Genomic DNA, 57,306 nt, shown 5'->3' with positions numbered 1-57,306 from the left:
GCATCAAATAGTGAAAGTGCATCAACAAGTGTAAGCCAGAGCACAAGTACATCAGTATCAAATAGCGAAAGTGCATCAATAAGCGAAAGCACAAGTGTTTCACTTTCTGAGAGCACATCAGCAAGTTTGAGTGAGTCAACAAGTGCATCGACATCAGCTTCACTTTCAACAAGTGCTTCAGTAAGCCAGAGCATTTCTGAGTCAGTTAGCTCTAGCATGTCACTTTCAGTAAGCCTTAGCTTGTCAGAGAGCATGAGCATCAGTGCATCAGAAAGAGCAAGCCAGTCACTTAGTACATCAGTAAGTGAGAGTGCATCAACAAGTGCAAGCACATCAGCAAGCACAAGTGCTTCAGAGTCTGCTAGCAGTGCAGCAGCTACAAGCAATACAGGCGACAACTCTGGAAATGGTGGCTCAAGCTCAGGATCATCAGCAAGCACTTCAAATGCTGTGGCACCAACAACATCTACAAATACTTCTTCATTTAATGAAGTGGCAGATGAGAATGCAACAATTACAGTTACTTCATTCAATGAGATTGGTGATGGAGCAAGAAATGGATTTGGTGGAACAAGCATTGCAGACGAGCAGGTTCCTCTTGCAGTAAGATTAGATGAAGGTGAAGATATCACTTCTCCAACTGGAAATCTTCTTACAATTGATGACGAGGAGACACCACTTGCAGCAACAAGAGGTATTCTTGGAGGAAGAGCTTGGTGGTATTGGATCTTAATCATCATCAGCGCAATAGCTGGCAAGAAGGCTATGGACAAGAGAAGAATTACAGAAAAAGAGTATGATGATTCAGAGGACTAAATCTTAAAGTCGCGTGAATTAAATATTTATATTAGAAGATAGCTGCATGGCTCCATGCAGCTATCTTTGATGTTGAATTAGGTTGATTGTGTAGAAACTACATACTGAATAAAAGAAAACACTGAGAATATGTGGTTTTTAGCGATAGTTGAATTGCGCACAATCTAATTCTACATATTATTAGAATTAATCATATGAAAGTATGTGGTTTACGGTGCAATTTTTGATAAAAGACAATCATGTGATATGTAATTCTACATATTTTCAAGCTTATTATATTGATAATATGTTGTTTGCTAGTTTTACCGCATGGAAATATTAGAAAAACAACATATTTTATCAAGAATGGCAACAAGAATATGTAGTTCGTACTAATACGCCAGGCCCCAAGCATGAGTTATTAGTATAGATTCTTGAAAAACATCAGTTTTTCAGGAATCGTAAATACCATGAAAATAGATTTATCTATTTTCATGTCCTGCAAAGCAGGATTCTTGCTGACAATTTCATTGTTCTGTCAGCAAGAAGTCATAAATATCAAAGGAAGCTCGAATGAGCTTCCTTTTTTGTGCCATAAAGCAACAGGTGTGCAAAAAGTTATGAAGTGCATTGGTTCACATTTTATTCACAAATAGTATAAACAATTAAATACGTTCTTGCCAATATTCTGACACTTTCTGCCAAATGGTAGAATTATCACTCAACGCATGTTAACATACACTTACAAATAGTTATTAAACGTAACTATTCAGTCTCTGTAGTCAGTTTTTAGTGAGGAAGAATCGTATGAAAAGAAATCTTTTACTTAATAGAATCATATCATTCAGTTTAATAGTTGCATTATATCTATCAATGTCAGCTAGTGCTTTTGCTGATGCAGAGGATGGAGGAGATTCTTCTGAGCCAACGGTATCAGAAGAAGCATCGGAATCAACATCAGAACCAGCATCAGAACCAGCATCAGAACCGGCTTCAGAGCCAGCAGCAGAGCCGGCATCAGAACCAGCAGCTGAGCCAGCAGCAGAGCCTACAACAGAGCCAGCAGCTACATCTGATAACAACGATGTATCTGATCCTGCCACACTTGAAGGTGGAGAGCCGGTAGCCGATTCTAATCTTCCAAATGATAATATTATATCTAATCCTACAGATGATAATCAAGAGCCAGCAACTGATCCAACAATCGAGGGAACAGAGGAAGACAAATTAACAGACGAACTTCTTGGTGTTGTTGATGAGATGTTAAAAGAGCAGGAGACAGATGACACAGAATTATCAGAGCAGGAATTAAGATATAAAGAGCTTTCAGAGAAGAAGGCAAATGGTGAAGAATTAACACCAGAGGAACTTGAAGAATTAGAAAAGCTTGAAAAGGAATTATTAGCAAAAGAAGAAGCTGTTGCAGCTTGTGAGCATGAATTAGTATACGTGCCAAACGAGGACGGAACACATACAGTTAAATGTGGCAAGTGTGAAGAATTCGAAGCATACACAGAAAGCTGTGAATTCGATGAAGATGGCATTTGTATTAAGTGTAAATATAAGAGACCTAACGAACCTATTCTCATTTATGAAGATGATGAAGTAATCGTTACAGTTTCTGGAGCAATTCCAGAAAATGCAGATTTAAAGGTTAAGCCAATCAAGGCTGACGATGATGATACAAAGGATGCTTATCAGCAGATTGAAGACAAATTAAATGAAGAGACAAAGATGAATGAAGCTGATGAGTATGGATTCCTGGCATACGATATTTCATTTGTTGATATCGATACAAATGAAGAAGTTGAGCCAGATGGTGATGTAACAGTCACAATGGAATATAAAAATGCAGTGCTTCCTGATTCAATTGGAGAAGACGAAGATGCTGAAACAGAAGTAGAAATGATTCACTTCAAAGAGGATTATGATGATCTTGAAAATCTCTCAGAGCAGGGAAAAGCAGATTTATCACTTGATTCACAAAGTGCAATCACACAGGCGGAATTTACTAGCGATACATTCTCTACTTATGTAATCAAATGGACGAGTAATAATTATACCAGATATATAAAGATTGTTACAGCATTCTATACTCAGACTGATGAGGAACTTGTAGAGTTTACAGTTGAGGATGAAGAAATAGCATACTTAACAGATTCAGAAAATGATGTTCATCCAAACGACATAATATTAAAAGATAGATTTGGAACAAGAGAGATTGATGGCTATAGATATTTAAAGGCATTATATAGAGATGACAACGGAGTTGACCATGAGGTTGATAAACTGACATTCTCTCAAGTAAATTCAGGCAGAAATACTGGCTATTACAAGTATATGCACATCCTTAATGGCAATGATGAGATAGCAAAAATAAGGATGCAGTCTAAGCAAGAGAACATGACTCATGTACTTATTTCCTTCATCTACGAGAGAGATGCAGATCTTAGTATTACAAAGAAGGCAACAGGAGATGCTGGTGCCGATGACGAGACACAATATGAATTCGTATTAACGAATGAAAGCGGAACTCCAATGTCTAATGTGAAGTACTTTATTGGAAGAACTCCTTATCATACAGATGGTTCAGGCAAGTTCTTATTAAAGACAGGAGAAAGCGCATACTTTGGAGACGATGCTTCATTAGATGGAAATTATAAGATTTCAGAAATAGGTGTAGCCGAAGGCGGAGCTTACACATTAGATCAGTTCCGTACAGAAGTAATTGTTAATGGTGAAGTAAAGGAAACAGTAGTTCAAGGCGTTGATGATCCTAGAACAGTTCAGGTTTCTGTTACGCCAGGAGTACTTACAGATGTTATATATAAGAATTATTTGACAGTGCATACTACTAGCGATGAGCAGCCTGAAAAAGTATACAAATACATCAAATATAATGAGAGCACTGACGATTATCAGTTGGCACTAAAGTATACACCACCTTATTATCAAGAATCAGATATTATCTTCAATGGCGAATATACCAGCACAATGGAACCTACAAAAGTGGATATCGTGCTTATTATTGATAAATCTGGTTCCATGGACAGTAACAGTAGAATGGCTCATACAAAAGAGGCTGTAAAAATTCTGGCTGATATTTTCAAGACAAAAAAAGGTGTAGATTCACGTTGGAAGATTGTTACATTTGGTGGTACAGCAAGCTTAAAGACAAATAACTGGATTACCAGTGACAGCTTGAATATTGATGATGTTTCTGCAAGTGGTGCTACAAACTACGAAGCAGCTCTTAGACTTGCTAATACTCAATTAGGTACAGCGAGATCAGATGCTAAGAAGATAGTTTTATTCTTAACAGATGGTGAACCTACCGCTTACGGCGATAATCAGGGCGAAAAAAGTAAATTCGATATAACTGCATATGATAAAGCTATTCAGGTAGCTGGAACAATTACCTGTGACGCATTCTATGCAATCGGCGTAGATTTTGGTAGCTCAAAGTTTATGGTTCATGGTGATAACCTTACAGCTAAACAAATTCTTGAAAGAATAGCTGGTCAAGTTAAAACAAGTGATGCAACAGTAGTTGAAGTTCAATCAAGTCAGATAGTTAATCTGTTTAAAGACTTTGCTGGAAAGGTTATGACAACAGCTACATCAGATTTCACAGAAACAATTACTGAACATAAAGCCAGCGATGTAATAATAACAGATACATTAAGTGAATATGTAACAATTGAGCCTGATTCAGAGTTCTACATCGGTCTAACTATTGATGGTGTAGATGTTTGGCAGACATCTACGTATGAAAATGGTTACATAGACGAAAACGGTGTGATGACAAAGGCGGCAACATTTGATGTGGTTGACGGAGGAAATACATATCAGCTAACAGCTACTTATGCAGATGGAGTAATGACACTAGATTTTCCTAACGACTATGAACTGAATCCAACTTATGATTACTATGTTGTATTCAATGTCATCCCAAGCGATTATGCATACGAAACATATATAGCAAGTGGTTACAACGCAATCGGTGATGATGAAACAGATAACAAGACCGTACCAGAGGAAAAATGGACATCATCAGGCTGTGAGGGATTTAGATCAAATAGTCATGCAGAGGTTACTCGTACTTATGATGGCGAAAGAAAGCCAATCCCATTCAAACATCCGGTTGTTCAGGTACATTTCAAAAATGTATGGGAAATCTTCAAGGTTGATGGAGAGGGAATAAAGCTAAATGGAGCAGAGTTCGCACTTGAGGAAGTTACAGATGCAGCAGATGGTAAGTCTTACACAGGACAAAGTGTACAGAGTGGTGCAACAGACGGTTTAGTAGTTTGGAACTTAGCTGAAAATGAAAAGATAGCTACAAACAAGACCTACAAACTTACTGAAACAAAAGCCCCTTCGGGACATATGGCTAGTAGCGAATACTGGATTATAACAGTTTCAAATGAAAATGTTCCTACAGTTGAAAAGTTTGAAGATGGTGTAAGCAAAGGTACATATGAAGTGACACCAGTAAGAAACGGAAAAGAATTCACATACACATTTGAATTCTTGAACCTAAGCTTATACACACTTCCAGAAACAGGTGGAGATGGTATCTACAAAACCACATTACTTGGAATTGCTATGATGCTAACATCGTCATATCTATTCTATAGAAATAAAAGAAAACAAAGGGGTTTTGCAAAGTAGGAGGTAAAAGCTATGAGGAGAATGAAAGGGATTTTGGCACTCATGCTGATGCTCATAATGGCCATAGGAATGACTATCACAGTTTCAGCAGCTGACACTCAAAAGAGTGCAAAAATTACAGTACTTGGAGCTGAAGGAGCTACTTTATATTACGAGCAGGTAATTGTAGCAGATCCAACAACAAGAACTGGCTGGGATATTGTTGATGATTATAGGACATTGTTTGCATCATTTGGAAATGATGAACAATCACAGATTGAGGGTTACATAGCTGCTAGCGAATCTGTAAGAGCTGCAGCAATCAAAGATGCAAATGTAAGTATTGCAACACCATTTAATAACAATCCAATGACAGTTACATCTGCTGGTCTTTATGTAATCAAAGGTAGCCAAGTAGGCTATACATACAATCTAATGCTTGCATACATTGGTTTTGATGAGCAGACAGGTGATAATAAAGGCTTAGTTGATACAACAATTAAGGCAAAGAAGACACCAGAAACTGTAAGCAAAACAATGGCAGAGTCAAACAAGTTTGTACAGATTGGTGACGAGATTGAATACACAGTTGCAACTACAGTTCCATATTCTCCATATGGAAGCCAAACAACACTCGTAATCAATGATGAACTTACAGGTGGTGTATTTAAGCTTAATGGTAACAATAAGGTGGAAGTAACAGTTTCACTTGGAAATCAGAGAAAGTTAGAGATTAAACCTGTAAATAATACAATGACTATTGATTTATCATACCTGATAGTTAATAGTACTAATCCAGCACAGGATAATCTATATGCAAACCAGACAGTTACACTGAAGTACACAGCAATAGTTACAGGAACAGTCGTTGAGAATACTGCATCTATAAACAACAAGCCAGGAACAAAGGTAACATCTTACACTGGTAAGCTTAAGATTACAAAGATGAATGAAGCAGGCTCTACTAATCCTAAAGCACTTGCAGGAGCTACATTTGTAGTAGTTAATAGCGATGGAAAATATGCAATTATTACAGATGGAAAGCTATCAGGATGGTCTGATAAAATTACAGAAGCTTGCTACATTGTAACAGCCGATGACGGTGAAGATGTAGGAACAGCTACAGTAGAAGGTTTCGATGCAGATAATAAGACTTATGCATTCCACGAAGTAATCGCTCCTCCTGGATACAAGGTAAATCCAAATGATGTTACAGTAGTTTGGCAAGAAAGAATGGCAGATAACGAGCAGATAGCATTAGCTGTTATGCATGATTCAACAGTTTCAACACTTCCATATACTGGTGGTTCTGGTACAGCAGCTTTCACAGGATGTGGAGTATTGTTAATGAGCTTAGCAGCAGGTTTGTACTTCTCAAATAAGAAGAATAAATCTGTTAAGTAAAAAAAGGGTGAACCCTCTGGCACAAGGAAGGTGCCAGAGGGAACAGCACCCAGGAAAGGGCATTTAATAAGTGCTTTTTCCTAGGTACTGTGGGTATAAGTTTTTAGCCGAGGGCTTGGAAGGGAGTCGCCAGTGAAAAACATCAATATAGTAAAAAGGAACTTCATATTTTTATCAATTGCAATACTCATAATGGCAAGTGTAGGAATACACAAAATCAATGCAGCCCCAAGGGTTGAGATTGATAAACCAGTGACAATCGTGGCCCAGGTTTCAAGTGATGATACATCAGTGTTCGCAACTCAGTTTAAGGGCACTGTTACAATCGAATTATATAAGATCGCTACACTTGATGAATCTGGAACACCTAGCCTTACAGCAAGCTTTGAAGGAAAAGACATTGATCTTACGGTTCTAGATAAGAAACCAACAGTGGATGACATTAAAGATAAAATAGTTAATCCAGCACTGGTAGCTACAGAAGGCATGAGCACAAATGATGTGATTACTATCGACAGAAGCGAAACTAACCTTGGAAGTAAAGTGATTGAAAACGGTGCAGGAATTTATCTCTATAAGCCACTTGCTATATCAGATAAAAGATATGCGTACACCTTTACATCTTATGTAGTATTTGCTCCTACCAGTACATTCATCCAATCTGGTGCTGGTGATGACACTTGGAATTATGAAAGCACCTTTACTCTTAAAGCAGAGGAAGAACCTCTATATGGAAGCATAGATATTACAAAGACTCTTGATACATTTAATACATCTTTAGGAACTGCAGCATTTGTATATAAGGTAACTGCAGTAAGGGATGAAGAGACGGTATTCAGTAACGTATATACGATAGATATGTATGGACCAGAGACACGTACCAGAACAATTCATAACATTCCAGCAGATTCAACAGTAACAGTTACTGAAGTATATACAGGAGCAAGCTACAAGTTAGTTTCAGAGGCATCTAAAGAAGCATATATAGTAGCTGATGAACTTGAAGAGGAAAGAGCAGAAGTAACTTTTGAAAACGATTATGATAACAGACTTAATGTTGGCGGCATAAGCGCTGAAAATATATTTGAGGAAGAAGATGGTGTTCCAGTTTGGCGTGGAACAATGGAACCACGCTAATGAAAGATGGAGGTAGCGTATGAAGAAGCGTTTAGTTCTAATAGCGATGGCACTAATATTAATTAGTGGAATTGCTGTAAAGCCAGCCATAGCATATTTTACAGATACGGTTTCAACGGAAGGAATGCTTGAAGTGAAGCTGGGGGATAGCGAACTTACTCCTATGGAGGATAATGTTGAAAACATGATTAAGACAATTGCTATCACCAATACTGGAGACTACGATGTGTTCGTTAGAGCTGCAGCAATCATTCCAGATGGTATAACTGTTACGATGCAAGATTCCTCTGGCTGGACAAAGGGAGGCGATGGTTACTATTATTACAGTCCGATAGTAGCTGTTGGAGAAACGACCAGTAAGCTTAATCTTAAGATTGATAATGGAGAGCTGACAGATTTCAATGTGGTTATCGTGCAGGAAGCAACCAAGGTTGAGTATGATGAAGCTGGCAATCCATTTGCAGATTGGGATAGCGCAGTATCAACTCAGACCGATACAAACCAGTAGATAGGAGGGAACGAATATGAAAAATAAAATAAAAAGCCCTCTGATTTTACTGGCAGTTGGAATCTTAATAATTGGTGCATCCACAGCAGGCGCAACAAGAGCTGCAATGGTCTATCAAAGCAAGATTGAGCGAGTAAACTTTTCTACCGCAGAGCTTTCAATCGACTTAATGGAAGAAGTTGATGGAGAGTATCAATCAATTGATGAGGAAACGCCTTTAAGTTTTTCAGCAGTTGCAAATGATACCAGCTTTAAAATTGGAAAGAAATACGCAGAAAATGTAAGGGTTGTTAATAACTCAAATCAAACAACTGGCTACAGTGAATATGTAAGAGTTGTAGTTAGAAAAAGCTGGTTCAATGATGGAAAGCAAACAAATCTTGATCCTGAGCTGATTAAGATTTATGTAGCTGATGGCTGGTATTTAAACGAGGATGAATCTACAAAAGAACAGGAAGTTTACTACCTGACATCTCCTTTGGGATGCGGTAACGGAGTAGATTTCATCACAGGCATCAAAATAGACAATAAGATTACAAAGTATGTTGAAGTGGTACCGGTGGATGCAGATTCTCCTGAAATTGCAAGTTATGTAGAAAACATATATCTCTACAATGAAGAAAAGGTATACATCGAACTACAGGCTGATGCAGTTCAAACTCATAATGGGGCAGATGCAATATATGCAGCCTGGGGAGTAAGAGCTACATGTGATGCAGTAGATGATGGAAATATTGTTGAGGTAAACGGAGTATCTGCTCAGTAGTAGAAAGGAGCAAGAGATGAAGAAAAAAATATTATATACAGCCCTTGCTCTGATGCTGATAGCAACTGGGTTCATGGGAGTAAAAGGAAAAGCTGAAGCTGCTACACAGTCAGTTGGATGGGATGTAACCTACAACGGAAGTGGATTTGACTCAACCTATGACGTATCAAAATCTACAATTACCAGTACAATGCCTGGCGACACAATAGTGTTTAAGGTAAATTACTACAACGCTACAAAAGATGCAGCAGAGTTTTACTTAAGCACAGATATCATTAATTCACTTGAAGAAAAAAGCATTGGAGGCGGAAGCTCGAATGCAGCAGGCGGTGCCTATTCATACAAGTTGGCATACACAATAAATGGTACTGAAACAGTCATCTACGATAGCGAGACAATCGGTGGTGACAATGATGTGGTAGCTGGTCTTAAGCAGGTCCAAGGACAGGCAGGCGATGGAAGTGGAGCATACTTCAATATTGGCAAGCTTGCATCAGATCCAGATAAAAAGAATCCTGGTACAGTAACAATAGAGATATCCTTAGATGGTAACTCTCAGGATAATTCATACATGGCAAAGCTGGCTACTCTTGATGTGAGATTTGGAGCAGAGAAGGTTGAAGAGGAAACTGTAAAGAACACTACAGTTAATAAAGTTACAAATCACACTGGCGGAGGCAGCAAGGTAGTGTACACAACACCAGGTGGAACACAGGTGGTTTACATCGAAGAACCTGCAACACCACTTGCAAATCCAATTACTGGAGATTCGCTTTTACCTTTAGTTTTGTGCACAGCTGCAATGTTAACAGGAATTATTTTAATAGCACTTTACTTTATCATTTCCAAAAAGCAGAGGGAGGAGGTAGCCTGATATGAAAAATATTAAAAGAATCGGTTGCTCATTCCTGATGATAGTGTTTATGCTTAGCTTCATGATTGCAAATCCAATTATAGCTAAGGCTGATTACACATATAAAATCAATATCGTGCTTGGCGGAACTGGAGAAGAAAATGCAAGCTTTACAACTGATTGGAGTTCAGGACTTTCGGTTTCGAGTGAGGGCGCAGTTGTAAAGATTTCATCTGACAAAACGGTCATTACAATTTCGGGCCTTGCATATAATGATGAAATCGTAATCAATCCTAAGAGTATTGTTAAGATTACTGCTTCAGATGATTCCTATTCAAAGTATTATGTAAAGGGAATTAGACGAAGCGGAGCAGATGCAGCACCAACCAAATCTGCATTTGCAGTTACAAAGGATGATTCTTATGTTATAGCTTACGGTGTTGGAGCTGTAGTTCCTTACACAGTTAGCTACAAGGACACAGCTGGTACTAAGTTGCTTGAGACTGAAACATTCTATGCAGCAGAAGGTGAAGAGATTTACATTCCTTATAGATATGTAAGCGGTTATACACCAAATGCTTATAACTTGCATTGCAAGAGTGTTAAAGCAAACCAGGCATTTGAGTTTGTATACACTAAAGGTACAGGCGGTGGTGGAGTCATAAACGAAACCAGAACAGAAACTGAGAACATATCAGATGGAACAACTGTTACTACTGTACAGGGCTCACCAGAATATGTATATCAGACAGTTTCTGGTCCACGTCAGCAGGGAACAATCAATAACAGAGCTGCAGGTGGTGGCCAGGGAGGCCAGGCTGAAGGCGGCGGAAACGCTGGCGGAGGAAATGAAGATCAGAATGGCGAATCTATAGAAGATGCCAATACACCTACAGGACCACAGGATGTCATCGATATCGAAGACGAAGAAGTGGCAAAGGGTATTACTGCTGAAGAAGAGTTTATGAGTAACATAATGAGATATGCAATTATCCTTACATTAATTGGAATTCTTGCAATCATACTTGTTATCGTGACATCTATTAAATGGAAAGATAATAAGAATGATTAGTAATATCTGAGGAGAATAAAAACCTAACCTCAAATTAACCATAAAGTAGATATAGATGGAGTCAACCATTTGGTTGGCTCCATTTTTTCGGGATTTGTCATGGTATGAAAAGAAGAATATGTTAAGCTGTTTGAGATAATATTTCATAGAATAGTCACGATTTTGTACCCAATTGATTGATTGAATGTGATATCATTAGTAAAAGGTGACTAACATCGTAGGGGGTGCATTATGAATATTAAACTAAAAAGGTGTTTGGAGTTTTTAGCTGTTGCGGTTATAACATTTATCGTGTTATTATCGAGCCCATTCAATCCTTTTATGCAAAATGAATTTACAGCTGTTCAGAATGAGATTTTAGATATTGCCCGTTCTGTCAGAGAAGGCTATTTGGCTTATGTTGAAGTAGATGGAATTTATGGACCTGTAGTATACGAATTCTACGGAATTGGATTCCTCCCTACAGACACTCATACATTTCAGTTTGCTATGGAAGCTGTATTAGATTTCTTTACTGTATTATTCCTATATAAAACAGCAAAGCTTTACACTTCTGAAATATTTGCTCTTATTTCAGCAGCTTTCCTTTCAATATTTGGCTGGGGCGCTCTTACTCATGCAGGAGCGGAAGAGATTATGTTCTTCATAGTAACCTTAACCGGCTATCATATTTCAAGACAGCTTAAGTCAGGATTTTTATCTCACCATGCATATCTTTTAGCTATTGACTTAGGCCTGGTACTTTTCCTACAGCCTGCTTATGTTTGGCTTTGGGTAGTGCTTATTATATTCTTTGCAGTAAAATTCAAAGTTGATGGCACAGAAGGCAAGCAGTACAAATCATTCTGGTTCTCTATAATAGAGGGAATACTTACAGTTGCAGTTCCAATGGGAATCTATCTATGGTATTTCAAGAATGGAGAGGGCTTCCTCAATCAGGTTGTTTACCAAAACATGAAAGCAATCGGTTCTTTTGGCGAAGGTCTTAAGACTGTTTGTGGCAGTCCTTGGATTGCTTTTGTAGGCCTATTTGTGGTAGTAATGATAATTAAGACATTGATGGGCGAGAACATTTTAGACTTATGCATCTGGCTTGGAATTATTATCGTTGGCATAATTGTAATAGCCCTTCAGGGATATGAGTTTGGTTCATATCTTCAGTTATCAAAGGCCCTATACTTGGTTCCTTTAGCTTCGGCATTTTCATTGCTTGATAAGCCTTTAGGATTAAAGCCTGAGGAACGCATTCATTAATTAAAAAGTAATTAGCCTGGCTGGTAGATACTGGCTGGGCTATTTTGTATCAGTGGGGAGACGGTATGGATAAAATAAGGATATATCAAATAGGTGAAGAGGATTGGAGCAGGAAATATGTTATTCCTGAAACAATCAAAATAGTATTTTGTCCAGAAGAGATTAAGAAAGAAAAACAGGTATATGAAATAGTAGTCTTGGAGCGAAACCTGACAGAGGCCGAGGCGAAAATAGTCTTTTCTCTATCTTATGCTTATTCGTTATTTGTGGTTGACAGTTTTGAGATGGATGATGTCACAAATGCATTATTTGAGCGGCGAATTGGAAAGATTTTAAAGGCCGAGGAGATTCAGAGTTTCATCGACAATGATGCTAGAAATTATTTTGCAGTACCATACGGAGAAAAGTTTAAGCCTGCAAACATTGGAATAGCTCAAGGCTTTAGAGGTTCAATCAAGTGGAATGGGCAGTACAGCGTATCCCTTGAGGGAGACTATGGCAGTGAACTGAATCAGATTGCATTCTGGCGAGGCAACATTCCTATAAATAAAGGACAGGCAATTGAGTTTTGGCTTGAGTACAAAAAGGATCCTGGCATAAATATATCATTATCTGTTAAGCAATTTGTAAATGGCTCCCTTGCTGAAGTACTAGACACATGGGAGTTTTCCGAAGAAGATTTAAATGACACTGTAATAGTTGAAGGAACCAAAGGGCGTGGCCCGGTTTTTGTATCATTAAATGCAGCAGGAACAGGAAAGCTTGATATTATAGCTTTACACGATAGATTTTCTCGCCGCGGGGAAGGTGTATTTCTCGTGGGAGGTGAAAGGCATGTAACATCAAAAAGAGAAGAGATATTCTCCTACTTTGATCCAGGGGATATGAAGCCTCCTCTTGCAGTTTATTTTTCCGGCTACAAAACACAGGAAGGCTTTGAAGGATACTGGATGATGCGCAAAATGGGCTGTCCATTCCTTTTAATTGCTGAGCAGCGCTTTGAAGGTGGTGGCTTCTACCAAGGTGATCAGGAATTTGAAGACTTAATGGTGCAAGTTATAGACTCCCATCTAAACAAGCTTGGCTTTTATCCTGACCAGCTAATCCTATCTGGAATATCGATGGGTACAATTGGCTCCATGTACTATGGATGTGATTTGAAACCACATGCTCTTATTCTTGGAAAACCTTTAGCCAGCTTAGGAGACATAGCAGCCAATGAAAGGCTGAATCGACCAAAGGGATTTCCTACATCCCTTGATTTACTTCACCACTATGGCGGTGGCATGGACAAAAAGGCCATAGATTCCCTCAATGACAGATTCTGGAACAAAGTCAGAAACACCGATTTTAGCCACACCAAATTCATAGTTTCTTACATGTTTGAGGATGATTACGACGACACAGCCTACAACAAACTCTTATCCGAACTAAACTCTGCCGGCGTCCAAGTATACGGAAAAGGATTGCATGGCCGCCACAACGACAACACCGCAGGAATTGCCGCCTGGTTCAAGGGCCAATACGACCGCGTCCTCAAGGACGACTTCGAACGTTGAGGACTTTTGTTGGCGGACACTTTAGGTTTTAATGTACTTCTCAGACTGAGGGGACTTGGTTTCATATTACGCTTGCTAAGTAACATAACAAAGCAGGTTTTGCATATATAGGTACCGTGGCACATTCAACATCGTGTTTTAAGTGACCACTTGCGCTGCCGTCCATGGCAGCGCATACCTATATATTGCAAAACCTGCTTTTATGTTACTAAGCGCGCTCCAAAATCAACCAAGTCCCCTTCAGTCTAAGAAGTACAAATAATAATATGCTGTGTGTCCGCCAACCAAAAAACATTTTTCAAAATTGTACAGGCCTGCAAAAGACACATGTAAATAAGCATGCCTAAATTGCCCATTAGAAAAACCAAATATTCATGCAATGTTCAATGGGGGCCACACGCCCAAACAGCGTGAGCCACAATGCACATTGGGGGCGCAGTGAATAGCGGGAGTGCTGAAAGTGAGAAATGCGACAAATCGGCCGATATATATGTAAAGAGAGATAATAATGGGCAGAATGTAGAAAATGAGACGAAAAAGTTGTTGAAATTGGCAAGAAGTTGTATGATTTAGGCAAGAAATATTCACAAAAAACATAATTTGTTCATAAATTATCAATATAATAAATGTAGAAAATATAAAAAGGGTATAATTTATAACGAAAAAGGGGAGCAGTATTATGGCAAAGAAGATTAATACAATTTTAAAAGGGGTAGCAATCACCGGAGCAACAGTAGGTGGAGCTTCAATATTAGGAGAGGCAGATTTAGTTTATGCTGAAACTGTAGAGGAAACTAGTTCGGAAGCAGGAGAAGTTTTCATTGACTATGAGGCACCAGCAGACACAACACCTAATCAGGAAGTCGCTATGGAAACAACTCAGCAGACTGGACAGGAAGTAGCTCAGGATTTAGGTCTTGGCACACCTGTAGAGCAGGGGACACCAGTTACAGAGCTTCCACAGGAGCCAGTAGCAGAGCAGCCAGTAGGTGTAGAGACACCACAGGAACCAGCAGTAGAGCAGCCAGCAGGTGTAGAGACACCACAGGAACCAGCAGTAGAGCAGCCAGCAGCTGTAGAGACACCACAGGAGCCAGTAGCAGAGCAGCCAGCAGCTATCGAGACACCACAGGAACAGCCTGAAGAGGTTGCAACAAATCGAAAGTTAATGGCAGCACCACGGGTATTGATGGCAACAGCACCTGCACCAACAGATGCAGAAGTGCCACAGGAGCCAGCAGAAACTCAGTCTGAAGCACCTACTCTTACAGATGAGGAGCTTTCAGAATCAGCAGCTGCATCATTATCTGAAGAAGAGGAGTTGCTTGCATCTACATCAGAGTCTCAGTCTCTTAGCATGGAAAGCACAAGTACAAGCTTATCTGAGGCTATCATTGCAAACGAAGCAGATCTTGAAGCTGAGTCAAAGGCATTTGAGGAATCAGCATATTCTAAAGATGGTGTTGCTGATAAAGTTAAAGATGCAAACGAAGCATTGAAAACTGTTAATGCAGCATTAGATACTGCTAAAGCTAATAAGAAGAATCTTAATGGTAATAACTTCTATAACGATGATGTTGGTAGAAACCTTGCAATCGAGATGATTAAGCTTAAATTCTTATTAGATGGTGAGGTAGATGGAAGTCGTATTGATGACGTTTTCTATCAATTCTATCAGAAGGATTATTATAACAATCATTTCGTTGTTAAATACATCAAGGATGGAGAGTATAAGGAAAGATATTTCGACTATGTTACATGCGAGAATAATGGAGAGTCAATTTATAAAGGCCAGAAAACATATTCAGAAGATTCTTATGATAAAGTCTTCGGCATTAATGTAGTTGAAAAAAAACCAGTATATAGTGACAAATATAAAAAACAGACAGTTTGGGGACAGTCTTTTGACTATGTTCAAAGAGATGCTTTTGAAGATGCAAAAGATTACACCAAGAACAAAGGTAAAGAGTGGTATACAAGAAATCAGTTCTTAAGTGATCTTGCAACATATAAAGGCTTTATTGATGGAATAGATCAATTAGGAAAGACTGTTGATGAACTTAAGGGTAAAGCTAGTGAATTGGCTGATTTTGCAAGCGCAAGCTTAACAGATTCATTGGCAGCAGCAGAAGAAAGAGCAGCTTCATTGGCTTCAAGTGCAGAGGCAAGTACGGTAGCTAGCACAGCAGCAAGTACAGCTGCAAGTGAAAGCGCAGCAAGCTTATCTACTAGTATGTCAGAGGCTGAGGCACAGAATCAGAATCAGGGATCTGATGGAGAGAGTGCATCAGATGCAGCTCCAATCGCAGGCGAAGATATTGGATTAGATATACTTGATGATATCATTCCAGCAGGACCTGCTCCAGATGTAGAGCCTGAAACGGAAGCACCAGGATCAGAAGCACCAGTGGCTGATTCAACAGAGGTTAGCGAAACTACTAATACAGCAGAAACAACAGAGACCGCAGCTACTACTGAGACAGCAGCTACTACTCAAACAGCAGCTACTACTGAGATAGCAACTACTACAACAGCAAGCACAACTACAACAACTACAACAGCAGATAATAATCAATCATCAGGAGATACATCTACAGGTAATACAGCACCTGCACAGGCTCAGGTAGCACTTAATGATGGTGGTGTAGAAATCAGAGCAATCGGTGATGAGGATGTTCCTCTAAACGTTATCCATGAGGAAGACAATGTAACTACTGCAGGTGTTATTGAGAGAGAATCAGTAGACGCGACTGAAGATATCGGTGCAGTTAAGATTGAAGATGCTGAGGTAGCTAAGGGTATTAAAGTTACAGATAACACTGTAGAAAAGAAGCGCTTCTTCTTCTGGTTCACAGGTCTTATTATTGGAGCGATAACATTCTTTAAGACCAAGAGAGACATCGACAAAGAAGAGAAGTAATAGACCTTCAACTAAATAAAAGATTTAGGGCAGCTTGGCTGCCCTTTCTTTTGGTATAGCAGGTAGAATATTTAGAAAATTCACACAGTTGTTTATTCAAAAAGGCTTTGCAATGTAGTAAAATTAGAATAATAACGGAGAAGTTTTTACTGCAAAAGAAATTAGCTTGATTATTACTAACGAGGAAGAGCACATATATGGCAAAACATTTCTTTCCAAAGACATTATTTCAAAAACTAATATTTACCTTCATAATAATGGCAATCTATCTAGCAGGACGTGAGTTGCCCCTTTATGGAGTTGATTTGGTTGCTTATGAGACGTTTAGGGGGCATACAGATGATTTAATAATGCAGACCATAGGTGGAGATAGGTACAAAACATCTATCCTGGCTCTTGGTATATCTCCATTTATGTTTTCGATGCTTTTTGTGCAAGTGGCGGTAGCATTTAAAAGTGCTGATAGCAAGGCCCACACTTCACCTAAAAAGATTACCCAAGCTACACTTGCGCTTATGCTTATTTGGGCAACAGTCCAGGCATATTTTACAACGGGTTCAACACTTTATATTTATCAGGGTGGCATAGAGCTTATTTTAGCAAGATTCATATCTGGTTTGCAGATGATTACAGGAGCTTTTTTGATTCTTTGGCTTGCTACTAGAAATGGTAAATACGGAGTGGGAGGTCAGACTATTCTTATTTATGTCAACATTTTGGATAGCGTTGTAAGAACTGTTAAATCCAGAGATTTTGAAGAAATCAAAATCATTGGTGTGGTTGGTCTTGTTGCATTATTTTTCACTATCATTTTTGAGAATTCTGAATATCGGATTCCGATGCAACGAATATCAATTCATAATATCTATTCTGATAAAAATTATATTCCAATCAAGTTAAATCCAATTGGAATGATGCCGGTAATGTTTTCATCGGCATTTTTCATGCTGCCTGTATATATCACAATAGGCTTGTCTACACTATTTCCGCAGGATAAGAAGCTGGAATGGGCTGTTCAAAACATGGATACAACCCACCCGCTGGGAATCGGAGTTTATGTAGTAGTTCTTTATGCAATTACTATAATTTTTTCATTTGTTTTTATCAGTCCAAAGAATCTTGCTGAGAATTTACAGAAGGCGGGAGATAGTATTACTGGACTTAGAGCAGGTAAGAGAACAAGAAGATACATAGGTGCTCGAGTATTTTTTGTATCACTGTTTTCGGCTACATTTATGAGCTTATTTATTGGACTTCCTCTGGTGCTTCAGCTTAAGGGATATGTGCCACAGGAGGTAATGAGTTTGCCATCAATAATGATTGCAATGGCTAGTATCAATTGTAATCTTTACCGTGAGTTTAGGGCGGTTAAGGATTATGATGCGTACATTCCATTTTTATAAAGCTTAGGAGAATGACATGTTATATTTTATTCCAGCGTGGTATCAAAAGAATACGTGGAAAGAGCTTGAACAGAGCTGGCATACAAGAAGAATGCACACAGAATTTGATGACACAGTAAAGCAGGTGCAGATGTTTCATCGAAGTGGCAAGACTGATTTTAAAATTCTTCTTTTGAGCCACACTCCAAATTTCAGACACTTTCTTCACCGCCAGGGAGTTTTTCACGCTCCTTACTGGTCTTGTTTTGATGCTATTCAGGAGGTCAGCAGAAAGAAGGTTTCAGTTTTTTCTTTTCATAATTTAGATTGGCCAGAACATATAGAGTTTGTCTATACACCATTTGTGGTTATAGCATATTTAGAAAATGCCAAGTATGCCCAGATTAATTTTGGTGAGGCGGGAAATCCGATTGAAGTAAGTATGTTTAAGCAGGGAGTACTGAGCCGTAGAAACATATATGATGACAGGGGCTTTGTATCTGCAACAGAGATTTACAATAATGGAACTATCGCATATACGGATTATCTTACTGAAAAGGGCATCACTAAAATGCGTGTATATGCTGAAACAGGTGCCGTTGAAATTAACGCTAACTCCAACACATATTTTATTTCAGCGAAGGGTGAAGTAACCCTCGGATATTTTAAAGAGCTTATTTATAGCAGCCTTACAGATGTAATTATGGAAGTTCTTATGGCTCATCTTCAGGCAAATGAGGGGGATGATATATATTGCGTTGCCATGCATCAGCTCAATGCAGTAGCCATTGAAAAGCTTCTAAATACTAAGAAGTGTATTCTATCATTTTATGGTGATAGATATAGAATCAAAGACCATGAAGAGGGCAAGCCTATAGTAAAAAAGGCTGGATATATCATCACTGATTCAGAAGCTACCACTCGCTATCTAAAAAGAGAAATGGGTGAGGAGATAGAAAACATCATCGATATATCACCATACGATTCAAGAATGGACTTTGGTATCAGTGAACAGCTTACAGTACAGAAGATTTTAGTACCAATAGATGGTATGCCAGATGATAGATTCAAGGCGCTAATCATTGCCCTTACAGATTATTTAAATCAAAACGAAAATGCCATGATTCATATCTTCACAAGAAATGCAGCATATGATTTACCTAACAATCTTTTGAACAAGATTGCTGATATTGTTGAAGAAAATGGAGGGGATAGAAGAATTGTTATTCCTGAAGAAAAGGAAGATGAAACGGCAGAAAATGAAATAGATGAAGAGGAAGAGGAAATTATTCCTGTAAGGTTTTTCGTTGAACAGTGCGTGGATGAGCTTTCGGTTAGTAAGTGTATTAGAGAGCAGAGAATTATGATTGATATGCGACATAATCCTGATCTTTATTTGCAGATTAACTGTATAAGTTCTGCTATTCCTCAGATTGTTCGAAGAGAAACCCAGTATATGCAAAATGGTTATAATGGCTTTGTTTTAAAGGAATTTGACCGTATACCATACGCACTTGATTACTTCTTAGGTAGTCTTGCTAACTGGAATCAGGCCAAGGTATATTCATACGAAATCAGTCAGAAATATACCACAAGGCATCTACTGGAAAAGTGGGAAATGGTGCGAAATGCACTTGAAGGATAAGGGTGATTATGGAAAAAGTTAGTTGGAATATTTATTGGAATGAATATAGCTCGGATACATATTTGTATGGTTCCGAGATAGAATACAAGGCTAGAAATAATGTTCACTTCAAAAATGAGCTTATGCCGCCTGGCACGGTTATTAAGGAGTGGTATTCCATGACAAATTATCAGGCTCAAAGAATAGAGCCGACTTTGCCTATCATAGATGGCGAGAGTAAATATCATATAAAGATAAATGTTGAGACACCAAATAACAAAGGTTATCTTATAAGGCTTGTATTTTTGGATAGATACGAACGAGAAGCAGGAGATTTTACTATTAGAGGGGTGGAAGCAGATTTTAGCTGTCCGCTGAAAACCTACAGCTATAAAATGCAGCTTATTAATGCAGGTATGACGGAATTTACATATCATTCAATTACAATTGAGGAAATAGACAGTGAAGACTAAGGGGATTGTAAAGAAACTCAAAAGAGAATTGAATAAAGTAAAGTCTCATAAGGAGGAGATGGCGCAGCTTTCGGATGATGAATTAAAGGGGCTAACCATCCAGTTTAGGGAGAGATTTGATAAAGGGGAATCCTTGGATAAAATTCTTCCAGAGGCATTTGCTGCAATGTGTGAGGCTGATAAAAGGGTCCTTGGCATGTATCCTTTTGATGTGCAGATAATGGCTGGAATTGCTTTGCACCAAGGCTATCTTGCAGAGATGAACACTGGCGAAGGAAAGACTCTTACTGCGACACTTCCTATGTATCTTAACGGACTTACAGGCAAGGGGGCTATCCTTGTAACAAATAATGAGTACCTTGCCCTAAGAGATGCGGAAGAGATGGGACCAGCTTATATGTTTATGGGCCTATCTATTCAGGCTGGTGTAAAGCGAGATGAGGATGACAGATTTGAAAACGATGAGAAGAAGGCCATTTATGATTCTGATATCGTATATACGACTCACTCAGCTTTAGGATTTGATTATCTTATTAATAATCTGGTTAAGTCTGCTAAAGACAGATTCCTTAGGCCATTTAACTATATCATTATTGATGAGGCAGATTCGGTGCTTTTGGACAGTGCCAGCACGCCTCTTGTAATTTCGGGAGCCCCAAGAGTCCAGTCTAATCTTTATGAATCGGCAGACTTTTTCGTAAGAACCTTAAAAGAGGATGAGGATTACGAGGTAGAAGAGAAAAATGTATGGTTTACTGAAAAGGGATTAGAGTACGCGGAGCAGTATTTTGGAATCAAAAACATTTTTGCTCCAAAATATTTCGAGATATACAGACATCTAGTATTAGCTCTTAGAGCGCACAAGATTATAGAGAAAGGAACGGAATATATGATTTCCGAGGCTGGTGAGGTAGCACTTATCGATGCCAGCTCAGGTAGAATGCTAAAGGGTGTTAAGCTTAGAGGTGGTCAGCACCAGGCTATAGAGTGCAAGGAGCATGTGGAAATCACTCAGGAAAACCGTTCCATGGCGTCGATAACTTATCAGAATTTCTTCTCAATGTTCCCTAAGATGGCTGGGATGAGCGGAACTATCTACGATGCCAAGGATGAGCTCTATGAAGTGTACGGAAAAAAGGTAGTGGTTATTCCTACTAATAATCCAATTCAGCGAGTGGATTTACCAGACTGGTATTTCAGCGATTCACATAAGCAGTTTGAGGCAGCTATTAAGCTGGCAGTGATGAAACATGAACTGGGACAGCCTGTACTTATTGTTACAACCATGATTTCGGATACAGAAATCATATCTCATATGCTAGTGCAAGAGGGAATTCCTCATTCAGTTTTGAATGCCAATAACGCTTTCTGGGAGGCTGAAATTATCAAAGAAGCTGGCCAGATGGGAGCTATGACAGTTGCTACATCAATGGCAGGTCGTGGTACAGATATTAAGCTGGGACCTGGAGTTAAAGAGCTTGGAGGCCTTGCTGTAATCGGCGTAGGACGAATGCTCAATATCCGTGATGAGCGCCAGGCCAGAGGACGTGCTGGAAGACAGGGAGACCCGGGGTACAGCCGATTTATCGTCTCTCTTGAGGATGATATTGTTGAGAAAGGCACCGACCCAGAAAAGCTGAAAAAGTATATAGATGGCAAGCGTAGAATCAGTGATAGAAGAATCAAGAAAATTGTTAACAATGCTCAAAAGATAAACGAGGAGGTAGGTAGTACCAATCGAAAGACCTCCAAAGATTACGATATCGTACTTCAGCTGGAAAGAAAGCTTATGTACGATACCCGTGATATGCTTTTGGATGGTGGAACAGTTGAAAAGGAAAAGCTGTTTAAGATTGCCGAGGAGAATGTAGATATCTTTCTTAAGGAAAATAAGAATCTGACAGTGTCTGAATTGAATCGATACATACTGGATAATATTTCCTATAGGATGGAGAAGGACACTACATATCTGAATCTTAGGAATAAATCAAGAATCAAAGCGTATATTATGTCCAGGGCGGAGCAGTCTTTTGAGGAAAAGAAAAAAGCTATTGATTCTGAAAATGGTATGAATGATTTTGTCAGGGTTTCGGCTTTATCTGCCATTGATGATGCATGGATCGAACAGGTAGATTATCTGCAGCAGCTTCAGCCTGCGGTTTCTGGTCGAAGCAGTGCCCAGAGAAATCTTTTGTATGAATATCAATCAGAGGCTTTAGAGTCATTTAGAAAGATGGAGCAAACCATCAAACGAAATATTATTAGAAATGTGTTACTTTCGGAAGTAAGCATGGACAAGAAAAATAGGCTGCATATCATTCTTCCATAGGATATGCGCAACGGGAGGTCTTATGATCTATAATTTCAATTTGGGTATTGGCTGGGCCAGTTCGGGAGTTGAGTATGCTCAAGCTTACAGAGCAAAAGTGCTTAGAAATATCGGTCATAAAGCTAAGTTTATTTTTACTGACATGTTCCCAAGAGATAATCTTATCGACATGACAAGAAACATTGGCTTTGAGGATGATGAGATAATATGGCTTTATACATTTTTTACTGACTATGTACCAGAGTCTGTTAGCTTCACATTGGAGGATTTGAAAGCCACTGTGTCTTCGCCTATAGTTTCATCTGACAGGGATGGTCTTATTGGAAAGCTTATTTTCGAAGGTGAAAATAATTTCTACAGAGTTTACTTCGTAAATACGGATTCTGATTATGTACATCGAGTGGAAATCGTATCCAGGGGAAAACTCATTAGAAAAGACTACTATATGAGTGGCAGAGTTTTTTCAGAGTACTATGCACCACTTGATGGCAAGGCTCATTTATACCATCGAAGATTTTTCAACAGGGACGGCAGTCTCGCCTATGAAGAAATAAATGACGATGACAATGTAATGTATAAATTCCCTGATAGATTAATCTGTTCAAAGGAAGAATTGATAGGCTACATGACAGAAAAGCTGAATCTAACTTCTGATGATGTGGTAATAATTGACCGCGCTACTGGTCAGGGACAGGCAATCCTGGAAAATGCAAATGATGCTAAGGTTGGAATTGTAATTCATGCGGATCATTTTAGCGAGGGTGCAACTGACGATAATAATATTCTTTGGAACAATTATTACGAATACTCATTCTCAATGTATAAGCACATTGCATTTTATATAACAGCAACCGAGGAACAGCGAAAGCTTTTACTAGAGCAATTTGAAAAGTATGTGGGCGTGCAGCCTAAGGTATATACAATACCGGTAGGTGCACTTTCAGAGCTTAAGAAGGATGGGGGAGAGCGAAAGCCTCATTCGCTAATTACTGCATCTCGACTTGCTACGGAAAAGCATGTGGATTGGCTTGTGGATGCTGTTGTAGAAGCGCACAAAACCATTCCTGATATCAGCCTTGATATCTATGGAAAGGGTGGAGCCGAAAAGGATTTAAAGGAACAAATAAAAAAGCATAAGGCTGATTCGTATATACGGTTAATGGGGCAACATGACCTGACAGATGTTTACAAAAAATATGAGGTTTATCTATCAGGGTCAACGAGCGAGGGCTTTGGCCTGACTCTAATGGAGGCTATTGGCTCAGGACTTCCTATTATTGGATTTGATGTCAGATACGGCAATAAGACATTTATAGACCATGGAAAAAATGGCTATAAGCTTGAGTACAGTACTGGAATGATAAAGTCTAAACGTCAAAAATCAATGGTGGCTGCTATTAAAAAGCTATTCACGGAAGATGATTTAGAGAAGATGCACGAGTATTCCTACAGTAAAGCTGAGAAATATTTGGCAAGTGAAGTGGAGGCAAAATGGAAAAATCTAATCGAAACGATATAGTATTGTTATTTGATTATTTCAATATGGAAAGTCAGGATTTGTTGACTTCATTTCAAAATGCTGATTATAAAGTGAAGGCTGCAGTTATAAATGATGATGGCTTTTTGCCTTCTTCAGTAGAAAATGTTTTTGAGTATTTCCTGGGAGATTTCAAAAAATCGAAGGCTTCGAAAGGTAAACCTCTATATTTCAATCAGATACAAGTACCTGAATTTTGGGAAATCCGTGGAACAAACAGTAGCGGAAGCATCCATGATAAAGGGAAGGAACGTGGCCGTATCTTTTATGCTGAACCAAAGAACAACAGGCTTGTGAGGGTAGTTGACTGGATTGATGAGGATGGCGAGGTAAAAGCCTCTGACCACTACAATAAATATGGATGTTGCTATGCAAGGACAATTTTCAATAAAAAATCTCAAAGGGTTAGCAAGAGCTACTTTAATGCAAATGGGCAGGAGGTTATAGTAGAAAACTTTGTCACTGGCGACATTGTATTAAATAAAGATGGCAAAATACTTGTGTTTAAGAACAGAACTGAGTTTGTTAAGTATTATATCTTAGAAAGAAAGTGGGAAGGAAAACGAATCTTTTTTAATTCTCTTTCAGTTCCGTTTTTTGTATCCAATGCATTGCCTGAAAAGGATGGTGAAAAAAAGGATGTTCTGTTTTGGCAGGAGAAGACTGGAGATGAGATTCCATCAAATATGGCCATGATTTTTGAAGGTAAATCCACTAGGTGTGAGAAAGTGGTTGTTCAAAATCACGCATCCTTTGAGAAGCTGAAGCGATTGAATGCTCCAGCAGATAAGCTGAAAGAGCTTGGATATATTTATTCATTTAAGAAGAAAAATGCCGGAAGGCCATCGGCACTTATCTGTACCAACACAGAAAATGTTGAAAAGCTAAAGGAATTGGTGGAAGCTCTTCCAGAGGTTAAGTTCCATGTGACAGCTATCACCGAGATGTCAGCGAAGCTTCTTTCTCATGAGAAGTATGAAAATGTGATAATGTATCCAAATATCAAAATGCCAACATTAGATAGGCTGTTTATGGAATGTGATTTTTATTTGGATATCAATCATGAAGGGGAAATAGTTAATGCGCTTCGAAAAGCCTTCTTGCATAATCAACTTATTCTTGGATTTAATGAAACTTTGCATAAAGTTGCATATACATCTACTGAAAATCGATTTGATGCAAAGGACTACAAGAAGCTTGTTTACAGAATAAAGGAAGTCATAAATGATAGAAATAAGCTTGAATTTGCAATAGACAGTCAACATAAATATGCCTTATATGCCACAAGTGAGGACTACATAATATAGTCTGAAAAATCAAGTGTTTTCGGCAGAGTTTTTTGTGAAATATTACACAAAAAACTCTGCTATTTTTCTACATTTCTGTCAGGCGGTTTTGTTTGAAAAGGGATACAAAGTGTGTTTAAATGATAGAGGACTGTCAGGAAACCCCGTAAATTTTATGACAGTTCAGAGATTAATGTTTTATTTTTAGGAGGATTTTGTAATGGCTAACAAATGGGTTTACATGTTCAGCGAAGGCGACATGACAATGCGTAACCTTCTCGGAGGAAAGGGTGCTAACCTCGCTGAGATGACAAGCATAGGACTTCCTGTACCACAGGGATTTACAATCACAACAGAGGCTTGTACTCAGTACTACGAGGATGGACGTAAAATAAATGACGAAATCATGGCTCAGGCTATGGATGGGGTAAAGAAAATGGAAGAGATCAACGGCAAGAAGTTCGGCGATCTTAAGAATCCACTTTTAGTATCAGTTCGTTCAGGTGCACGTGCATCAATGCCTGGTATGATGGATACAATCCTTAACCTTGGTCTTAACGATGAAGTAGTTAATGCAATGATCGCTGGTAATCCAGATCCAGCTTTCGAGCGTTTCGTATATGATTCATACAGAAGATTTATCCAGATGTTCTCAGATGTAGTTATGGAAGTAGGTAAGAAGTACTTCGAGCAGCTCATCGATGAGATGAAGGAAAAGAAGGGTGTTAAGTTTGACGTAGATCTTACAGCTGCTGACCTTAAGGAACTTGCAGAGCAGTTCAAGGCAGAGTACAAGAATCAGCTCGGTACAGATTTCCCTTCAGATCCAGTAGAGCAGTTAAAGCTTGCTATCGAGGCTGTATTCCGTTCATGGGACAACCCTCGTGCAAACGTTTACAGAAGAGACAACGATATCCCTTATTCATGGGGTACAGCAGTTAACGTAATGCCTATGGTATTCGGTAACTTAAATAATGAGTCTGGTACTGGTGTTGCATTCACTCGTGACCCAGCTACAGGCGAGAACAAGCTTATGGGTGAGTTCCTTATCAACGCACAGGGCGAGGACGTAGTTGCTGGTGTTCGTACACCAATGCCAATCGCTCAGATGGAGCAGGAATTCCCAGAGGCATACGCAGAGTTCATCAAGGTATGTGAGACACTTGAGAATCACTACCATGATATGCAGGATATGGAGTTCACAGTAGAGAACAAGAAGCTTTACATGCTCCAGTGCCGTAACGGTAAGAGAACAGCTCCAGCTGCTCTTAAGATTGCTTGCGACCTTGTTGATGAGGGACACAAGACTCCAGAAGAGGCTGTAGCAATGATCGACCCACGTAACCTTGACACACTTCTTCACCCACAGTTCGAGGCTGCTGCTCTTAAGGCTGCAACTCCACTTGGTAAGGGTCTTGGCGCTTCTCCAGGTGCTGCATGTGGTAAGGTTGTATTTACAGCAGACGATGCTGAGGCATGGGCTGCTAGAGGAGAGAAGGTAGTTCTTGTACGTCTTGAGACATCTCCAGAAGATATCACAGGTATGAAGGCTGCTCAGGGTATCCTTACAGTTCGTGGTGGTATGACATCACACGCTGCCGTTGTTGCTCGTGGTATGGGTACATGCTGTGTATCTGGTTGCGGAGAGATCGCTATGGATGAGGAGAACAAGAAGTTCACTCTTGCAGGCACTACATTTACAGAGGGTTCTGAAATCTCTATCGATGGTACAACAGGTAACATCTATGCTGGTATCATCCCAACAGTTGATGCTACAATCGCTGGTGAGTTCGGCCGTGTAATGGCTTGGGCTGACGAGTTCAGAACACTTAAGGTTCGTACAAATGCAGATACTCCAGCTGATGCTAAGAAGGCTAGAGAGCTTGGTGCAGAAGGTATCGGTCTTTGCCGTACAGAGCACATGTTCTTCGAGGCTGACAGAATTGCAGCATTCCGTGAGATGATCTGCTCAGATACAGAGGAAGAGAGAGAAGTTGCTCTTGATAAGATTCTTCCTTACCAGCAGGGAGACTTCAAGGCTCTTTACGAAGCACTTGAGGGTTGCCCAGTTACAATCAGATTCCTTGATCCACCTCTTCACGAATTCGTTCCTACAGAGGATGCTGATATCGAGAAGCTTGCAAAGGCTAAGAACAAGTCAGTAGAGGAAATCAGAAACATCTGCGAGTCACTCCACGAGTTCAACCCAATGATGGGTCACAGAGGATGCCGTCTTGCAGTTACATATCCTTCAATTGCTAAGATGCAGACAAAGGCTGTTATCCGTGCAGCACTTGAAGTACAGAAGGCTCATCCAGATTGGAATGTTAAGCCTGAAATCATGATTCCACTTGTATGTGAGGTTAAGGAGCTTAAGTATGTTAAGCAGGTAGTTGTAGAGACAGCTGATGCTGAAATCGCTGCAGCAGGCGCTAAGCTTGAGTACGAAGTAGGTACAATGATCGAGATTCCACGTGCAGCTCTTACAGCTGATGAAATCGCTAAGGAAGCTGACTTCTTCTGCTTCGGTACAAACGATCTTACACAGATGACATTCGGATTCTCTCGTGATGATGCTGGTAAGTTCTTAAATGCTTACTATGATACAAAGATCTTCGAGAACGATCCATTTGCTAAGCTTGATCAGACAGGTGTTGGTAAGCTTATGGAGACAGCTATTAAGCTTGGTAAGCCAGTAAATCCAAACCTTCACGTAGGTATCTGCGGTGAGCACGGTGGAGATCCATCTTCAGTAGAGTTCTGCCACAAGATTGGTCTTGACTATGTATCATGCTCTCCATTTAGAGTACCTATCGCTAGACTTGCAGCAGCACAGGCAGCTATCGCCGAGTCACGTCAGTAAGCGAGACCAGTTGTTTTTTGGGAACTTTTGAAATCTCGAAGGATTTTATGAGACAATCTTCAAAGATTTATCATAAGAAAAACGGGTTCAGATTTCCCGAAAAGCTTGTAATTAAGCTATTTCTAGTATAGGGTGTCTACTTTAGGCACCCTATATTTTTTTTACACAAGAATAAAATCAATTAAGCTGCCGGAGTACTTCATACATTTTTTGCTGACTACATTCGACCAGATTTTTGGAGTTTTTGTTCCGAAAATCGTAACACGAAAAATGGACCATTTTGATGTTTGTTCCGAAAATCGGAACTTTGAAGGAGGTTAAAAATGTCTGAATTTACGGGTAAAAAGCTTAAAGAAGCACGTGTGAAGAAAGGATTATCCCAGGATGAGGCTGCTAATCTTATGAATGTTGCAAAGAGAGCGATTAGTGAGATGGAAGCAGGTAAGAGAAGTATATCTGCAGATGAGCTTGCTCAGTTTTCTCGTATTTATAATGTAGATGTGAGAGAATTGCTTTTTGTTGAATTTACAGAAGCTGGTGATGAGCAGAGATTAACTGCCAAATATAGTTCTTTCCTTAAGCTACTTGAAAAACTATCTGATCGAGAGGTCGAAGATGTTTATTGGGTAATAAAGCGTAAGGTTGAAGGATTGCTTTAAAACTGGATAATTTGCTTGATGGCCGGTAGGGGTAAAAGCCTACCGGTTTTCTTATGTTAGGATTTTAAACAGTGTAAAGGATGTTAAACAAATTAAACATAGCTATTTACTTATAGCACAGTGATGTTAAAATATAAAACATAAGGAGCGCACTTATAAATCAGATTAAGAGGAGATGATTATATGAACCAATATGTAGTTGTTGATCTTGAAATGTGTAAAGTACCTTATTCAAACAGAAAAAAGGAATTTCATGGAGCGAACGAAACCATCCAAATAGGTGCAGTGCTTTTAAATGAAAAGTACGAAGTGGTTGATGAATTCAATACATATGTAAGACCAGAGTTTGGATCATTGGATTGGTTTATTACTAATCTCACTGGAATTACTTCAAAAGATTTGAAAAGTGCGCCAACAATGAGAGAAGCAATGAAGGCATTTATAGCTTGGATTCCGGAAGATGCTTTTGTTGTATCCTGGAGTGACAACGATCTTAAGCAGATTCAGAAAGAGGCTGAGGCAAAGCTGATTGAAGATGAAAGACTTGAATCTATATTAGCCACTTGGATTGATTGTCAGAAGATGTTTTCAGAAAGATTAGAAGAAGAAAGAATCTTCAGATTATCAGAAGCTCTTATTGCTGCAGATATTATCCAGGAGGGTCACGAACATGATGGATTAGTTGATGCTGAAAATACAGCAAAACTATTTGCCAAAATGATGTTGGAGCCAGAATTAAAACTTAATAGTTACTTTGAAAGTGCTCACAGTGAAAGCAGCGATTCACTTTGCTTTACAATGGGCGATCTATTTAAAAACTTACAGTTAGCATAAGGAGGAACGTACAATGGCTAAGGATTGGGATTATGCAAATCTTGCACACACCGCAAAGGAATTTGGAGGACCAGAAAAGTACCTTCAGATTGTAAAAGATCATTCTTTTCAGGAAGGCAGAAAAGAGCAGTTAATCATTGATGGGGTGATTGTTGTCGGAGCTGGCTGCTTATATTTGGGAGCCAAGGCAATTAAGCACTTTAAAAAGAAGAAAGTAACAGCTGAACAGGCTAAGGATGCAGAACAGGTACTTGTTGAGAAGATGAATGAGGTACTTGATGAAGAATCAAATATCACACCTGAATTTGAAGTTTAAATAACTCAAGGCAAATTGGAGGTAAAGGTATGAATACACCAGATCAGAGACTTATCGCATTAGGACAAAAGATTATAAATTATAGAGATGATGCTGGCATTAAGCAGGATGCGTTTGCTAAAGAATTAGGAATCAGTCGTACTACACTTAGTTTTATCGAAAACGGTTCACAGGCGCCTAGTTTTGACGTTTTAGTAAAATTAGCACAGATAACCAACATTAACATTAATGAGCTGATTGATGTAAAGAATAAGAATATTGTAGTGGTTGATACTAATATTCTTTTGAATAGGCCTGAAATGTTAGGTGTGCTTTTAAAAGACTGTGATTTGGTGTACATTCCTATACCAGTTATCGAAGAACTGAATTACCAAAAGGATCATGGTAGGGAAAAGGAACGTAGAAATGCTTCTTTGTGTGAAGATATCATTAGTAAGAAAAAGTCTGATAAGTTAGATATTCATACGAATTCAGATTTCGATGGAAGCAATGATGATAAGATTCTTGATATTGCAATTAAGCTTGCTGAGCAAGAGTCCGCTAATACAGTGTATCTTTTGACAAATGATAAAGACTTTAGTCTTAAGAATACTAAGGGCTTGGTTAATTTGAAGATTATTGGTTCTAACCAATATAGCAAGATTTTTGCTGAAAAAGATGGCTTTAATGAAGCATTATCACAGAGATTCTTTGTGGCAGTATTAAAACGTGATTTGGAATCAGCGAAAGAACTTATTAAAAAGAAGGGGAAGAGCATAAATGTTAATGCTATTGATTCTAGATCGGGATACACGCCGCTAATTCAAGCATTAATCAATAAAGATGAAGCAATGGTTAACTATTTACTTTCATTAGACCGTATTGATGTAAATGCAGTTGATCATAAGAAGCATTACTTGCCACCAATTTCACATACGATGCAGATGCAAAATGAACGAGATGCTGAAAAGTTTGCAAACATTTTAATTCAGAATGGTGCCAATGTAAATGAGCCATCTCAGAGCGAGACAAACCTTTTCAATATGCCACTGATGATTGCGGCATGGCATGGCCATTTGAATTTGGTGAAGCTTTTAGTTGAAAATGGGGCATATGTGAATCAGCAGGATAAAAAGAACGGGTTTACAGCATTGATGAAAGCGATTTTCAACAAGGAGGATGTATCTATTGTTGAATATCTCTTGCAGCATGGCGCGGATAAAAATATCCTTTCTTTTCTTGATAAGAAGACAGCGCTTGATTATGCATATGACAAAGGAAATAGAAAATTAATTGATTTATTGAAAGAGAGTGATGGCAATGATTAATAGGATTTGTATATCCATCAATAATCGCTGCAATTTGGGATGTAAGTATTGCCACTTTCATGAAAAAGGCATCTTGGATGATGCGGATATGGATGTGTTTAAGATCTTGGATAATGTTAAAGCCTATGCCAAGGGAAACTTTAAGATAGGCTTTGTAGGAAATGGTGAAGGATTATTAGACTGGCCTAAACTTAAGTCTTATATCACTTATCTAGAGAATTATCCTAATATAAGTATTTATACAATTACCAACGGAACGGTGCCTTTGAGTGATGAGGATTGGAGATTCCTTGATAATCATAATGTGAATGTTGGTTTTTCCATAGATGGTTATAAGGAACTACATGACAAGAATCGCGGTAACTCTTTTGACAAGGCTATGCACAATGTTGCGGAATACAAACGTGTGACCGGACATTATCCTACATTTAATGCGACTGTGGGAGAGGATAGTTTGTTAAATGCGGATAAGGTTATAAACTTTTTCAAGCCATTTGGAGTGCGAGTGACCTTTTCGAGAATGATAGGTAGATATGGAATCTCTCTGCAAGAATACCGTGATTTTTTAGAACGTGCTGAAAAGACACTAGAAGTAAGAAGAGGCGGGCTTGATTGTACAATGTACGGTGGACAGTGTGGCGCCGGAACAAATAACTATTTTTTTGCTAATGGGTATGTTTATTTCTGTGGTAATTGTATTGACTTACCTCCTGTTGGAAAAAGCGATATGACATTTGAAGAATTAGAAAAGATATCGTTAGATTTTGACAGAAATTATTGTTATAAGGAGTCGCTATGAGAATCGGATTATATGGTATGCCAACTGCTGGAAAAACTTATATTTTGGATAAAGTAGATTTTCTAGAAGTTATGTCGGGCAGTGTTCTTTTGCGCGAAATATGTCCTACTTTTGATTCAGAAGATAATCATGGTAAAAACATGGCTCGTGAAGAGTTAGCTAAAAGACTATTACGTGTAGAATCATTCATTATGGATGGTCACTATGCATTTGGTGATAAAGTCGCTTTTACTGATATGGATGGACAGCTATACGATGTTATTCTTTACCTTTATATTTCACCAGATGTACTTATAAAGCGAATGAGAGAATCAGATAAGAACAAGAAATACTTATCTTATGATATAGAAAAATGGCAAATTAATGAAATTGAAAGCCTACGTGATTACTGTCACAAGAGTAATAAAGATTTTTATGTAATAGACAATCCAAAGGATAACTATTTTACAGATGTAACAGAAGTTGTGGAATTCATAAAAGCTATTGTAAAGGGTTTTAGTTGCAAACGGTTAGCGGCAGATTGTGTAGAAAAAATTTTGAACTCCACAGATTCAGAAGTGATAACTCTTTTGGATGGAGACAAGACAATTACTAAAGAAGATAGTTCACATGCAGTATTTGGATATACTACGCATATATATGATGGTAATTTTTATACAGGATTTCAATCATGGAGGCAGGCAGAAGAGTTTAAATCATATAGCTTTGAAGATTTGAAAGAATTGCCTGTAGGTTTAAATGAAAAAGTGTGTAAAGCCTTAAATAAGGATTCTTTTATACTTACATCAGGTCATGAGCGTGTATGGCGGTTTATAGCGGATTATCTGGGCGTTCCATTTTTCGCTGGAATAGAAATGTCAGCTGAAACAAAATTCTTTATTACAAAGAAGCTCCAAGAGGCAGGAAAAACTGTAATAGCTTATGGAGATGGAATGAACGACTATTATATGTTGAAAAAAGCGGATGTTGGTTATCTTATTCCTAAAGAAGACGGAACAATTAGTAGATCCTTAAAAGGAAAGGATTTAGGAGGTGTTGATATTGTTCGAACTTAATAAAACTAAAGAAGTGGAAGAATTAATTGCTATTACGAAATCGGATTCAGGAATTTCAGGACCTGAGCTTGCAAAAGCTCATATTCGACTTGGAGAACTATTAGCAGAGAATATTGATTTAGACCCAGCTGATACAACTGTTGTTGCTTTACTTAGGGGCGGAATATTCTTTGCGCAGGGGATTTATTTTAAGTTGGGATGCAAATTTGAGGTATATGATCCCAAACAGGGCGAGTTTAAGCGGCCAACTACTAAAAATGTGATTCTAGTCGATTCGGTAATAAATACAGGAAAGACGATAGTTAATCTCATTGATGATGACGTAAAAGTTGCAAGTTGTGTAATCAATGATAAGGCGGTTCCTCTTTTCGAAGAAAAGCTTTATACGGTAAGGGTTTCGACTAACTCCTTTGTTGGAAGCGCGGTAAAGACACAAAAAGGAAACAAGGGACCAGATACGACAATGCGATTATTTAATCAACTGTAATTGTAAGTTTTCACTTGTATAAGGAGGTGTTCATTATGGCATGGAAATTAGAAATTCATTTTAGCGATGGTTCATCAGAACTTGTTGATGAAGATTTTGAAACAGAGCAGGAAGCCCAGGATGAGTATGATTCATGGCTCGAAAACTGGAATGCAGGAAGAGAAACATTGATGCTTGCTGGTGAAGATTATATCGATGCTGATATCGAGGATTGCGATATTTGGGAAGAGTAAGAAGTAGCATTATAGTGTTTTAAACAACGGAATGCCCGCATTGCAGATTGTACCTGCTTTGCGGGTATTTTTATATTATAAAGGTGAGATTTGAATTAACTAATAGTATAATTAAATATGTCATAATGATTATCAAAGGTGGTAGAACGGAAGATGAAAAAAGTAAAAATTGATGTTCCAAATCCTTCTGTAGAGCAGGTAGAGTACTATCTCCACGCATGGAATAGACTAGAAAATTATCATCTTCAGGAAGATGCTCTTGATAGACTATTCTTTGAACTATGTCCTGAAAACAATGATATGTCTAGCATTTTATTGAAGGTTGCAGCATTAAATGATTTTTATAGCACAAATATTTTCTCAGTGTTTCCAGTGGCAAAGCACATTTTATCATTAGGTATTGATGAACGACTTAAGACTGGCGATATTTCGCTGGTTGCTGATATACAAAGAGTTACTATTAACAACGTTGAAAAGAACTTCTACTCATTTGCAACCAAGTATTGTAGTCATCATAGGCCACTTGATTTTCCTATTTATGATAGCTATGTAGAAAAGGTATTGTGCTATTTTAGGAATCGAGATAAGTTTGCATCATTCAAAAATCAAGATTTGAAGGATTACACAAAGTTTAAAGGAATACTAATTGAATTCAGGTCATTTTATGGCCTTAATCAGTATAATCTCAAAGAAATAGACAAGTATATTTGGCAACTCGGTAAGGAATATTTTCCTAAGAGCTATGGAAAGAAAAAATTGGATGAGAAACAATGATATTATTAACAGAATGGGATTGTTTTAGAACCCGCATTGCAGATTGCACCTGCTTTGCGGGTATTTTTTTACATTGACATATACGGAGACCGTATATATAATAAAGGTAGGAAGATATACGGAGCCCGTATATAGGAGGTGCACTATGTCAGATATGGATTTAAAACTAGATGGTATCGCTGGTGGAATTTTAGTTGAGAAGACTGAAAAGAAGAAGGTCGATGCTGATCAGAAAAAGAGAATGTATGCAAGCGCCTTTGCGTATATTAGAAGCCAGACTGGAATGAATAAGAAGGAGTTTGCTGAATACCTTGGAATTCCTTATAGAACTTTACAGGACTGGGAACTTGGAAATGCCCAGGCTCCGGAATATGTGCTCCGATTAATTGCTTATAAAGTACAGATGGAGAAGGAAAGGGGGAACCTATGATGACAGTATTATATGGTATTGGAATGATATTAAGATTTATCCTTAAAATTGCTTTATTGCCAGTTCAGGCGGCACTTACCTTGCTTATGCTTGCTATTGGCTTTATTGGTGGTTTTGCAAATATTGCATGTGGATTAATAGGGGCGTTCTTTGTAATTGGTGGCATTTGCTCATTTATTAATGGAGATATATCTCTTGGATGGCAGGGGCTTCTTGTGGGTATTGTTGTTGCAGTGATTCCTCAGGCATTAACTCTTTGGGGAGAGGAAGGATTACTTGGATTAAAGGAACTTTTAGGAAGAATTTAATGGTATGACCGACATTGTCTCGTTTTGACTCGTTTTGTCTCGTCTCGACCGACATTAGCACTTTTCTTATAGATTTAACGGTGCTATTATTATCATAGACAAGTGAGAGGTAAACAAAAGCCACTCACTTGTTTTTCTTTTGCAGAAGAATAGGAAGCAGATTTAAGCGTCCACATGACCAAACCCTCAAGGTCGTGTGTGGCGCTTTTTTTGTTATCCGAAACCGGAAAGCGCGCGCCGGTGTTTCTATTAAAACTGTCAAAGAAAAGGAGAAAATTGAATATGGATTATGAACGTTTCAAAGAAGGTTTCCAGGATGCTTTAAAGGCTGAACTTGCTGTTAGAGGAGCTGACGTTGAACTTACTGCTCGTAGAGTAGATAAGATGAATGACAGCTATGATGCTATCACAGTAAGACCTGTAGACAGTTCCATTGGAGTGAACATCAGCGTTGAGAAAGCATTTGCTGCTTATGAGAATGGTACACCAATCCCTGAGATTGCAGAGCATTTTGCTGATGCAGTGGAGAAAGGATTCCGTGAATCCCCTCAGGTCGATCTGGAGTCGCTTTCTGATTATGAGCAGATGAAGAGCAAGCTTTCTATGGAAGTGGTTTCTGCAGAGAAGAATGCGGAACTTCTAGAGAGCGTACCTCATGAAAGAATGGAGGATATGGCTGTTGTTTATCGCTTTGTGCTTGATCAGACAGATTCCGGCAATGGAACAATCCTTGTTACCAATCAGTTGCTTGATCAGTATGGCATTACCAAAGAGCAGCTTCGCGCTGATGCAATGGAGAATGCACCAGAGATTAGACCATCTGAGATCAGAGGTATGTCTGAAGTGATGAGTGAGCTTGCGCCTGGCATGATTCCTGAGGTTGCACCGGAAGATGAGCAGATGTTTGTTGCTACAGTTCCGGATAAGATTCATGGAGCCGGTGTTATCGCATATCCGAATTTCATGGAGGATGCAGCTCAGAAGATGGGCGGTGACTTCTTCGTTCTCCCAAGCAGTATCCATGAGGTTTTGCTTGTGAAGGACAATGGCCAGATTACAGCCAAGGAGCTGGAAAATATGGTCAAAGAGGTCAATGCTACTCAGGTAGAACCTGCAGATCAGCTTACAGATCACGTTTATCATTACGACAGCCAGAATCATATTTTTGAGCTAGCTGATAAGTATGAGGAACGTCAGCGTGAGGCTGAACACGAGGCTGTTGATAAAGATTCCGTCCTTGGAGATCTAAAAGAAAAGAAACAGGAGATTGCAAAGAAAGATCCGGCTAAGGATGCAGCAACAAAGGCTGCAACCAAGAAGCATGAGACTTCTTTATAAGCTCCATCAATAAGTAAGAGAGAGGCTTCCCTAATTTCAGGGAGGCCTTTTTCGATGGTGAAAGGAGATATCTAAGATGAGTAAGAAACATATGAGAGTTCAGAAGAACTTTAACAAAAATGGCATTTCAAGGGTGCCACACAGTGTTGCACCTAAGCTTGGTCCAGTTACACCTTGCAATTGCAGTCATCCTTGTCCTTATGGTAATGGCAGAACGTTTTGCTTTCCCTGCTATCAGAAGCTTGTTGCTGACAGCAGAAGTAACAGTGTTGCTACAGGTAATGCCTAAAGAGGTGTGGTATGGACTTTGGCTATTTTCATGAGGAAGAGTCTGAGCAGTTTGCCTTCTATAGGATTCCTCAGGTTCTCTTTAAGGATGAAAAGTTTGCAAAGCTTTCTACGGATGCCAAGGTTCTGTATGGACTATTTCTGAATCGGGTATCCCTTTCCAAAAAGAATCATTGGATTGATGACGAGGGCAGAGTGTATGTCTATTACACACTTGTCAGTATTCAGGAGGATTTGCATTGTGCGAGTCAGAAGGCTTTAAAGCTTTTAAAGGAGCTTGAGAGTTATGGACTTATCGAAAGAGTTAAGCAGGGACTTTGTAAACCTGACAGGATCTATGTGAAGAACTTTATCCTGCTTCAGGAATCACCAGTCCAGAGTGGTGAAAATCACCATACCGGTGTAGTGAAAATCACCAGCCCGGAATGTCGAGAATCACCACCTAATAATACTGAGTTAAATAATACTGAGTGTAGTAATACTAATCTTATCTTATCTAAGAGCAGAGAAGATGAGAGGGAGCTATACAGACAATATTTATACCAGTCACTGGATATAGAGATACTCAAAGAGCACTACCCATATGGAGTAGAAGAGATAGATGAGATTTTTGACATAATCCTGGATGTGCTGTGCAGCAATCAGAAGTTTATCACTATATCCGGGGATAAAAAGCCTATTAATGTAGTGAAAAGCAGATTCATGAAGCTGGATAGCAGCCATATCCAGTTTGTAATGGACAGTATGAAGGACAAGACTACAAAGGTTCGCAATGTGAAGAAATACATAGTGGCAGCACTTTATAATGCGCCAATTACGATTAACAACTATTATCAGTCGCTGGTCCAGCATGACATGGCGACAGGAAAAATCTAAGGAGGAATGACAATGGAACAGATTACAATTGATATTCAGCTTGATCCTATTAAGGATGGAATTAAAGTACCGGAGACAGATGTATCCAGGCCAGATGCTCATGCTGTGATTCTTGGAACCAACGGTAAAATCAGACAGATTTCTATGAAGGAAGCAGAGACAATCCTTGATCAGATGGCTACTTGTGGGGCAGGGACTCACCTTGGAAAGTCAGATTATATTGCTGTTTACAACAAAGATAAGCTTTTTAAGGCAGAGGGTGAAGAGTATTTAGTTGGCAGCGTGCTTATTTTTCAAAGAGCTGGGAACGTGCTTAAGGCTATTCCTGATGATGAGATTGGTGATCTCTTAGAGGTTGCTATGGCACAGATGGATACTTTGAAGGCAGGAGACGCTTGCTTTTCTGCAATGCGTGTTGATTAAGGGAGGAAAATCATGAGTAGAACAATACCGAGAGCTTATGTTACTGCAGCATGGAATAAGAATCCGGTTGTAGCAAAAGAGGATGCTAAGAAATACTGTCAGGAACTGGTAAAGGAAGGATATCTTCCCCTTTGCCCTATCCTTGCTTTTGATGGAATCTTTTCAGCTGAGGATACAGAAGCTCATAAGAGATTCAAGGAGATGTCAGAGGATCTGCTTCGTAGAGCAAGATTCCTTGTTATCTGTGGTAATAAGCAGAATGAGGAAGTGAAGGATGATATCGCAATAGCCAGAAAGTCCAAGGTTATTGTTACAACCTTAGATGGAGTTATTGGACTATGACTGGCCCAAATAGAAGGGAGGCGATAATTCGTGGTTAATGAAGAACTATCAGCCAAGTCGCTCCATTTCATGGTGGAAAAAGGTGTTAAGCCAACAGCCAGGTTGTTACTTAATGTTCTAAAAGCTTATTTGCGTCATAGGCATGATAAAAAGTACTTCGGGAAGGAAAAGGTTAAGACCGGTAAGATGCCGGTGAAAAAGCTCATCAAGCAGGGCAAAGGTGCTCAGAAGATAGAGCTGGATGGAGAAGATATCCATTTGTTTAATCGCCTTGCCAAGAAGTACGGAGTTGATTATGCAGTGGTAAAAGACAAAGAAGCTGGTACGTATAAGATCTTTTTCAAGGCTCAGGATGCAGATGCTATCTCTGATCTGGTAGCAGATTACACCAAGAGAACCCTTGGAAAAGAAAAAGGTGCAAAGGAGAGCGTACTTGGTAAGCTTAAGAAACTTAAGGAAAAGGTTGCTTCTATACCTCGCAAGGTAGTAGAGAAGAGGAAGGAGCAGACACGATGAATCAGAAATTAAAAAAGAAGATTATCCTGAATATCCCTTATGTTGCAATAGGCCTGTTTGCTACCAATTTAGGGGAGGCCTGGCGCATAGCAGACGGGATAAATGCTTCAGAAAAGCTTCAGGGGCTTATTATCGGAGGTGGATTTCAAAACGCATTTACGAATCCGCTTCCTAGTTTACATCCCTTTGATATGCTTGTTGGCGCAGCGTGTGGAGCAGCACTAAGACTTGCAGTTTATCTAAAGGGAAAGAATGCTAAGAAATTTCGGCATGGCTCAGAATATGGTTCAGCTAGATGGGGGAAGCCCTCCGACATAGAACCTTTCAAAGATCCTGATCCGAAGAATAATGTGATTCTGTCCCAGACGGAGCAGATTACACTAAGTTCCAGACCATCACAGCCAAAGTACGCAAGAAATAAGAATGTGCTGGTTGTAGGTGGTTCCGGCTCAGGTAAAACACGCTTTTTTATTAAACCAAACTTGCTGCAGTGTGACAGTAAGGATTACCCTTGTTCGTTTGTAGTAACTGATCCAAAGGGAAGCGTGGTTCTTGAATGTGGCAATGCACTTTTGAAAAAGGGGTATCGAATTAAAATCTTCAATACCATCAACTTTAACAAGAGTATGCATTACAATCCTTTCGCTTATATTCATAGTGAGAAGGATATCCTAAAGCTTGTAACTACGCTGATAGCTAACACCAAAGGTGAAGGAAAAGGCGGTGATGAATTCTGGGAAAAGGCCGAAAAATTGCTGTATTCAGCGCTTATAGGCTACATCCATTATGAGGCTCCGATAGAGGAACAGAACTTCACAACACTTCTTGAAATGATCAACGCGATGGAAGTCAGAGAAGATGATGAGGAGTTCAAAAACGCAGTCGATATGCTCTTTGATGAGCTGGAAGAAAAAGATCCAAATCATTTTGCAGTTCGCCAATATAAGAAATACAAATTGGCAGCTGGAAAGACAGCTAAGTCAATCCTTGTAAGCTGTGGTGCCAGACTGGCTCCATTCGATATCAAGGAACTTCGAGAGATTACAGCTTATGATGAATTACAACTGGATACTATCGGTGATAAGAAGACAGCGTTGTTTCTGATTATGTCAGATACGGACGCCACTTTTAATTTCCTGATATCCATGGTGTATACGCAGCTGTTTAATCTCCTTTGTGAGAAAGCTGATGATGTTTACGGTGGAAGGCTTCCGGTTCATGTACGGTGCCTTGTAGATGAGTGTGCCAATATCGGACAGATCCCTAACCTGGAGAAGCTGGTTGCAACCATCCGCTCCCGTGAGATTAGTGCCTGCCTAGTGCTTCAGGCAAAGTCACAGCTTAAGGCAATCTACAAAGATAATGCTGATACTATTATCGGTAACATGGATTCACAAATCTTCCTTGGTGGAACTGAGAAGACAACGCTTAAGGATCTTACAGAGATTCTTGGCAAGGAAACTATTGATATGTACACCACAGGAAACACCAAGGGCTCCCAGGAGTCCTACAACATGAATTATCAGAAACTCGGTAAAGAGCTGATGAGCATGGATGAGCTTGCTGTTATGGATGGCAGTAAATGTATCGTGCAGGTGAGAGGCGTAAGACCTTTTCTTTCAGATAAGTATGACCTGACGAAGCATCCAAACTATCCGCTGACAGCAGATTATGACAAGAAGAACTGGTTCGATATTGAGAAGTATCTAAACAGAAAGCTTGTCCTTCATCCAAATGATGAATACGAAGTATTTAACGATGCCTAGGCTAATGGAGTATAAGAGAAGAAATTTTTCACTGACATTTTTAAAATTCATCCCGTATAATTGAGGATGAGTTATTTAACTTATATTTAATATATTCGCTGGAGGAATGAGATTCATGAAATTTGCTATGTTACTGTGGAGTTTTGGATTTTTTGAGTAACTACCATATCTTTTAAATAACAGAATCAATGTAGCAAAGGAGATTATAGATATGGAATTTAATAAAGTTATTCAGAAGAGAGAGTCTGTTCGTAAGTATAGCGATACAAAGCCAACAGAAGATCAAGTGAAATATATTCTGGAAGCAGGGCGCTTAGCACCAACAGCTTTTAATAAACAACCACAACGAGTGTATATACTAAAAAGTGGAGAAGCTCTTCAGAAGATGGACAGTGTTCATCCATGCCGTTATGGAGCACCGATGGTAATTCTAGTATGTTCCGATAAAAATGCTGCAAGTAATTTTCAGGGTGGAAATAGCTATTTGACAGATGGTGTTATTGCAGCAACACATATGATGCTGGCAGCAACAGATATAGGATTGGATACATGTTGGGCTGGAGTGAATGATGTTCTTAAAACACAGAATGTTTTTGATTTGCCAGAAAACATCTATCCTATTTGTTTCCTGGATTTGGGATTTCGCGCTAGCGATTTCAAAGGTGTATCTAGCGATAAAAAAAGAAATCCAATTGATTCAATGGTAACTATTTTATAAAAAATTGCGGCGTAGCCCAAGGGTGATTGTAAAGCAGGAGTCATAACCTGCCGCCGTATTTACTCCTGAAGAGGAGTATAGCGGAAGATTCCGCGTTAATTAATGCAGCGCTGTGCCGGAAAAGTCACTGCAGAAGACATCCGGCTTACAACTGAATATGGAACTTTTCACAAGGGTAATTAACGAGAGTCACGGCCTGATCAGCCATGGCTCTTTTTTAATGCCCGCAACTACAAACAATCAATTTTTTTAATCACAAGGAGGATTTTATTATGGCATTTTTCAACTCAGCAGTAGGCGTACTTCAGACACTTGTTATCGCACTTGGTGCAGGTCTTGGAATTTGGGGTGTTGTAAACCTCATGGAGGGTTACGGCAATGACAACCCTGGAGCTAAGTCTCAGGGCATGAAGCAGCTCATGGCCGGTGGTGGTGTTGCACTCATCGGTACTACACTTGTTCCACTTCTTTCCGGACTTTTCTAATCCGGCCTATCACTAACAAAAATCAGGAGGGGCAGTGTAACAAGCTGTCCTTCCCTGAGAAAGGAGGCAATCGTTGGAAAGTTTGTTAGAAAAACTGACTGATTGGCTCAAAGACATGCTGGTAGGTGGAATTATGGATAATCTCACATCTACATTTTCAACTTTGAATCAGAAGATTGGAGAAGTAACAGCACAAGTAGCACAGACTCCGGACCAGTTCCAGCCTACGGTTTATAACCTGATCAGGAACCTGTCGGAGAATGTGATTCTACCCATAGCAGGAATTATTCTTACGTTTATTGCCTGCTATGAGCTGATACAGCTGGTCATTGCTCACAACAATCTGGCAAACTTTGAAACCTGGATCTTTTTCAAGTGGGTATTCAAGACCTTTGTTGCAGTAACGCTGATTACAAATACCTTTAATATCACCATGGCAGTCTTTGACGTAGCACAATATGTGGTCAGTCAATCAGGATCACTTATCGCCGGAAGCACCGCAGTGGACGGTTCAACTCTGGCAACCATGCAAACCACATTGGAAGCAATGGATGTGGGACCGCTATTTGGCATATTCCTACAGTCCTTTGCTGTGAAGTTCTTATTCGAGATTTTATCGATTCTGATCTGGGCTATTGTCTATGGACGAATGATAGAAATCTATTTGACCATTAGCCTTGCTCCGATTCCTTTTGCGACTTTTGGCAATAGAGAACAGAGCATGATTGGACAGAACTATTTGAGATCCCTTTTTGCTCTTGGTTTCCAGGGATTCTTAATCATGGTATGCGTAGCAATCTATGCAGCCCTGGTTCAGACAGTTTCATTTTCATCGGATATCATGGGCTCTTTGTGGAATGTCCTTGGTATCACATTACTTCTTGCATTCACCTTGTTTAAGACAGGTTCTATTGCAAAATCTGTATTCCACGCACATTAAGGAGGAAAAGAAATGGCATCTTATATTCCGGTGCCTCGTGATCTCACGAAGGTAAAGAGTAAAGTGGCATTTAACCTCACCAAACGTCAGCTCATCTGTTTTGTGATAGCTGCAGCTATTGGTGTTCCCACATTTTTTCTTTTGAAAAAGATTGGAAACTCAACCTTTGCAGCTATGGGCATGATGATTGTAATGATGCCGCTGTTTTTCTTTGCAATGTATGAAAAGAATGGACAGCCGCTTGAGGTATTCTTGCATCACTTTATTCAGGCAACATTTATCAGGCCGAAAATCCGGCCTTACAAAACAGATAATTATTACGCTGCCCTGATGAGGCAGGAGAAAGCAGAGAAGGAGGTAGAAAAAATTGTTTCTGAAAGCGAAAAAAAGAGACATCGTAATGCCGCAAGGCTTATCGAGGGCGGATCAGAAAAGAGTAAGAGCCGTCATCAAAGAAGCGCAGAGAAATGATGGCGTTCCCAGAACAGCTCAGCAGAGCATTCCTTTTGACAGGATGTTTAAGGATGGCATTTGCAGAATAGGCAGCGATTATTATACAAAGACGATTCAGTTTCAGGATATCAATTATCAACTGGCTCAGCAGGAAGATCAGACAGAGATTTTTGAGGAGTGGTGTAGCTTCCTGAATTTCTTTGACAGCTCGGTTCACTTTGAACTCAGCTTCATGAACATGGCTACGGATGCTGAGAAGTTTGAAAAGTCCATTGCCATACCACATCAGAACGATGGCTTTAATGAAGTCAGGGATGAGTATACCGGCATGTTAAAACGTCAGATGGAAGCTGGTAACAACGGTCTTACCAAGACCAAGTATTTATCCTTTGGTATTCATGCAGAGTCCATGAAAGCAGCAAAACCGAGACTTATTCATATCGAGATGGATCTTCTTAACAACTTCAAGAGACTTGGTGTTCAGGCAAACACACTAAACGGTGCAGAACGCTTAGAGCTGATTCACCAGCAGTTTCATATGGGAGATGATGAGAAGTTCTTCTTCGACTGGAAATGGCTTGTGGGAAGCGGCCTTTCTGTAAAAGACTTTGTTGCACCTGCAGGACTCAATTTTAAGAATGGCAGATTATTCCAAATGGGAAATCTCTATGGAGCCATGAGTTTCTTAAGCATTACAGCTTCTGATATCTCAGATAGGATGCTTGCAGATTTCCTTGGTATGGAGTCCAGTCAGATTGTAACCATGCATGTGCAGTCGGTAGATCAGACAGAGGCGATTAAGACGGTAAAGCATACCATCACAGAACTTGATCGAAGCAAGATCGAGGAGCAGAAGAAGGCTGTAAGAGCCGGTTATGATATGGATATTATTCCATCAGACCTTGCAACCTATGGTAAGGATGCGAAAGCACTTTTAAAGGAATTGCAGAGTCAGAATGAGCGTATGTTTCTTTTGACATTCCTGGTACTCAATACCGGAAAGACAGAGCAGGAGCTTGAGAACAATGTATTCCAGGCAAACTCAATTGCTCAGAAGCATAACTGCAATCTGGTAAGACTTAATTTTCAGCAGGAGCAGGGACTTATGAGTTCTCTTCCTCTTGCTTACAACGAGATTGAGATCCAGCGTGGTATGACTACAAGCTCCACAGCTATTTTCGTTCCATTTACAACGCAGGAATTATTCCAGGCAGGAGATGAGGCTTTATATTATGGTCTGAATGCTCTTTCTAATAACCTGATTATGGTTGACAGAAAGAAGCTTAAGAACCCTAACGGTCTTATCCTTGGTACTCCCGGTGCAGGTAAATCGTTCTCTGCAAAAAGAGAAATTGCAAATGCGTTTCTTGTTACAGATGATGATGTTATCATCTCAGATCCTGAGTCAGAGTACAGTGCTCTGGTAAAAAGGTTTGGAGGTCAGGTTATTAAGATTAGCCCTACCAGCAGTCAGTACATCAATCCGATGGATATCAATATGAACTATTCCGATGATGATAATCCGATTGCTCTTAAGGCAGATTTTATCCTGTCTTTGTGTGAGCTTATTGTCGGTGGAAAGGAAGGACTTAAGCCTGTTGAGAAGACTGTCATTGATCGTTGTATTCATCAGATTTATCAGCAGTACTTCCTGAATCCTATTCCTGAGAATATGCCTCTTCTTGAGGATCTTTACAATGCTCTCTTGAAGCAAGATGAGCCGGAAGCTAAGAATGTAGCAACTGCTCTTGAAATCTATGTTACCGGTTCTTTGAATGTGTTTAATCACAGAACTAACGTAGATATCACCAACAGACTTGTCTGCTATGACATCAAAGATCTTGGAAAGCAGCTTAAGAAAATCGGAATGCTGGTTGTTCAGGATCAGGTCTGGGGTAGAGTTACAGAGAACAGAAGTCAGGGAAAGTCTACCAGATACTACATGGATGAGATGCACCTTCTTCTTCGTGAAGAGCAGACAGCAGCTTATACCGTAGAAATTTGGAAGCGTTTTAGAAAGTGGGGTGGTATTCCTACTGGTATCACTCAGAACGTAAAGGACTTACTTGCTTCTAAGGAAGTTGAGAACATCTTTGAGAACTCTGATTTTATTTATATGTTGAATCAGGCGGTAGGAGATCGAGCTATCCTTGCCAAGCAGTTGAATATCAGCCCTCATCAGCTCTCGTATGTAACACATTCGGGAGAAGGTGAAGGGCTTTTGTTTTATGGCAATGTCATCCTTCCGTTTGTGGATCGCTTCCCTAAGGATCTGGAACTCTATCGTATCATGACCACCAAGCTTGATGAGGTGGCACAGACTCAGGAGGAGATGTAAATGAATGAAGAGAAGAAATTTTCGAAGGAAAGACATAAGAAGAGGGCCTCCGGCAGGTACAGACAAAAAAGCCAGGGTGAGAAGCTGAAAAGTGAAACCTCTGCTAAAAAGGCTTATGGAAAGAAGTTCCGTCATGGGAAAAAGGACCTGGAGCTTACTGCAGAGGAAAAGAAAAAGATTAAAAAGCTTCAGGTTCAGGGGCGACACAAAATCCGCCGTGAGGTAGCTGAAAATGTATCTGTTCATCGTCAGATTGACAAAACGAATGAAGATCAGAATGTGGGTACAGAGGCTTTGAATAAGACTACAGCGACTGCTGAAAATACAGCAAGAACACTTCATCAGAGCCGGTATTCTAAGAAACTTCAGAAGGATGTCAAAAAGGGCGCTGAGGAGACCACATCCACAAAGGCAGTTCAAAAGAATTACATGAAAAAGGAATTCCAGAGAGCTGCCTATAAGAAATCACAGAAAGAAGCTGCTAATCAGGTTGGAAGCATTTCAAAGAAATTTGTCGATAAGGCAGAAGACCTGGTTGGCAGATTTGCTGAATGGATTCGTGAGAAGATCATGGATAATCCATTAGTAATTATCATGGCACTTGTGATTCTTATTCTGATTCTGATGCTTTCCGGCAGTGCTGGTCTTGCAGGAGGAATGCTGGGTTCCTTTAGTGATACTACAGTAGCTACTTCCTACACAGCGGATGACGATGATATTAAGGCTGTAGAGCAGGATTATAAGAGCAAGGAGTCAGACCTGCAGACGCAGGTAAATAACATCCCTACAACACATCCTGGATATGATGAATACCGTTATAACCTGGCTGAAATCAATCATAATCCTTATCAGCTGGCAGCTCTTTTGACAGTACTGTATGAAGATTATACGCAGGCAGAAGTGGAAGCTAAGCTTACAGAAATCTTCAATGCACAGTATAAGCTTACGACCAGGGAAGTCATTGAAAAGAAAACCAGAACAGAAAGAAGAACCGGTCATTATACAGATGAGAATGGGAATGTTCATTCCTACACTTATACGGTGGAAGTTGAGTATGACTGGCATGTACTTGTGACAACCCTTACCAACAACACTATGGATTCTGTTGTAAGAAATATGGGACTGACTGAGGATCAGATGAGCCGTTATGAGCTTCTGTTAGAAACAAGAGGCAACAAGGCTTATCTCTTTGAGGGTGATCCTTATTCCAATCCCGATCCGGGCGATTATCAGGACTATGATATTCCACCGGAAGCTCTTACAGATACCAGATTCGCCAATATGATTCGAGAGGCAGAAAAGTATCTTGGATATCCATATGTGTGGGGAGGAAGCAGCCCGAGTACCAGCTTTGACTGTTCAGGTTTTGTAAGTTACGTCATCAATCACTGTGGTAATGGCTGGAGCTATGGTAGACAGACTGCTGATGGACTTCTGAATAATTGCTGTACTAGGGTTTCAAAACAGGATGCGAAACCTGGAGATCTTATTTTCTTCCAGGGAACCTATGATACGGCAGGAGCCAGCCATGTAGGAATCTATGTTGGTAATGGCATGATGATTCATTGCGGCAATCCGATTCAGTACACATCCATCAATACCAACTATTGGCAAAATCACTTTTATACATTTGGAAGAATCAAGAACTAGGAGGAAATGGCATGTTTGAGAAATTAGATAAGCTTCGTGAAGAAGTCAGGCGCTGTGAAAAGCGTAGAGATGAAGCCAATGAGCGCTTAAAAGCAGCTCAGGCAAAATTAAAGGAAGCAGAGGCCAGTCAGATCTTATCTGATGTTGGTGCACTTAAACTTTCTCCGGAAGAGGTGGCAAAGCTTTTACAGCTTGCAGCATCCGGACAGCTTTCTGTTCCAACAGCAGAGAATAAGACGGAACCCACAACTACTGAAGCAACGTCATCCATCTATGGAGATGATGACAGTGATGATAATAAGGAGGAATCAGAGGATGAAGATTACTAAATTGAATAAGCGACTTACAGGAGCTGTGGTTGGTGCCATGGCTCTTTTTATTGGGATGACTCCCATGACAGCTTTTGCGCATACAGGTCCGGAAGCGGAATGTACCTGTGAGACGAAATGCACAGAGGACTGCGTAAATGAAGAGTGCCCTGTATGCAAAGAGGACATTTCTATCTGTCAGGGTGAAGAAAAGCCTGCAGAACCTGAGGAAAAGGAAGAGGAGAAGATGGGGCCTCTTACACCGGATGGAAATCTTACTCTGGTAGATGATTATGGTTCGGTAGAAGCTGGGGGCAAGCAGTTTATCACTGTTGTTACCAAGAAAGGGAATTACTTCTATATCATCATTGATCGTGATGATAACGGCACAGAAACCGTTCATTTCTTGAATATGGTAGATGAAGCAGATCTCTTGTCACTAATGGATGAGGATGAGCAGAAAGCGCTTCAGGAATCTCTGGAAAGTGCGGAAAAGGAAGATGATGCTAAGGAGACGATAGAGGAGCCTTCGACTGAAACGGAGCCAGAGGTAAAGGAAGAAAAGAAGAAACCATCTATTGGTCCTGCAGCTATTGTGGCACTTATTATTTTCCTCGGTGCAGGTGGATACATGGGATTTAAGTATTTGAAGGAAAAGAAGCCTAAGAAGGCACAGGCATCACCTGATCCTGATGAAGATTACCTTGAGGATGAAGAAGATGATTATCTTGAGAATGCAGAAGAGGAACCCGATGAAGAAGTTCCTGAGGCTGAGGAAGATATACCGGAAGAGTCTGATTCTGAAGAGGATGAGTAATTGAATAATTGATTACATGGGGCAGTCCAAAAGGGCTGCCCTGGTTTGTTTTGGAGGGCAGATTATGGCAAGAAAATCAAGATATATGGGTTACGTAGACGGCTTGGAACAGCTGAAAGCCAAGCATGAGAAACGTAGAAAAATCGAAAAGGAAAAGTCTCTTACCAGGAAACTGAATCAGTACAAGAAGGAGGTGAGGGAGAATGGGTAAAACCACAAATTTTGATCCTGAGAAGGCAGCTGAGCAGCGAAAAGCTGAAATGAAGGATATTACAGAGAAGCTGGAAAAGGGTGTGCAGGATGTCTTTGGCTCAGAGCAGTTTCAAAACCTACTGGATACCATGGCGAAGTTTCCGCATTACTCGGTGAATAACAATATCCTCATTATGATGCAAAAGCCTGACGCAACGCTTGTTCAATCCTATACCGGATGGAAGAAGATGGGACGCTTTGTAAAGAAGGGTGAGAAGGGAATCCGTATCCTTGCTCCGGCTCCTTTTAAGTTGGAAAAAGAACAGGAAAAACTTGATGAGGCCGGCAAAGTCATTCTTGATAAAGATGGCGAAGCTGTAAAGGAGAAAGTGGAGATCAATCTTACGGCATTTAAGCCTGTGAGTACTTTTGATATCTCTCAGACAGAAGGTGAACCACTTCCATCCATCGGTGTAGATGAGCTTACCGGAAGTGTGGAAGGATATCAGACATTCTTTGAAGCAATCAATGCAGCAAGTCCTGTACCTATCGGATTTGAGGATATCAAGTCCGGTGCCAAGGGATATTTTCATGTTGAAGATAATCGCATTGCTATCAATAAAGGCATGAGTGAGATTCAGACAGTAAAGACTGCAATTCATGAAATGGCTCACGCCAAGCTTCATAACCTGGAAGCCCAGAAAGATAACAAGCAGTCCAAAAACAGCAAAGAGGTTGAAGCTGAGAGCGTTGCCTATACCGTGTGTCAGCATTATGGCATTGATACTTCTGATTACAGTTTTGCTTATGTGGCAACTTGGTCTCAGGGAAAAGAGACTCCTGAATTAAAAGAGTCGCTTAATACGATTCGTGAGGCAGCAGCTGATCTCATTACGAAGATTGATGAGAAGGTGCTGGAGCTTACAGCTGAGAAGGAACCTATCAGTTTCTATGTAGCTGAGTGTGGTGAGTTTCATTCCATGGGTGAATTCCATGAGAACCTAACCTTGCAGCAGGCAGTAGATATTTATAACTCTATTCCGTCTGACAGGATGAATGGTGTAAAGACCATCGGTTTTGTCATTAATGATGATCAGCTTCTTGCTAATGAATATGACCTTGTTGTTGGCAACAGATTGAATATGCAGGAGATGAAAGATATCCTTCCTGATCTGGCAGGACATCCTCTGGTTGTAAAGGCAGCAGATGAAATTGCAAAGATTTTGCCTGAACTTGAAGGGGTTGAGAAAAGTGAGTCTGTATCCAAGAAACTGAAGGAGAAGACAAAAGATGCTAAACCTAAAAAAGCTAAGGCAGCAAAGAGGAAGGAGGAAGTCGCTATATGAAATAAATATTCCGACTACGCGCTTTTGCGCATATGATTTATAATAAGACCATGCCATAATTAATTTGGAGGTAGGGACATGGAATTATTTGCTGAAAATTTAAAGAGATTACGAAAAGATAGAGGTATGACTCAGAAGCAATTAGCACAGATTTCTGATATTCCAGAAGGAACAATTCGCAACTATGAGCAGAATCGTGACGGTCATGATCCTTCACTTCATAATCTAATGATATTGGCAGATATTTTCGATGTTACTCCTTACAACTTATATTATGGAGGAAAAAAAGAAATGACTACAAACTCTATTTACATGGATGAAATGTTAAGTGAGCTTTTTCAGCTTAATCGTAATGCGATAGGGGAGATTCACGATAGTGAACCTAATGGAATAAGTTTACCTAAGTTGAGTATTTCAGATGAAATAATAACCAAGCTCACAGAGTGTTGGAACACCGATGTTGTTTATCCTAAACGTGGTTTGTATAGAAACTATGTTGAGCAGACTATTGTTAGGTATGCACAGGATAGACAAAATTGGAAAAAGAAATTCGGAATAGAATAATAGTATTGCTGGTAGGGCGTCTTGGAGAAATCCAAGGCGCTTATTTTATTATTAGGAGGTGTAATTTTGAAATTAGTGATTGCAGAGAAGCCTTCGGTAGCCCAGTCCCTGGCGAAAGTCATTGGAGCAAATCAGAAAAAAGATGGCTACCTGGAAGGCAATGGTTATATTGTCAGCTGGTGCGTAGGACATCTAATCGAGTTGGCGAACCCGGAACATTATGATGAGAAATACAAGAAGTGGCGCAAGGAAGATTTACCGATTTTCCCTGCGCCATTTTCATATCAGGTAACAGCTTCCACGAAAAAGCAGTTTCAGGTTTTAAAGGATCTCATGAAGCGTTCTGATGTAGAAAGCCTTGTAGAAGCAACTGATGCAGGGCGTGAAGGAGAGCTTATCTTTCGTCTTGTTTATAAGCAGGCAGGATGTAAAAAGCCTTTTGAGAGACTTTGGATTTCATCCATGGAAGATAAAGCAATCAAGGAAGGCTTTGAGAATTTGAGTCCAAGTGTTGACTATGATGATCTTTATGAAGCTGCTCTTTGTCGTGAACGTGCCGACTGGCTTGTAGGTATAAATGCTACAAGATTCTTTTCTACAGTTTATGGTCAGACTTTAAATGTTGGACGTGTTATGACTCCTACACTTGCAATGATTGTAGAGCGTGAAGCTGAGATTAAAGGCTTTAAGCCTGAAAACTTCTATACCGTTCAGATGCTGGTATCCGGTGTTGCAGTTACCTCAAAACGCTTTAAACGTAAGCAGGAGGCAGATGAACTTGTAGAGAAAATCAATGCAGCTGATAAGGCGAAAATTTCTAAAATGGAGACCACTACGAAAACTGAGAAGCCACCACTTCTTTATGACCTTACAAGTCTTCAGAGGGATGCTAATAAGTATTATGGCTTTACCGCTCAGCAGACTCTCGACTATACCCAGAGTCTATATGAGAAGAAGCTTGTTACTTATCCAAGAACAGACAGCAGATACTTAACAGATGATATGGATGACAGTACAGCTCGTCTTTGCTGCCTGATGAAAGATAAATACGGATATACGAAGATGGTTCCTATTTCTACAAAGCAGGTTCTAAACAGCAGCAAAGTATCAGATCACCACGCGATTATTCCTACAGAAAATGTTTCAGATGCTGATTACTCAGAAATCCCATCCGGTGAACAAAAGATTCTTGGTCTTGTAACCGCAAGGCTTCTTTCTTCTGTTGGAGATTCGGCTGAGATTACAGAATATGCCCTGGAAGTAGAATGTGCCGGTGAAGTTTTTAAGGCAAAGAGTAAGTGCATCACAAGTCCTGGCTGGCATCTATTGGAAGATTGGATTCTTGGAAAAAAGCAGGACGAGGAGGAAGAGGACTCTGGTAAAAAAGATGATGGTGGTTCACATGGCATTCTGGAAATCCTGGAAGCGGATGCTTCTCTTTTATCAGAAGGTCGTGAGCTTCCTGCCAGAGATCCTAAGGTAAAGGAAGGAAAGACTACACCTAAGAAACGATATACCGAAGACTCACTTCTTTCAGCTATGGAATCAGCCGGTGCTAAAGATATGCCGGATGAGGTAGAGCGTAAAGGACTTGGTACTCCAGCAACAAGAGCCGGTGCTATTGAAAAGCTGGTTCGTATCGGTTTTGTAGAAAGACAGGGCAGTAAGAAAACAAAGTATCTGGTTCCAACAGAAAAGGGAATTTCTCTTATTACTGTCATGCCGGAACAGATTCAGTCGGCATCTATGACAGCTGAGTGGGAGCAGAAACTTCTGGAAGTGGAAAAACAGGATATTGCATCGGAAGACTTTATGGCTGAAATCAAGGATATGATTGTTGATCTGATTGAGACCTATGAGCCTGTAAAGGGTGCAGATAAACTCTTTCCACCTCGTCAGTACAAACAGTATAAAAAGTATCCAAAGAAAGGAGCGTCCAGATGGCAAAGATGAAAAAAATCAGAAAATGGGATGAAGTCACAGGCAATGCAGTAGAGGAACAGATTCCTGAGTCCATTGATCCGATAGAGGATGTCGGAGCTGGTCCATCCATTAGTAGAAATCATATGCGTGGTATCGAGGATATGGTGGAGCAGAATGATAATTCATTTGACGGAATCATCAATAATATGCCTGCAGCTCCTGTGCCGGATTTTGCAGAAATCAATGAAAAGGCAGATCAGGAGGATATTATTGCAGATACCAAGGCTTCTGTGATGGAGAAGATAAAAGAGCAGCAGGAAAAAGTGAAGCTGGCTCCAATACCGGAACCTGAGAAGAAGACTCCTGTGATTTGTCCCTGCAGGGAGATGTAATCATGAATAACAGAACGGAGCAGTTTCATTTCTTTGCAACTCCTGAGGAAGCTAAACTGATTCGTGACAGGGAGAAAGAAATCGGCATCTTAAATGAGAGTGCTTATCTTCGCAAAATGGCGATTGATGGTTATCTCATCCAGATGGATTTAAGTGATGTCAAAGAGGCTGTAAGGCTTCTTGGCATCACATCTTCCAATATGAATCAGTATGCAAAGAAAGCAAATGAAACCGGCAGTATCTACAAAGAAGATATCGATGATATCAGACTTCATCAGGAAGAACTTTGGAAAGTGATGAAGGAAATACTAAAGCGCCTGTCTACGATTTAGGGAAGGAGGTGAATGCGTATGGCGGCTACAAGACTTATCACGATGCATCAGAATAAAGGTAAAAGCGTAGCGAAGTCTCTTAGCGACAGAACAGATTATGCCAAGAATGGAGAGAAGACCGAAAATGGTCAATTCATCAGTTCCTACGCCTGCCAGGCTGAGAGTGTTGATGAAGAATTCATGCTCTCGAAAAGAGAATATGAGCGTCTGACAGGAAGACACCCAAAAGGCAATATCATCGCTTATCAGATCAGGCAATCCTTTAAGCCGGGAGAAATCACACCGGAGGAAGCAAATCAGGTAGGCTATGAAACCGCCATGCGATTTACCAAAGGCAATCATGCTTTTATCGTAGCGACTCATACGGATAAGGCGCATATTCATAATCACATCATCTTTAATTCTACGAGTCTTGATTGCACCCATAAGTTTAGAGATTTCTTTTTTGTTGGTCTTGCCTTGCAGAGATTATCGGATATCATCTGCCTTGAGCATGGTCTGTCTGTCATAGAAAAGAAGAAGCCAAGTGAGCGTGTTAAGCGAACAACCTATCCTGAAAAGAAATCCTTTCGAGACGATATCAGAGATGCGATTGATCAGATTCTTAAGGAAGGCAGCGCAAAAGATTTTGATGAGCTGCTTTATAAACTGGAAGATGCCGGATACGAGATTAAGCGTGGAAAGCATATTTCTCTAAAGGGAAAAGATCAGAAAAGGTTCATTCGACTACGTTCCCTGGGTGATGGTTATACAGAAGATGACCTTAAGAAGATTCTTGCTGGTGAGATGGAGCATGCTTTCTACGATAATGAAAAAGCCGAAAAGCAGCCAAAGACTTACCAACGGAAAAAGGAAGATCATGAGTTTGACCTTCTTATTGATATTCAAAAGAAACTGGCTCAGGGCAAAGGAAAATATTATGTTCGCTTCGCCAAAAACTTTAATACCAAGCAGGTGGCCAAGGCAGTTTTATATTTGAAACAGCATGACATCCGAAGCTACGATGATCTGGAGAAAAATGTGAAAACGGCAACAGAGCGATTTACGAAATTATCAGCTTCCATCAAAGAAAAGGAGAAGCGACTTGCTGAGATTCAGGTTTTGAAGAAACATATCTTTGATTACTTCAAGACCAAAGACGTATATGCGGATTATCGTAAATGCGGATATAGCAAGAAGTTTCTAGAAGAGCATAGACAGGAAATCCTGCTTCATAAGGCTGCCAAGAATGCCTTTGATGAGCTTCATCTGAAGAAGCTTCCTAAGGTAAAAGATCTCAGTGCAGAGTATGTCGAGATCCTTGCAGAAAAGAAAAAGCTGTACGGTGAATATCGTCAGGTTAAGAAAGATATGCAGGAGATTCAAAGAGCAAAATATGATATCGACCAGTTCCTTAAAAGTGATGAAGAGCAGAAGAAGGAACGTGTCAGAAAACACAATATCACTCGATAATTCTAATGGGGAATCTGTAAGTTTAAGACTTATGGGTTCCCCTCTTTTTTCATTTCTGAAGAAAATTCCAACAGCAGAATAAAGCGATTCGTAAGAATTGCGTAGCCAAGCGATTAGCTTGTTCAAGGGGATTGGGGATGTGCCACCAACGAGCGGATAGTAGCTTTTTGTACAAAAAAGCACTGCTCGCCACTTTGCGAAGACGCGCCCTAACACCATCAAAGATGGTGCCGCGCGAAGAGCGGAGGCAATAGATAAAAGTTAAAAAATCAAAAAAATCAAAAAATAGCCTGAGAGTCCATATAATGGGACAGTAATTTTGGTATTGTATAGTTCAAGGTAGTTCAAGGTAGTTCAAGGTAGTTCAAATTAAGAGTTCATTTGAGGATTTCATTTTGATATAAGTGAAGAGAATCATTTATTGGATACTTGCAATATATCACAATATATTGGAGATGATGAGATAAAATGTTACCTCAATTGTAATCCGAGATTCCATACCTCTTACCCCGGATGATTCCCAAAACTATATATTTTGAGATGCAAGAGGGAGGTATGGATTCTCTCTTACAAATATTTGAGACTGACTGGAAGGTTGGTCTCTTTTTTGTTATTCTTTGATTTCTGGCGGCTAGAAAGGAGTCACCATATGTCAAAGTTTTTATCATATGAAGATCGTTTAATAATTGCTCAGATGCTTAAGGACAATGCATCTTTTGGGGCGATTGGTAAGCAATTAGGTAAAGACCGCACCACAATAGCAAAGGAAATAAAAAAGTACTCCTATGACAAGAAAAGTGGCAGACCAGGATATCCATATAACCCTTGTAAGCATAGGTCTACTTGTAAAACCAAAGATTTATGTGGTAATGATTGTACTCATAAATCTGCATATAAATGTAGTTTATGCTCCGAATGCACACTACATTGCCCAGATTTTAAAGAAGATATTTGCTCCATTAAGAGTAAACCACCCTATGTGTGTAATGGATGCTCGGAACTGGATAAATGCACTTTGATGAAGCGATTATATGACCCAGCTGATGCGCATGAAAGAGCATATGCAATTATCTCAGAATCTAGGACAGGTATCCTGTCTAATGAAGATGATATAGCTCGAATAAATGAAATAATTAGCCCGTTGGTTAAAAATGGCCAATCACTGCACCAAATCTATCTAAATAATGTTGATGACTTGATGTGTAGTGAAAAAACTCTATACAACTATGTAGACGCACAGCTTTTTGATGTTAGAAACATTGATTTGCCAAGGAAGGTAAAATATCGTCCCAGATATAAAAAAGCTGAATTTAAGGTTGATAGAGGTTGTAGGATAGGACGTAATTATCAGGATTATCTAAAATATATGTCTGAACACCCTGAGGCAACAACAGTACAATTAGATACTGTTATTGGAAGGGTTGGTGGCAAATGTTTATTAACACTTCATTTTGTAGAGAGCAGTTTAATGCTTGCATTTCTAAGAGATGCTAATACATCAGGTTCGGTGATAAGAATAATAAATGCCATTGATAAAGTGTTGGGAAAAGCTACATTTAATCAACTTTTTCCTGTCATACTCACAGACAATGGAAGCGAATTCTCTAATCCAAAGGAGATTGAATATAGAAAAAGTATCCCTTGTCTTAGAACTAGAGTGTTTTATTGTGACCCAAGTGCCCCTTACCAAAAAGGTTCATGTGAGGTTAATCATGAATTGATAAGAAGAATTCTACCAAAGGGTACAAGCTTTGATGAACTAACCCAGGAAGATATTTTTTTGATGATGAATCATATCAACTCTTATAAAAGAAAAAAGCTGAACGACCGTAGCCCATACGAAGTGTTCAGCTTTTATTATGGAGAAGATTTGCTAAAGAAACTAGGATGTTCACCGGTTGCCGCCGAGAACATAATCTTAAAGCCAAAACTTCTCAAAAAGTAACAGTTTAATTTATGTACAGGCCGTCAGAAGTAAAACTAAATCTGCTGAACCAGGGATGGATTCTCCGAATACAAAAAGTTTCGAGCGAGAATTGATCTCTTGTTTTTGTACATAAAATCTGCTGAACGAATTATAACATGGACAAATATAAAATAAAAAGCTGGAATCTCGTTTACAAAATGGGATTTTCATTTACAAAGTGGGAATCTCATTTACAAAACTAGATTTTCACTTACAAAACGGGAGTCTTGTATTACAAACGGGACTCTCGGACTACTATTAACC

General features: G+C 39.6%; 52 protein-coding genes. All 52 read left to right on the top strand.

The genetic code is table 11. The annotated features are described in order from the left end of the window. A partial coding sequence (locus T498_RS17030; RefSeq protein WP_207638277.1) for a hypothetical protein occupies positions 1-816 on the top strand: 816 nt, incomplete at its 5' end. 786 nt (positions 817-1,602) lie between these two features. Beyond that, a complete protein-coding gene (locus T498_RS0110985; protein WP_028235942.1) occupies positions 1,603-5,469 on the top strand; it encodes a DUF7604 domain-containing protein in 3,867 nt (1,288 codons plus the stop codon). 12 nt (positions 5,470-5,481) lie between these two features. Next, a complete protein-coding gene (locus T498_RS0110980) occupies positions 5,482-6,852 on the top strand; it encodes a SpaA isopeptide-forming pilin-related protein (RefSeq protein WP_028235941.1) in 1,371 nt (456 codons plus the stop codon). A gap of 132 nt (positions 6,853-6,984) precedes the next feature. Next, a complete protein-coding gene (locus tag T498_RS16310) occupies positions 6,985-7,989 on the top strand; it encodes a DUF5979 domain-containing protein (protein ID WP_051524724.1) in 1,005 nt (334 codons plus the stop codon). A 19-nt stretch (positions 7,990-8,008) separates the two neighbouring features. Beyond that, complete coding sequence (locus T498_RS0110970) at positions 8,009-8,497, top strand: hypothetical protein (RefSeq protein ID WP_028235940.1); 489 nt, start codon at positions 8,009-8,011, stop codon at positions 8,495-8,497. A gap of 16 nt (positions 8,498-8,513) precedes the next feature. Continuing rightward, positions 8,514-9,263, top strand: coding sequence for a hypothetical protein (locus tag T498_RS0110965; protein WP_028235939.1), 750 nt, complete (start codon positions 8,514-8,516; stop codon positions 9,261-9,263). A gap of 16 nt (positions 9,264-9,279) precedes the next feature. Further along, complete coding sequence (locus tag T498_RS0110960) at positions 9,280-10,137, top strand: hypothetical protein (protein WP_028235938.1); 858 nt, start codon at positions 9,280-9,282, stop codon at positions 10,135-10,137. 1 nt (position 10,138) lies between these two features. Then, positions 10,139-11,188 (top strand): hypothetical protein, encoded by a 1,050-nt coding sequence (locus tag T498_RS16305; protein WP_051524723.1) that lies wholly within the window; start codon positions 10,139-10,141, stop codon positions 11,186-11,188. Positions 11,189-11,419: 231 nt separating this feature from the next. Then, positions 11,420-12,442 (top strand): hypothetical protein, encoded by a 1,023-nt coding sequence (locus T498_RS0110950; RefSeq protein WP_028235937.1) that lies wholly within the window; start codon positions 11,420-11,422, stop codon positions 12,440-12,442. Positions 12,443-12,507: 65 nt separating this feature from the next. Then, the gene (asp2, locus tag T498_RS0110945; protein ID WP_028235936.1) at positions 12,508-14,001 is read left to right on the top strand and encodes an accessory Sec system protein Asp2; all 1,494 of its coding nucleotides are present in this window, start codon (positions 12,508-12,510) and stop codon (positions 13,999-14,001) included. A gap of 679 nt (positions 14,002-14,680) precedes the next feature. Then, on the top strand, positions 14,681-16,921 hold the full coding sequence (locus T498_RS16300; RefSeq protein WP_028235935.1) for a hypothetical protein: 2,241 nt from the start codon (positions 14,681-14,683) through the stop codon (positions 16,919-16,921). Positions 16,922-17,118: 197 nt separating this feature from the next. Continuing rightward, positions 17,119-18,324 (top strand): preprotein translocase subunit SecY, encoded by a 1,206-nt coding sequence (locus T498_RS0110930; protein ID WP_028235934.1) that lies wholly within the window; start codon positions 17,119-17,121, stop codon positions 18,322-18,324. Between the two features lie 16 nt (positions 18,325-18,340). Then, positions 18,341-19,948 carry an accessory Sec system protein Asp1 gene (gene asp1 / locus T498_RS0110925; RefSeq protein WP_028235933.1) on the top strand — a complete coding sequence of 536 codons (1,608 nt, stop codon included), beginning with the start codon at positions 18,341-18,343 and terminating at the stop codon, positions 19,946-19,948. A gap of 8 nt (positions 19,949-19,956) precedes the next feature. Further along, the gene (gene asp3 / locus T498_RS0110920) at positions 19,957-20,400 is read left to right on the top strand and encodes an accessory Sec system protein Asp3 (protein WP_028235932.1); all 444 of its coding nucleotides are present in this window, start codon (positions 19,957-19,959) and stop codon (positions 20,398-20,400) included. Then, complete coding sequence (secA2, locus tag T498_RS0110915) at positions 20,390-22,729, top strand: accessory Sec system translocase SecA2 (protein ID WP_036978389.1); 2,340 nt, start codon at positions 20,390-20,392, stop codon at positions 22,727-22,729. Before asp3 ends, secA2 begins: the two co-directional genes overlap by 11 nt. A gap of 22 nt (positions 22,730-22,751) precedes the next feature. Then, positions 22,752-24,248, top strand: coding sequence for an accessory Sec system glycosyltransferase GtfA (gtfA, locus tag T498_RS0110910; RefSeq protein ID WP_028235930.1), 1,497 nt, complete (start codon positions 22,752-22,754; stop codon positions 24,246-24,248). Continuing rightward, the gene (gtfB, locus tag T498_RS0110905) at positions 24,221-25,573 is read left to right on the top strand and encodes an accessory Sec system glycosylation chaperone GtfB (protein WP_028235929.1); all 1,353 of its coding nucleotides are present in this window, start codon (positions 24,221-24,223) and stop codon (positions 25,571-25,573) included. The genes gtfA and gtfB overlap by 28 nt, the downstream gene beginning before the upstream one ends. Positions 25,574-25,772: 199 nt before the next feature. Further along, a complete protein-coding gene (gene ppdK / locus T498_RS0110900; RefSeq protein ID WP_028235928.1) occupies positions 25,773-28,415 on the top strand; it encodes a pyruvate, phosphate dikinase in 2,643 nt (880 codons plus the stop codon). Positions 28,416-28,738: 323 nt separating this feature from the next. Next, positions 28,739-29,074: a helix-turn-helix transcriptional regulator gene (locus T498_RS15630; RefSeq protein ID WP_004602798.1), complete on the top strand. Its 336-nt coding sequence runs from the start codon at positions 28,739-28,741 to the stop codon at positions 29,072-29,074. A gap of 183 nt (positions 29,075-29,257) precedes the next feature. Continuing rightward, complete coding sequence (locus T498_RS0110890) at positions 29,258-29,908, top strand: 3'-5' exonuclease (protein WP_028235927.1); 651 nt, start codon at positions 29,258-29,260, stop codon at positions 29,906-29,908. 13 nt (positions 29,909-29,921) lie between these two features. Beyond that, positions 29,922-30,224, top strand: a complete 303-nt coding sequence (locus T498_RS0110885) for a hypothetical protein (RefSeq protein ID WP_028235926.1) — start codon at positions 29,922-29,924, stop codon at positions 30,222-30,224. 29 nt (positions 30,225-30,253) lie between these two features. Beyond that, the gene (locus T498_RS0110880) at positions 30,254-31,531 is read left to right on the top strand and encodes an ankyrin repeat domain-containing protein (RefSeq protein ID WP_028235925.1); all 1,278 of its coding nucleotides are present in this window, start codon (positions 30,254-30,256) and stop codon (positions 31,529-31,531) included. Beyond that, the gene (locus T498_RS0110875) at positions 31,524-32,330 is read left to right on the top strand and encodes a radical SAM protein (protein ID WP_028235924.1); all 807 of its coding nucleotides are present in this window, start codon (positions 31,524-31,526) and stop codon (positions 32,328-32,330) included. Before T498_RS0110880 ends, T498_RS0110875 begins: the two co-directional genes overlap by 8 nt. Beyond that, positions 32,327-33,385, top strand: coding sequence for an HAD family hydrolase (locus T498_RS0110870; RefSeq protein WP_028235923.1), 1,059 nt, complete (start codon positions 32,327-32,329; stop codon positions 33,383-33,385). The genes T498_RS0110875 and T498_RS0110870 overlap by 4 nt, the downstream gene beginning before the upstream one ends. Continuing rightward, positions 33,372-33,872 carry a phosphoribosyltransferase gene (locus T498_RS0110865; protein WP_028235922.1) on the top strand — a complete coding sequence of 167 codons (501 nt, stop codon included), beginning with the start codon at positions 33,372-33,374 and terminating at the stop codon, positions 33,870-33,872. Before T498_RS0110870 ends, T498_RS0110865 begins: the two co-directional genes overlap by 14 nt. Before the next feature lie 35 nt (positions 33,873-33,907). Further along, positions 33,908-34,105 carry a hypothetical protein gene (locus T498_RS0110860; protein WP_028235921.1) on the top strand — a complete coding sequence of 66 codons (198 nt, stop codon included), beginning with the start codon at positions 33,908-33,910 and terminating at the stop codon, positions 34,103-34,105. Between the two features lie 153 nt (positions 34,106-34,258). After that, on the top strand, positions 34,259-34,879 hold the full coding sequence (locus tag T498_RS17085; RefSeq protein WP_028235920.1) for a hypothetical protein: 621 nt from the start codon (positions 34,259-34,261) through the stop codon (positions 34,877-34,879). A gap of 145 nt (positions 34,880-35,024) precedes the next feature. Next, a complete protein-coding gene (locus T498_RS0110850; protein WP_330372325.1) occupies positions 35,025-35,309 on the top strand; it encodes a helix-turn-helix domain-containing protein in 285 nt (94 codons plus the stop codon). Next, a complete protein-coding gene (locus T498_RS0110845) occupies positions 35,306-35,617 on the top strand; it encodes a hypothetical protein (protein WP_028235918.1) in 312 nt (103 codons plus the stop codon). Before T498_RS0110850 ends, T498_RS0110845 begins: the two co-directional genes overlap by 4 nt. Before the next feature lie 282 nt (positions 35,618-35,899). Continuing rightward, a complete protein-coding gene (locus T498_RS0110840) occupies positions 35,900-36,955 on the top strand; it encodes a DUF5688 family protein (protein ID WP_004602789.1) in 1,056 nt (351 codons plus the stop codon). 76 nt (positions 36,956-37,031) lie between these two features. After that, on the top strand, positions 37,032-37,244 hold the full coding sequence (locus T498_RS0110835) for a hypothetical protein (protein ID WP_004602788.1): 213 nt from the start codon (positions 37,032-37,034) through the stop codon (positions 37,242-37,244). A gap of 11 nt (positions 37,245-37,255) precedes the next feature. Further along, positions 37,256-38,119: a DUF6017 domain-containing protein gene (locus T498_RS0110830; protein ID WP_028235917.1), complete on the top strand. Its 864-nt coding sequence runs from the start codon at positions 37,256-37,258 to the stop codon at positions 38,117-38,119. A 12-nt stretch (positions 38,120-38,131) separates the two neighbouring features. Further along, positions 38,132-38,542, top strand: coding sequence for a hypothetical protein (locus tag T498_RS0110825; RefSeq protein WP_004602786.1), 411 nt, complete (start codon positions 38,132-38,134; stop codon positions 38,540-38,542). Positions 38,543-38,554: 12 nt separating this feature from the next. Beyond that, entirely contained in the window at positions 38,555-38,884 is a 330-nt protein-coding gene (locus T498_RS0110820; protein ID WP_004602785.1) for a DUF7768 domain-containing protein, read from the top strand. Between the two features lie 30 nt (positions 38,885-38,914). Further along, a complete protein-coding gene (locus tag T498_RS0110815; protein WP_004602784.1) occupies positions 38,915-39,400 on the top strand; it encodes a PcfB family protein in 486 nt (161 codons plus the stop codon). Further along, entirely contained in the window at positions 39,397-41,166 is a 1,770-nt protein-coding gene (locus T498_RS0110810; RefSeq protein ID WP_028235916.1) for a VirD4-like conjugal transfer protein, CD1115 family, read from the top strand. Before T498_RS0110815 ends, T498_RS0110810 begins: the two co-directional genes overlap by 4 nt. A gap of 211 nt (positions 41,167-41,377) precedes the next feature. Continuing rightward, positions 41,378-41,884 (top strand): nitroreductase family protein, encoded by a 507-nt coding sequence (locus T498_RS0110805; RefSeq protein WP_004602782.1) that lies wholly within the window; start codon positions 41,378-41,380, stop codon positions 41,882-41,884. 272 nt (positions 41,885-42,156) lie between these two features. Beyond that, positions 42,157-42,369 (top strand): Maff2 family mobile element protein, encoded by a 213-nt coding sequence (locus T498_RS0110800; protein WP_004602781.1) that lies wholly within the window; start codon positions 42,157-42,159, stop codon positions 42,367-42,369. A 73-nt stretch (positions 42,370-42,442) separates the two neighbouring features. Further along, on the top strand, positions 42,443-43,309 hold the full coding sequence (locus tag T498_RS0110795) for a VirB6/TrbL-like conjugal transfer protein, CD1112 family (protein ID WP_028235915.1): 867 nt from the start codon (positions 42,443-42,445) through the stop codon (positions 43,307-43,309). Between the two features lie 12 nt (positions 43,310-43,321). Beyond that, complete coding sequence (locus tag T498_RS0110790; RefSeq protein ID WP_028235914.1) at positions 43,322-43,780, top strand: PrgI family protein; 459 nt, start codon at positions 43,322-43,324, stop codon at positions 43,778-43,780. Beyond that, on the top strand, positions 43,710-46,100 hold the full coding sequence (locus T498_RS0110785) for a VirB4-like conjugal transfer ATPase, CD1110 family (protein ID WP_028235913.1): 2,391 nt from the start codon (positions 43,710-43,712) through the stop codon (positions 46,098-46,100). The genes T498_RS0110790 and T498_RS0110785 overlap by 71 nt, the downstream gene beginning before the upstream one ends. Next, positions 46,101-47,750: a C40 family peptidase gene (locus T498_RS15625; RefSeq protein ID WP_051524722.1), complete on the top strand. Its 1,650-nt coding sequence runs from the start codon at positions 46,101-46,103 to the stop codon at positions 47,748-47,750. It begins immediately after the preceding gene. Between the two features lie 11 nt (positions 47,751-47,761). Next, the gene (locus T498_RS0110775) at positions 47,762-48,079 is read left to right on the top strand and encodes a DUF4315 family protein (RefSeq protein ID WP_028235912.1); all 318 of its coding nucleotides are present in this window, start codon (positions 47,762-47,764) and stop codon (positions 48,077-48,079) included. After that, complete coding sequence (locus T498_RS15620; RefSeq protein ID WP_051524721.1) at positions 48,066-48,875, top strand: DUF4366 domain-containing protein; 810 nt, start codon at positions 48,066-48,068, stop codon at positions 48,873-48,875. Before T498_RS0110775 ends, T498_RS15620 begins: the two co-directional genes overlap by 14 nt. A 64-nt stretch (positions 48,876-48,939) precedes the next feature. Beyond that, on the top strand, positions 48,940-49,086 hold the full coding sequence (locus tag T498_RS16790; RefSeq protein ID WP_155951060.1) for a hypothetical protein: 147 nt from the start codon (positions 48,940-48,942) through the stop codon (positions 49,084-49,086). Beyond that, complete coding sequence (locus T498_RS16295) at positions 49,079-50,413, top strand: ArdC family protein (protein ID WP_051524720.1); 1,335 nt, start codon at positions 49,079-49,081, stop codon at positions 50,411-50,413. Before T498_RS16790 ends, T498_RS16295 begins: the two co-directional genes overlap by 8 nt. A gap of 78 nt (positions 50,414-50,491) precedes the next feature. Further along, entirely contained in the window at positions 50,492-50,977 is a 486-nt protein-coding gene (locus T498_RS16290; RefSeq protein ID WP_051524719.1) for a helix-turn-helix domain-containing protein, read from the top strand. Positions 50,978-51,052: 75 nt separating this feature from the next. Beyond that, positions 51,053-52,930: a DNA topoisomerase 3 gene (locus tag T498_RS15605; protein ID WP_330372329.1), complete on the top strand. Its 1,878-nt coding sequence runs from the start codon at positions 51,053-51,055 to the stop codon at positions 52,928-52,930. Further along, positions 52,918-53,292, top strand: coding sequence for a DUF4316 domain-containing protein (locus T498_RS0110745; protein ID WP_028235911.1), 375 nt, complete (start codon positions 52,918-52,920; stop codon positions 53,290-53,292). Before T498_RS15605 ends, T498_RS0110745 begins: the two co-directional genes overlap by 13 nt. Before the next feature lie 2 nt (positions 53,293-53,294). Then, a complete protein-coding gene (locus T498_RS0110740) occupies positions 53,295-53,624 on the top strand; it encodes a plasmid mobilization protein (protein WP_004602770.1) in 330 nt (109 codons plus the stop codon). Between the two features lie 18 nt (positions 53,625-53,642). Next, on the top strand, positions 53,643-55,076 hold the full coding sequence (locus T498_RS0110735; RefSeq protein ID WP_028235910.1) for a relaxase/mobilization nuclease domain-containing protein: 1,434 nt from the start codon (positions 53,643-53,645) through the stop codon (positions 55,074-55,076). A gap of 649 nt (positions 55,077-55,725) precedes the next feature. Then, complete coding sequence (locus tag T498_RS0110730; protein WP_028235081.1) at positions 55,726-57,021, top strand: IS30 family transposase; 1,296 nt, start codon at positions 55,726-55,728, stop codon at positions 57,019-57,021. Positions 57,022-57,306: the final 285 nt, after the last annotated feature.

The sequence above is a fragment of the Pseudobutyrivibrio sp. MD2005 genome (assembly GCF_000621865.1).
Taxonomy (GTDB): Bacteria; Bacillota; Clostridia; order Lachnospirales; family Lachnospiraceae; genus Pseudobutyrivibrio.
This window is presented reverse-complemented; position numbering and strand designations above follow the sequence as displayed.

Coding starts and splice junctions, on each gene's coding strand:
- T498_RS15625 (WP_051524722.1), top strand. CDS start 46,101: ATGAATGAAGAGAAGAAATTTTCGAAGGAAAGACATAAGAAGAGGGCC.
- T498_RS0110960 (WP_028235938.1), top strand. CDS start 9,280: ATGAAGAAAAAAATATTATATACAGCCCTTGCTCTGATGCTGATAGCA.
- T498_RS0110745 (WP_028235911.1), top strand. CDS start 52,918: ATGGCAAAGATGAAAAAAATCAGAAAATGGGATGAAGTCACAGGCAAT.
- T498_RS0110830 (WP_028235917.1), top strand. CDS start 37,256: ATGGACTTTGGCTATTTTCATGAGGAAGAGTCTGAGCAGTTTGCCTTC.
- T498_RS0110985 (WP_028235942.1), top strand. CDS start 1,603: ATGAAAAGAAATCTTTTACTTAATAGAATCATATCATTCAGTTTAATA.
- gtfB (WP_028235929.1), top strand. CDS start 24,221: ATGGAAAAATCTAATCGAAACGATATAGTATTGTTATTTGATTATTTC.
- T498_RS15620 (WP_051524721.1), top strand. CDS start 48,066: ATGAAGATTACTAAATTGAATAAGCGACTTACAGGAGCTGTGGTTGGT.
- T498_RS0110875 (WP_028235924.1), top strand. CDS start 31,524: ATGATTAATAGGATTTGTATATCCATCAATAATCGCTGCAATTTGGGA.
- T498_RS0110840 (WP_004602789.1), top strand. CDS start 35,900: ATGGATTATGAACGTTTCAAAGAAGGTTTCCAGGATGCTTTAAAGGCT.
- T498_RS0110805 (WP_004602782.1), top strand. CDS start 41,378: ATGGAATTTAATAAAGTTATTCAGAAGAGAGAGTCTGTTCGTAAGTAT.
- T498_RS0110810 (WP_028235916.1), top strand. CDS start 39,397: ATGAATCAGAAATTAAAAAAGAAGATTATCCTGAATATCCCTTATGTT.
- T498_RS0110890 (WP_028235927.1), top strand. CDS start 29,258: ATGAACCAATATGTAGTTGTTGATCTTGAAATGTGTAAAGTACCTTAT.
- T498_RS0110820 (WP_004602785.1), top strand. CDS start 38,555: ATGAGTAGAACAATACCGAGAGCTTATGTTACTGCAGCATGGAATAAG.
- T498_RS0110800 (WP_004602781.1), top strand. CDS start 42,157: ATGGCATTTTTCAACTCAGCAGTAGGCGTACTTCAGACACTTGTTATC.
- asp3 (WP_028235932.1), top strand. CDS start 19,957: ATGGAAAAAGTTAGTTGGAATATTTATTGGAATGAATATAGCTCGGAT.
- T498_RS0110775 (WP_028235912.1), top strand. CDS start 47,762: ATGTTTGAGAAATTAGATAAGCTTCGTGAAGAAGTCAGGCGCTGTGAA.
- T498_RS16305 (WP_051524723.1), top strand. CDS start 10,139: ATGAAAAATATTAAAAGAATCGGTTGCTCATTCCTGATGATAGTGTTT.
- T498_RS0110735 (WP_028235910.1), top strand. CDS start 53,643: ATGGCGGCTACAAGACTTATCACGATGCATCAGAATAAAGGTAAAAGC.
- T498_RS0110870 (WP_028235923.1), top strand. CDS start 32,327: ATGAGAATCGGATTATATGGTATGCCAACTGCTGGAAAAACTTATATT.
- asp2 (WP_028235936.1), top strand. CDS start 12,508: ATGGATAAAATAAGGATATATCAAATAGGTGAAGAGGATTGGAGCAGG.
- T498_RS0110850 (WP_330372325.1), top strand. CDS start 35,025: ATGTCAGATATGGATTTAAAACTAGATGGTATCGCTGGTGGAATTTTA.
- T498_RS0110730 (WP_028235081.1), top strand. CDS start 55,726: ATGTCAAAGTTTTTATCATATGAAGATCGTTTAATAATTGCTCAGATG.
- T498_RS16790 (WP_155951060.1), top strand. CDS start 48,940: ATGGCAAGAAAATCAAGATATATGGGTTACGTAGACGGCTTGGAACAG.
- ppdK (WP_028235928.1), top strand. CDS start 25,773: ATGGCTAACAAATGGGTTTACATGTTCAGCGAAGGCGACATGACAATG.
- T498_RS17085 (WP_028235920.1), top strand. CDS start 34,259: ATGAAAAAAGTAAAAATTGATGTTCCAAATCCTTCTGTAGAGCAGGTA.
- T498_RS0110835 (WP_004602788.1), top strand. CDS start 37,032: ATGAGTAAGAAACATATGAGAGTTCAGAAGAACTTTAACAAAAATGGC.
- gtfA (WP_028235930.1), top strand. CDS start 22,752: ATGATCTATAATTTCAATTTGGGTATTGGCTGGGCCAGTTCGGGAGTT.
- T498_RS0110845 (WP_028235918.1), top strand. CDS start 35,306: ATGATGACAGTATTATATGGTATTGGAATGATATTAAGATTTATCCTT.
- T498_RS0110970 (WP_028235940.1), top strand. CDS start 8,009: ATGAAGAAGCGTTTAGTTCTAATAGCGATGGCACTAATATTAATTAGT.
- T498_RS0110880 (WP_028235925.1), top strand. CDS start 30,254: ATGAATACACCAGATCAGAGACTTATCGCATTAGGACAAAAGATTATA.
- asp1 (WP_028235933.1), top strand. CDS start 18,341: ATGTTATATTTTATTCCAGCGTGGTATCAAAAGAATACGTGGAAAGAG.
- T498_RS0110790 (WP_028235914.1), top strand. CDS start 43,322: ATGGCATCTTATATTCCGGTGCCTCGTGATCTCACGAAGGTAAAGAGT.
- T498_RS0110950 (WP_028235937.1), top strand. CDS start 11,420: ATGAATATTAAACTAAAAAGGTGTTTGGAGTTTTTAGCTGTTGCGGTT.
- T498_RS0110785 (WP_028235913.1), top strand. CDS start 43,710: ATGCCGCAAGGCTTATCGAGGGCGGATCAGAAAAGAGTAAGAGCCGTC.
- T498_RS16300 (WP_028235935.1), top strand. CDS start 14,681: ATGGCAAAGAAGATTAATACAATTTTAAAAGGGGTAGCAATCACCGGA.
- T498_RS0110885 (WP_028235926.1), top strand. CDS start 29,922: ATGGCTAAGGATTGGGATTATGCAAATCTTGCACACACCGCAAAGGAA.
- T498_RS0110980 (WP_028235941.1), top strand. CDS start 5,482: ATGAGGAGAATGAAAGGGATTTTGGCACTCATGCTGATGCTCATAATG.
- T498_RS0110860 (WP_028235921.1), top strand. CDS start 33,908: ATGGCATGGAAATTAGAAATTCATTTTAGCGATGGTTCATCAGAACTT.
- T498_RS16290 (WP_051524719.1), top strand. CDS start 50,492: ATGGAATTATTTGCTGAAAATTTAAAGAGATTACGAAAAGATAGAGGT.
- T498_RS16295 (WP_051524720.1), top strand. CDS start 49,079: ATGGGTAAAACCACAAATTTTGATCCTGAGAAGGCAGCTGAGCAGCGA.
- T498_RS15630 (WP_004602798.1), top strand. CDS start 28,739: ATGTCTGAATTTACGGGTAAAAAGCTTAAAGAAGCACGTGTGAAGAAA.
- T498_RS0110965 (WP_028235939.1), top strand. CDS start 8,514: ATGAAAAATAAAATAAAAAGCCCTCTGATTTTACTGGCAGTTGGAATC.
- T498_RS0110825 (WP_004602786.1), top strand. CDS start 38,132: ATGGAACAGATTACAATTGATATTCAGCTTGATCCTATTAAGGATGGA.
- T498_RS0110930 (WP_028235934.1), top strand. CDS start 17,119: ATGGCAAAACATTTCTTTCCAAAGACATTATTTCAAAAACTAATATTT.
- T498_RS0110740 (WP_004602770.1), top strand. CDS start 53,295: ATGAATAACAGAACGGAGCAGTTTCATTTCTTTGCAACTCCTGAGGAA.